Source organism: Periweissella beninensis (assembly GCF_016908275.1).
Lineage (GTDB): Bacteria > Bacillota > Bacilli > Lactobacillales > Lactobacillaceae > Periweissella > Periweissella beninensis.
In genome coordinates, this window is sequence record NZ_JAFBDN010000001.1 from 1 (window position 1) to 57,671 (window position 57,671).

52 protein-coding genes, 2 tRNA genes and 1 riboswitch (1 of these 55 running past the window's edge) are annotated in these 57,671 nt (G+C 37.9%); of the genes, 23 read left to right on the forward strand and 31 right to left on the reverse strand.

Translation table 11 applies throughout. The annotated features are described in order from the left end of the window. The coding region (locus tag JOC59_RS00005) for a transposase (RefSeq protein WP_205142745.1) at positions 1-408 on the forward strand (408 nt) is incomplete at its 5' end. A 147-nt stretch (positions 409-555) separates the two neighbouring features. Here JOC59_RS00005 and serS read toward each other — a convergent pair. The 4 genes from serS to JOC59_RS00025 form a co-directional block, all read right to left on the reverse strand. After that, positions 556-1,833: a serine--tRNA ligase gene (gene serS, locus JOC59_RS00010; RefSeq protein WP_205142746.1), complete on the reverse strand. Its 1,278-nt coding sequence runs from the start codon at positions 1,831-1,833 to the stop codon at positions 556-558. Between the two features lie 16 nt (positions 1,834-1,849). Further along, positions 1,850-2,488 carry a deoxynucleoside kinase gene (locus tag JOC59_RS00015; protein ID WP_205142747.1) on the reverse strand — a complete coding sequence of 213 codons (639 nt, stop codon included), beginning with the start codon at positions 2,486-2,488 and terminating at the stop codon, positions 1,850-1,852. A 325-nt stretch (positions 2,489-2,813) separates the two neighbouring features. After that, positions 2,814-4,283, reverse strand: a complete 1,470-nt coding sequence (locus tag JOC59_RS00020) for an amino acid permease (protein ID WP_205142748.1) — start codon at positions 4,281-4,283, stop codon at positions 2,814-2,816. Between the two features lie 109 nt (positions 4,284-4,392). Next, positions 4,393-4,577: riboswitch (Lysine riboswitch) on the reverse strand. 48 nt (positions 4,578-4,625) lie between these two features. Beyond that, positions 4,626-5,087: a GNAT family N-acetyltransferase gene (locus tag JOC59_RS00025; protein WP_205142749.1), complete on the reverse strand. Its 462-nt coding sequence runs from the start codon at positions 5,085-5,087 to the stop codon at positions 4,626-4,628. A gap of 235 nt (positions 5,088-5,322) precedes the next feature. Between JOC59_RS00025 and JOC59_RS00030 the strand changes: the two genes are divergently transcribed. Continuing rightward, a complete protein-coding gene (locus JOC59_RS00030; RefSeq protein ID WP_205142750.1) occupies positions 5,323-6,591 on the forward strand; it encodes an LCP family protein in 1,269 nt (422 codons plus the stop codon). A gap of 100 nt (positions 6,592-6,691) precedes the next feature. Here the strand turns inward: JOC59_RS00030 and rihC are convergent, their stop codons facing one another. Continuing rightward, positions 6,692-7,606, reverse strand: a complete 915-nt coding sequence (gene rihC / locus JOC59_RS00035; RefSeq protein WP_205142751.1) for a ribonucleoside hydrolase RihC — start codon at positions 7,604-7,606, stop codon at positions 6,692-6,694. An 87-nt stretch (positions 7,607-7,693) separates the two neighbouring features. After that, positions 7,694-8,986: a NupC/NupG family nucleoside CNT transporter gene (locus JOC59_RS00040; RefSeq protein WP_205142752.1), complete on the reverse strand. Its 1,293-nt coding sequence runs from the start codon at positions 8,984-8,986 to the stop codon at positions 7,694-7,696. 363 nt (positions 8,987-9,349) lie between these two features. On the opposite strand from JOC59_RS00040, the gene msrA reads away from it, so the two are divergent. Next, on the forward strand, positions 9,350-9,874 hold the full coding sequence (gene msrA / locus JOC59_RS00045; protein WP_205142753.1) for a peptide-methionine (S)-S-oxide reductase MsrA: 525 nt from the start codon (positions 9,350-9,352) through the stop codon (positions 9,872-9,874). Between the two features lie 215 nt (positions 9,875-10,089). On the opposite strand, the gene JOC59_RS00050 is transcribed toward msrA, so the two are convergent. Further along, positions 10,090-10,614 (reverse strand): DUF1836 domain-containing protein, encoded by a 525-nt coding sequence (locus JOC59_RS00050; protein ID WP_205142754.1) that lies wholly within the window; start codon positions 10,612-10,614, stop codon positions 10,090-10,092. 190 nt (positions 10,615-10,804) lie between these two features. Further along, the gene (locus JOC59_RS00055; RefSeq protein WP_205142755.1) at positions 10,805-12,181 is read right to left on the reverse strand and encodes a UDP-N-acetylmuramoyl-tripeptide--D-alanyl-D-alanine ligase; all 1,377 of its coding nucleotides are present in this window, start codon (positions 12,179-12,181) and stop codon (positions 10,805-10,807) included. A 111-nt stretch (positions 12,182-12,292) separates the two neighbouring features. On the opposite strand from JOC59_RS00055, the gene JOC59_RS00060 reads away from it, so the two are divergent. The 4 genes from JOC59_RS00060 to JOC59_RS00075 all read left to right on the forward strand — a co-directional run bounded on the left by JOC59_RS00060 (position 12,293) and on the right by JOC59_RS00075 (position 15,850). Beyond that, on the forward strand, positions 12,293-12,766 hold the full coding sequence (locus JOC59_RS00060) for a low molecular weight protein-tyrosine-phosphatase (RefSeq protein WP_205142756.1): 474 nt from the start codon (positions 12,293-12,295) through the stop codon (positions 12,764-12,766). Positions 12,767-13,195: 429 nt separating this feature from the next. Further along, positions 13,196-14,194: a tryptophan ABC transporter substrate-binding protein gene (gene trpX, locus JOC59_RS00065; RefSeq protein WP_205142757.1), complete on the forward strand. Its 999-nt coding sequence runs from the start codon at positions 13,196-13,198 to the stop codon at positions 14,192-14,194. Continuing rightward, a complete protein-coding gene (locus JOC59_RS00070; protein WP_205142758.1) occupies positions 14,191-15,090 on the forward strand; it encodes an ABC transporter permease in 900 nt (299 codons plus the stop codon). The genes trpX and JOC59_RS00070 overlap by 4 nt, the downstream gene beginning before the upstream one ends. Continuing rightward, positions 15,083-15,850 carry an ABC transporter ATP-binding protein gene (locus tag JOC59_RS00075; protein ID WP_205142759.1) on the forward strand — a complete coding sequence of 256 codons (768 nt, stop codon included), beginning with the start codon at positions 15,083-15,085 and terminating at the stop codon, positions 15,848-15,850. The genes JOC59_RS00070 and JOC59_RS00075 overlap by 8 nt, the downstream gene beginning before the upstream one ends. Here JOC59_RS00075 and JOC59_RS00080 read toward each other — a convergent pair. From JOC59_RS00080 to JOC59_RS00090, 3 genes are all read right to left on the reverse strand, one after another. Further along, the gene (locus tag JOC59_RS00080; protein ID WP_205142760.1) at positions 15,847-16,914 is read right to left on the reverse strand and encodes a DUF1002 domain-containing protein; all 1,068 of its coding nucleotides are present in this window, start codon (positions 16,912-16,914) and stop codon (positions 15,847-15,849) included. The two genes, JOC59_RS00075 and JOC59_RS00080, sit on opposite strands and share 4 nt — an antisense overlap. 121 nt (positions 16,915-17,035) lie before the next feature. Continuing rightward, on the reverse strand, positions 17,036-18,046 hold the full coding sequence (locus JOC59_RS00085; protein WP_205142761.1) for a D-alanyl-D-alanine carboxypeptidase family protein: 1,011 nt from the start codon (positions 18,044-18,046) through the stop codon (positions 17,036-17,038). 103 nt (positions 18,047-18,149) lie between these two features. After that, the gene (locus JOC59_RS00090; RefSeq protein ID WP_205142762.1) at positions 18,150-18,947 is read right to left on the reverse strand and encodes an HAD family hydrolase; all 798 of its coding nucleotides are present in this window, start codon (positions 18,945-18,947) and stop codon (positions 18,150-18,152) included. Positions 18,948-19,117: 170 nt separating this feature from the next. Between JOC59_RS00090 and nrdI the strand changes: the two genes are divergently transcribed. After that, entirely contained in the window at positions 19,118-19,594 is a 477-nt protein-coding gene (gene nrdI, locus JOC59_RS00095; protein WP_205142763.1) for a class Ib ribonucleoside-diphosphate reductase assembly flavoprotein NrdI, read from the forward strand. Between the two features lie 118 nt (positions 19,595-19,712). On the opposite strand, the gene JOC59_RS00100 is transcribed toward nrdI, so the two are convergent. After that, on the reverse strand, positions 19,713-20,594 hold the full coding sequence (locus tag JOC59_RS00100; protein ID WP_205142888.1) for an MFS transporter: 882 nt from the start codon (positions 20,592-20,594) through the stop codon (positions 19,713-19,715). Positions 20,595-20,597: 3 nt separating this feature from the next. Next, positions 20,598-20,915 carry an MFS transporter gene (locus JOC59_RS00105; protein ID WP_205142764.1) on the reverse strand — a complete coding sequence of 106 codons (318 nt, stop codon included), beginning with the start codon at positions 20,913-20,915 and terminating at the stop codon, positions 20,598-20,600. A gap of 158 nt (positions 20,916-21,073) precedes the next feature. Here JOC59_RS00105 and glpK point away from each other — a divergent pair, with 158 nt between their 5' ends. The 4 genes from glpK to zwf all read left to right on the forward strand — a co-directional run bounded on the left by glpK (position 21,074) and on the right by zwf (position 26,015). Then, complete coding sequence (gene glpK, locus JOC59_RS00110; protein ID WP_205142889.1) at positions 21,074-22,573, forward strand: glycerol kinase GlpK; 1,500 nt, start codon at positions 21,074-21,076, stop codon at positions 22,571-22,573. A 207-nt stretch (positions 22,574-22,780) separates the two neighbouring features. Beyond that, a complete protein-coding gene (locus JOC59_RS09520) occupies positions 22,781-22,990 on the forward strand; it encodes an IS3 family transposase (protein ID WP_375792760.1) in 210 nt (69 codons plus the stop codon). A 175-nt stretch (positions 22,991-23,165) separates the two neighbouring features. Next, complete coding sequence (locus JOC59_RS00120; RefSeq protein WP_205142765.1) at positions 23,166-24,359, forward strand: CynX/NimT family MFS transporter; 1,194 nt, start codon at positions 23,166-23,168, stop codon at positions 24,357-24,359. Between the two features lie 195 nt (positions 24,360-24,554). Next, positions 24,555-26,015 (forward strand): glucose-6-phosphate dehydrogenase, encoded by a 1,461-nt coding sequence (gene zwf / locus JOC59_RS00125; protein ID WP_205142766.1) that lies wholly within the window; start codon positions 24,555-24,557, stop codon positions 26,013-26,015. A gap of 73 nt (positions 26,016-26,088) precedes the next feature. On the opposite strand, the gene JOC59_RS00130 is transcribed toward zwf, so the two are convergent. From JOC59_RS00130 to purR, 4 genes are all read right to left on the reverse strand, one after another. Then, positions 26,089-27,027, reverse strand: a complete 939-nt coding sequence (locus tag JOC59_RS00130) for a Ppx/GppA phosphatase family protein (protein WP_205142767.1) — start codon at positions 27,025-27,027, stop codon at positions 26,089-26,091. 158 nt (positions 27,028-27,185) lie between these two features. Continuing rightward, positions 27,186-28,205: a tryptophan--tRNA ligase gene (trpS, locus tag JOC59_RS00135; RefSeq protein ID WP_205142768.1), complete on the reverse strand. Its 1,020-nt coding sequence runs from the start codon at positions 28,203-28,205 to the stop codon at positions 27,186-27,188. Between the two features lie 20 nt (positions 28,206-28,225). After that, positions 28,226-29,599 carry a bifunctional UDP-N-acetylglucosamine diphosphorylase/glucosamine-1-phosphate N-acetyltransferase GlmU gene (glmU, locus tag JOC59_RS00140; RefSeq protein WP_205142769.1) on the reverse strand — a complete coding sequence of 458 codons (1,374 nt, stop codon included), beginning with the start codon at positions 29,597-29,599 and terminating at the stop codon, positions 28,226-28,228. Positions 29,600-29,611: 12 nt separating this feature from the next. Next, entirely contained in the window at positions 29,612-30,454 is an 843-nt protein-coding gene (gene purR / locus JOC59_RS00145; RefSeq protein WP_205142770.1) for a pur operon repressor, read from the reverse strand. 269 nt (positions 30,455-30,723) lie between these two features. On the opposite strand from purR, the gene JOC59_RS00150 reads away from it, so the two are divergent. After that, positions 30,724-32,034 (forward strand): NCS2 family permease, encoded by a 1,311-nt coding sequence (locus JOC59_RS00150; protein ID WP_205142771.1) that lies wholly within the window; start codon positions 30,724-30,726, stop codon positions 32,032-32,034. A 170-nt stretch (positions 32,035-32,204) separates the two neighbouring features. Here JOC59_RS00150 and JOC59_RS00155 read toward each other — a convergent pair whose 3' ends face one another. The 3 genes from JOC59_RS00155 to JOC59_RS00165 form a co-directional block, all read right to left on the reverse strand. Beyond that, on the reverse strand, positions 32,205-33,110 hold the full coding sequence (locus JOC59_RS00155; protein ID WP_205142772.1) for a LysR family transcriptional regulator: 906 nt from the start codon (positions 33,108-33,110) through the stop codon (positions 32,205-32,207). Between the two features lie 110 nt (positions 33,111-33,220). Then, positions 33,221-33,760: a YagU family protein gene (locus JOC59_RS00160; protein WP_205142773.1), complete on the reverse strand. Its 540-nt coding sequence runs from the start codon at positions 33,758-33,760 to the stop codon at positions 33,221-33,223. 357 nt (positions 33,761-34,117) lie between these two features. Then, positions 34,118-36,103 carry an ABC transporter ATP-binding protein/permease gene (locus JOC59_RS00165; RefSeq protein ID WP_205142774.1) on the reverse strand — a complete coding sequence of 662 codons (1,986 nt, stop codon included), beginning with the start codon at positions 36,101-36,103 and terminating at the stop codon, positions 34,118-34,120. A gap of 237 nt (positions 36,104-36,340) precedes the next feature. Between JOC59_RS00165 and JOC59_RS00170 the strand changes: the two genes are divergently transcribed. From JOC59_RS00170 to budA, 5 genes are all read left to right on the forward strand, one after another. Continuing rightward, the gene (locus JOC59_RS00170) at positions 36,341-37,141 is read left to right on the forward strand and encodes a transporter substrate-binding domain-containing protein (RefSeq protein ID WP_205142775.1); all 801 of its coding nucleotides are present in this window, start codon (positions 36,341-36,343) and stop codon (positions 37,139-37,141) included. A 106-nt stretch (positions 37,142-37,247) separates the two neighbouring features. After that, positions 37,248-37,934, forward strand: a complete 687-nt coding sequence (locus JOC59_RS00175) for an amino acid ABC transporter permease (protein WP_205142776.1) — start codon at positions 37,248-37,250, stop codon at positions 37,932-37,934. A 328-nt stretch (positions 37,935-38,262) separates the two neighbouring features. Then, entirely contained in the window at positions 38,263-39,696 is a 1,434-nt protein-coding gene (rlmD, locus tag JOC59_RS00180; protein WP_205142777.1) for a 23S rRNA (uracil(1939)-C(5))-methyltransferase RlmD, read from the forward strand. Between the two features lie 29 nt (positions 39,697-39,725). Then, the gene (alsS, locus tag JOC59_RS00185) at positions 39,726-41,420 is read left to right on the forward strand and encodes an acetolactate synthase AlsS (RefSeq protein ID WP_205142778.1); all 1,695 of its coding nucleotides are present in this window, start codon (positions 39,726-39,728) and stop codon (positions 41,418-41,420) included. Between the two features lie 56 nt (positions 41,421-41,476). Then, positions 41,477-42,190 (forward strand): acetolactate decarboxylase, encoded by a 714-nt coding sequence (budA, locus tag JOC59_RS00190; protein ID WP_205142779.1) that lies wholly within the window; start codon positions 41,477-41,479, stop codon positions 42,188-42,190. Positions 42,191-42,615: 425 nt separating this feature from the next. On the opposite strand, the gene JOC59_RS00195 is transcribed toward budA, so the two are convergent. Next, the gene (locus JOC59_RS00195; protein ID WP_205142780.1) at positions 42,616-43,737 is read right to left on the reverse strand and encodes an LCP family protein; all 1,122 of its coding nucleotides are present in this window, start codon (positions 43,735-43,737) and stop codon (positions 42,616-42,618) included. A gap of 414 nt (positions 43,738-44,151) precedes the next feature. Continuing rightward, the gene (gene cysE / locus JOC59_RS00200) at positions 44,152-44,697 is read right to left on the reverse strand and encodes a serine O-acetyltransferase (protein ID WP_375792761.1); all 546 of its coding nucleotides are present in this window, start codon (positions 44,695-44,697) and stop codon (positions 44,152-44,154) included. 601 nt (positions 44,698-45,298) lie between these two features. On the opposite strand from cysE, the gene JOC59_RS00205 reads away from it, so the two are divergent. Beyond that, positions 45,299-46,321 carry a GntR family transcriptional regulator gene (locus tag JOC59_RS00205; RefSeq protein ID WP_205142782.1) on the forward strand — a complete coding sequence of 341 codons (1,023 nt, stop codon included), beginning with the start codon at positions 45,299-45,301 and terminating at the stop codon, positions 46,319-46,321. A gap of 141 nt (positions 46,322-46,462) precedes the next feature. On the opposite strand, the gene JOC59_RS00210 is transcribed toward JOC59_RS00205, so the two are convergent. Both JOC59_RS00210 and JOC59_RS00215 read right to left on the reverse strand, forming a co-directional pair. After that, a complete protein-coding gene (locus JOC59_RS00210) occupies positions 46,463-46,645 on the reverse strand; it encodes a hypothetical protein (protein WP_205142783.1) in 183 nt (60 codons plus the stop codon). After that, the gene (locus tag JOC59_RS00215; protein ID WP_205142784.1) at positions 46,645-47,331 is read right to left on the reverse strand and encodes an NAD(P)H-dependent oxidoreductase; all 687 of its coding nucleotides are present in this window, start codon (positions 47,329-47,331) and stop codon (positions 46,645-46,647) included. The genes JOC59_RS00210 and JOC59_RS00215 overlap by 1 nt, the downstream gene beginning before the upstream one ends. Positions 47,332-47,399: 68 nt before the next feature. On the opposite strand from JOC59_RS00215, the gene JOC59_RS00220 reads away from it, so the two are divergent. Then, the gene (locus JOC59_RS00220; protein ID WP_205142785.1) at positions 47,400-47,993 is read left to right on the forward strand and encodes a TVP38/TMEM64 family protein; all 594 of its coding nucleotides are present in this window, start codon (positions 47,400-47,402) and stop codon (positions 47,991-47,993) included. A gap of 100 nt (positions 47,994-48,093) precedes the next feature. Here JOC59_RS00220 and JOC59_RS00225 read toward each other — a convergent pair whose 3' ends face one another. The 6 genes from JOC59_RS00225 to yycF form a co-directional block, all read right to left on the reverse strand. Continuing rightward, on the reverse strand, positions 48,094-49,347 hold the full coding sequence (locus JOC59_RS00225; protein ID WP_205142786.1) for a S1C family serine protease: 1,254 nt from the start codon (positions 49,345-49,347) through the stop codon (positions 48,094-48,096). A gap of 135 nt (positions 49,348-49,482) precedes the next feature. Beyond that, positions 49,483-50,298 carry an MBL fold metallo-hydrolase gene (locus tag JOC59_RS00230; RefSeq protein WP_205142787.1) on the reverse strand — a complete coding sequence of 272 codons (816 nt, stop codon included), beginning with the start codon at positions 50,296-50,298 and terminating at the stop codon, positions 49,483-49,485. 20 nt (positions 50,299-50,318) lie between these two features. Then, positions 50,319-51,158, reverse strand: a complete 840-nt coding sequence (locus JOC59_RS00235) for a two-component system regulatory protein YycI (RefSeq protein WP_205142788.1) — start codon at positions 51,156-51,158, stop codon at positions 50,319-50,321. Positions 51,159-51,172: 14 nt separating this feature from the next. Beyond that, positions 51,173-52,525 (reverse strand): YycH family regulatory protein, encoded by a 1,353-nt coding sequence (locus JOC59_RS00240; protein WP_205142789.1) that lies wholly within the window; start codon positions 52,523-52,525, stop codon positions 51,173-51,175. Then, positions 52,515-54,368: a cell wall metabolism sensor histidine kinase WalK gene (walK, locus tag JOC59_RS00245; RefSeq protein WP_205142790.1), complete on the reverse strand. Its 1,854-nt coding sequence runs from the start codon at positions 54,366-54,368 to the stop codon at positions 52,515-52,517. Before walK ends, JOC59_RS00240 begins: the two co-directional genes overlap by 11 nt. Before the next feature lie 65 nt (positions 54,369-54,433). After that, positions 54,434-55,141, reverse strand: a complete 708-nt coding sequence (gene yycF / locus JOC59_RS00250; protein WP_205142791.1) for a response regulator YycF — start codon at positions 55,139-55,141, stop codon at positions 54,434-54,436. A gap of 491 nt (positions 55,142-55,632) precedes the next feature. Between yycF and JOC59_RS00255 the strand changes: the two genes are divergently transcribed. Both JOC59_RS00255 and JOC59_RS00260 read left to right on the forward strand, forming a co-directional pair. Beyond that, positions 55,633-55,705, forward strand: a tRNA-Lys gene (locus JOC59_RS00255). Positions 55,706-55,752: 47 nt separating this feature from the next. Beyond that, a tRNA-Lys gene (locus JOC59_RS00260) sits at positions 55,753-55,825 on the forward strand. 66 nt (positions 55,826-55,891) lie between these two features. Here the strand turns inward: JOC59_RS00260 and JOC59_RS00265 are convergent. Next, on the reverse strand, positions 55,892-56,257 hold the full coding sequence (locus tag JOC59_RS00265; protein WP_205142792.1) for an arsenate reductase family protein: 366 nt from the start codon (positions 56,255-56,257) through the stop codon (positions 55,892-55,894). 165 nt (positions 56,258-56,422) lie between these two features. Between JOC59_RS00265 and JOC59_RS00270 the strand changes: the two genes are divergently transcribed. Beyond that, positions 56,423-57,671, forward strand: partial view of a glycosyltransferase gene (locus JOC59_RS00270; RefSeq protein ID WP_205142793.1) — the 5' portion only. The gene runs 278 nt beyond the window's last position; the window shows 1,249 of its 1,527 coding nt (coding positions 1-1,249); the start codon lies at positions 56,423-56,425; its stop codon lies beyond the right edge, outside the window.

Consider the following 57,671-nt stretch of genomic DNA (forward strand, 5'->3'; position numbering starts at 1 on the left):
CATGCTCTATTAACGGACACTGAAGTTATTGATCGCATTTTAGCATTATCAATTGATTTAAAAACTGCCTATACTTTTTATCAAGACATTCTCTTCGGTATTAAAAAACGCGATAAAGATTATTTACTAGCAACCATAGTTGCTAATAATACATTACCTGTACAAATGAAACGGGCTCAAAAGACGATAAAAACTTCCTTTAATGAAATTGTTAATAGTTTTGAATACGGATTTTCTAATGGCCCTGTAGAAGGAATTAACAATAAAATAAAAGTTATTAGTCGTATTGCATACGGTTTTAGAAATTTTGAAAACTTCAGACAGCGTATTTTAATTAGCTTTAAAAATTCATATTTTGCAATAAATTACAAAAAAACAACTAATCCAAATTATGAATTAGTTGCTTAATAAATTAATTTAATTATTTAGTCTATCAGTACCATTTGACAAAGAGCCTAAAAAAGACCAGAATTTGTTAAATTCGGTCTTTTTTGCTTTTCTCTTATACAGCTAACTAAGTAATTTTAGTGGATCCTTGCATTAGTTAGTTAATAACTAAGCTTCTTTAGTAATCTTTGCTGCTCCAAAGTATGGTTGTAATACTGCAGGGACATCTACCGTCCCGTCAGCATTTTGACAATTTTCTAAAATGGCTGCAACAGTTCGTCCAACAGCCAAACCTGAACCATTCAGAGTATGAACAAATTGCAACTTACCATCAGCATCACGATACTGAATGTGTGCACGCCGCGCTTGGAAAGCTTCGGTATTAGAAACTGATGAAATTTCACGATATACATCTTGTGAAGGCATCCAAACCTCTAAATCATAAGTTTTAGCAGCGGAAAAGCCCATGTCCCCAGTTGATAAATTAATCACGTGATATGGTAAAGCTAATTTTTGTAAAATATTTTCCGCATTGGTTGTCATTTTTTCCAATTCATCATATGAAGTTTCTGGTTTAACATACTTAACCATTTCTACTTTGTTAAATTGATGTAAACGAATTAATCCACGTGTATCACGGCCTGCAGACCCAGCTTCTTGTCTAAACGATGGTGATACCGCAGTAAAGTAAACTGGTAACTTTTCGTCAGGAATAACTTCATCACGGTAATAATTAGTCAATGGTACCTCAGCAGTTGGAATCAATGTCATATCTTCATTTGTTCCGACCCGATAGGCATCATCTTCAAATTTAGGATATTGACCTGTACCGTACATTGAATCATAGTTAACCATATAAGGTGTTAACATTTCTTTGTAGCCTTCTTTTTGGTGCTCATCTAACATAAAGTTATAAATTGCTCGTTCTAAGCGGGCCCCTTGACCTACATAATATAAGAAACGAGCCCCTGCGACCTTAGCCCCACGTTCAAAGTCCAAAATTCCTAATTGTTCCCCAATTTCCCAATGTGGTTTTGGTGTAAAATCAAATTGCCGAATTTGACCAACTTTTCGAATTTCAATATTTGCCGCTTCATCCGGCCCAACTGGAATTCCTTCTTTAGGCATGTTAGGTAGATGTGATGCAATCGCATGCATTGCTTCTTCACTTTCAGCAACTACCGCATCTAATTCTTTAATTTTAGTACCCACTGTTTGCATTTCAGCAATCACAGCACTCGCATCCTCTTTATTCCGCTTAGCAACTGCAATTCTTTCTGAAACTTCATTCCGCAATGCTTTTAACTTTTCAGTTTCTTGAATCGCCTCCCGCCGTTTAGTATCATGCGCGATTAAATCATCAATCGTTGTTGCGGCAACCCCACGCGTTGCTAAACGTTCCTTTACGTATTCCGTTTGGGTGCGAACCAATTTCATATCTAACATAAATTTGTGACTCCTTTTATTTTAGTTTTAAATTTTTAATTTCTTGATCAATCATTTTCAAAACTTCTTGGGCAGCAGCTGGATCAGCTACAAAATCTAATTTGTCACCATCAATGATCATTTTAGGTGAACGATCATAGCTATGATACCAAGCATCATACCGACTGGTTAATTCTTTATAGTACTCATATAAATCAGGATCTTGATCAATTTGCTCAAAGCTACGCCCACGCATTTTTATCCGTTGTAACATCGTATCAAACGAGACTCTAATATAAATCAATAACCCTGGATCCTTGGAGGCAATACCAGGTAATTTTTCCATCATATTCTCTAGTAATGCTTGATGAATTTCAACTTCCGCTTCAGTTGCGCGTCCTAAATCACTATTTAGTTTAAACAATAGTGCATCCTCAAAAATAGAGCGATCTAGTACGTTCAATTCACTATCTTGTGCTTCTTGAATGTAATTTAAGCGTTTATTCATAAAATAAACTTGTAATAAAAAGCCATATTTTTTAGGATCAGCATAGAACAGTTTCAAAATTTCATTATCATCTACTGTTTCATAAAAAGCATTTGAATGTAAATGTTCAGCTAACAATTTCGTTAACGTCGATTTACCTGCACCGATGGTCCCTGATAAAACAATCATTAGTAACTCCTCTTTATTTCAATAATCATATTACTAACTATAGCAAAAAAAGCCGATTGAGGCACCTTTAAACCGATAAACTGTAAAAATAATTATGGATAACAGCTATCATGTTTACTCACTATTTCTAGTTAATGCTCCAAAACTAATGACTATCGCTATCTTTCTAATTCTACTCCAATTATACGTTTATGACAAAATAATTAGTAAGTTATCTGTAAGTTAATTGGCACTACTAGCAAGAATTTTAGCAATAAAAAAGCCTGGTTCAAATGTCCCAGACTTACTTAAGATATCAAATTGATAATTGGTAATTAGTCAATAACTATTTTTTCGTATAACTTTCAGACTTACTTGTTTTACTTAAATCAACTTTATCTAGTGGAATAAGGTGTGTACGATGTTTAATCTTATAATAGAAAAATAAAATTAAGAATAATGGGACACTCATATAGGTAATCACAATTTGCTCCCAGTCAAGTACAGCAAATGAATGTAGATTTTGCCCAATAATCACTAAAATAGATAAAACCAATGCTAGTAATGGTCCAAATGGAAACCATTTAGCCTTATAAATTAATTCGTCTGTTGAATGTCCTTGTCTAAAAAATGCACGTCGGAAACGATAATGAGATACGGCAATCCCAACCCATGCTAAGAAACCAGTTAAACCAGAAGCACTAACCAAATAAGTATATGCCTCAGGGCCAACAATACTTGTTACAAACGTAAACAAACCAACGGCAGTTGTTCCCAATAATGCAGCTACCGGAATCCCTCGCCGATTAACTTCACCAAATACCTTAGGTGCATACCCTTCACGCGACATCACATATAACATTCGCGTTGAAGCATACATACCTGAATTTGCTGAGGAAATAACCGATGTTAAAATAACGGCATTCATAATCGAAGCGGCCGCAGCCAACCCAGCCCGCTTAAAAACTAATGCAAAAGGCGAAATTGCCACATGTGCTTCATTTGCCCGTAGCAAATCAGGATTTTTATAACTAATTAAGGCTGCAATTACAAAAATTGAAAGAATATAAAATAGTAGAATACGCCAAAATACTTGCTTAATCGCTTTTGGCACTGATTCTTCAGGTGTTGCTGATTCACCAGCTGTAATCCCAACTAGCTCAGTTCCTTGGAAAGAATAGCCGGCAACAACAAATACGGCTAAAATTGCTGGAAAACCACCGACAAAACCACCGGTATGTCCAGCTGTTAAATTACTTACAACATCAATATGTGTCCCTAAAATCCCAAAAATTGTTAACAGACCAACAGCTAAAAAGATTATAACCGTTACTACTTTAATAATTGACATCCAAAATTCAGTTTCACCAAATGATTTAACTGATAAAATATTAATACCAAAAATTAAAATAAGTGCTAATGTCGACCAAATCCATTGATGTGTTCCAGGTAACCAATAATTCATTACGACACCTACCGTTGCGGCATCAACTGCTAATGTAATTGCCCAATTAAACCAATAATTCCATCCCATCGCAAAACCAAATGCTGGATCCACAAATTTGGTAGCATACGTTGCAAATGAGCCTGTTAATGGCATGTAGGTTGCCATTTCACCCAATGATGTCATCAAAAAGTACACCATAATACCAATTGCAATATAAGCCGTTATCGCACCAAGTGGTCCTGCTTGTGAAACTGCTGATCCAGAAGCGACAAATAGTCCCGTCCCAATACAGCCTCCTAAAGCAATCATTGATAAGTGCCGTGTTTTTAATTCCCGTTTTACATTATTTGCGAGATTGTTTTCTGCCATCTACTTGCTCCTTTTCTTGCGAAAGATTATCAACGAGCAACTTGCAATAAAAAAATCCCCTCGACTAATACTCGCACTAGCCAAAGGGATTGATAAATTATCAAGCCATTTGTCGATAAGCGCCCCGCAGCCGACATATTTTGCTGCGACAGTCTACCATCTCTTAAATGATAGCCCAACATGCTAAATTAGCGTAATTTAGCATGTTTCGGCAACCGCCCCTTTCACCTATTTTTATTGAATCGCTCATTCAAAAATAAGTTACTATTGTTGGTTGCAACCTCTTTCTCTTAAATTAATAATAAATTAATTTTACTAAAAAAACATTAAGTAATCAAGGATCTATTGTAATTCTTTTTGATAAATTTCGATTACTTGTTGATTAATGATCTGCTGCTTATACAACATAAAACTACTATTACTTAAAATTCTTTTAGAATAACTATTTTTTTCATGTACCTTAGCAAATAATGTTGCCATTGGTCTAAGTTGTTTAAATGCTTCCAAGGCTCGCGGAAAAGCTTGCCGCATAATCCCTTGATGTCGATATTGTTGTTTTAACATATAACCAACTTCATATCCCGTAAAATCTAAACTCAAACTGAAGCTAATACTTCCGATTGTTTGCTGATTTAATAGAATTAAATACGTTATATCATTTTTAAGTGTACTGACAAACAACATATCAAGCATTATCGCATTGTCAATCGCTACAAACCCCGCCGCATTTGCTAGTTCATAATCTTTTAATAAATTTTTATACCCTTCTGCATCAGTCATAGCTAATTTTTTAATTGTCCACATTATTGTATTCCTTATTAAAAGTCTTGATTATTAAAAATAATCTTAATAAAATTTTATTAAATTTAAGCCTGTAATACATTTATTGTTATTTAAAATTAAATCTAGTGCTATAATTATTAGATTAGCACTTATTGACTTAATTTTAAAAATATTTATCTAAACTTGCTCTATTCCTTATTACTACTACATATTGACCATCTGCTACACATTTTTAATAACTTGGAGATTTATACCAATGGATAATCAATCAGAAAACCTAACTCGTCGTAAGTTACATCAAAAACCTGTTAAAAAAAGGCATATTTGGCGCTATATTATTTTAGCAATTGTTGCTATTTTTGTTGCTAGTGGAGCTGGCTATCTTTATTATACCTATTCAAGTGCGCGCAGTGCCTTGAACAAATCATATGTCAATCTTAATAAGAAAAACTTTAAATCAGCCCGTAATGTATCTCAAGTTCTAAAAGATGGCAAACCAATATCAATTTTGTTATTGGGAACTGATACTGGTTCCCTAGACCGAACATATACTGGTCGCACTGATTCAATTATGGTTGCTACAATTAATCCAAAAACCAAAACAACCACTTTAATGAGTATTCCTCGTGATTCAATGGTTTCCATTCCAAACTCAGCTAACACTTCCTTCCAGTTTCCACAAAAGATTAACGCAGCCTATGAATTCCCTGGTAATGGCAAAGGTCATCCAGAAACAACGATTTCAACGGTCCAAAAATTCTTAAATATTCCAATTGATTTCTATGCCTTAATCAACATGGGTGGCTTAAAAACGATGATTAATAAAGTAGGTGGTATTAAAGTCAAGTCACCGCTGACATTTACTTACCAACCTAGTCATAAAGCCTATACATATAAGTTTTTCAAAGGAAAAACTTCATATCAATATGCTAAAGATGGTATTAACTTCAAAACATATCACGTTATGAATGGTAAAGCAGCCCTAGCCTTCTCAAGAATGCGCTACACTGATCCACAAGGTGATTATGGTCGTCAAAAACGACAACGGTTAGTTTTAACAGCTCTTGCTAAAGAATCAAGTACGTTAAGCTCATTATTAACACCTGGTTTCTTTGAAACAATGACTAAAAACGTGCAAACTAGTTTAAGTTTCAATGATTTAGTAACAATTGCTTCAACCTATAAAATTGCCACAAAAACCATTAAGTCTGATCATATGCAAGGTACTAGCTATAACTATAATGGGGTTGCCTATGAAGTAATTAAGACTTCTGAAAAGCAACGCGTTACTAACGTAATCCGTAAATCACTCGGTTTAAGCAGTGCTAAAACAGGCGCCCGTTTTGGTGGTACTGTCTCAAATAATATTAGTATCCCTGACTCAGAAGCAACACTAACCGCAGCAACTGATGCAGCGCGTGACGGTAATTCAAGTAGTTCATCAACAAGCTCTAGTTCTAGTTCATCAACAGTAACAACTTCTAGTTCATCAACAGTAACAACTTCTAGTTCAGCTAGCAATTAAAATCAATTAAAATAATAACTAAAGCGCGGTCGAAAAATTAATTTCGACCGCGCTTTAGTTATTTAAAATCAAATACTAAACAATCATCTTAGCTAATTTTTTACTTCATTTTAGCCACTTCAGCTAGCATCCATTCGTTAAAAAATTCAGTATCAATATCGATTGCAACTTGCGCATTAGTCTTCCCATCATGGTAAGCACCACGAATATCTGCAACAGTTTCTCCGATAGCTGGACCTTCCGTTACAACATCAACCCAATATTCTTTAGTGGTAATTGCTTCGGGGTGCAATAAATAAAAAATCGTATTCACATCATGCATCGGTACCCTTTGTTCACCACCATCACCATAATGTGTAATCAACGCGTGCAACATCTTACCAGATTCATTTAAGCCACTTAACTTTTCAATTGATGGAGCTGTTAACAATGCTTTTAAGGTGATATCTAATCCAATCATTACCACGGGAATTCCTGATTTATAAACGATTTCAGCCGCATGCGGATCAGTAAAAACATTAAATTCCGCTGAACTAGTCATATTACCACCACTAATTGAGCCACCCATTGCCACAATCCGTTCAATCTTGCTAATTACATCTGGATGCAATCGCAATAATAACGCAATATTTGTGTATGAACCGGTTGGTACTAACGTAATTGGCGTTGGTTCCGCCATTAACGTTTCATACATTGCCGTAACTGCATCCTTGTTGATTGGTTCACCATATCCTGAAAAATCATAACCTGGCATCCCAGATTCACCATGAATTCGGGCAGCATCTTCAAATGGTTTAAGCAATGGTAGTGCAGCTCCTTTGGCCACTGGTACTTGTGCTTCAAAAAACTTCACTAACTTTAAAGCATTAATCGTAGTCTTATCAACAGTTACGTTCCCCGCCACTGTCGTAATTAACCGCACATCTAGTTGTGGATTGTTCAGAGCAATTGAAATAGCGGCCGCATCATCAATCCCCGGATCAGCATCAATGATAATTTTTATTTTGTCAGACATATAAACTCCTCCTAAATTAATAAAAAACGAGACGCGAGACTAATCGTCTGCGTCTCGTTAAATTACGATCCTAAACTATATTAAATCTTACCAACTAAAGATACCAACTAGGGCAGCTGATAATAATGAAACAAGGATTCCTGATAATAACATCAAGCCAACATTTTTAGAAATTGCATCGTTATTTTCACGATCAACAATTCCCTTAAACGCACCGATAATCATCCCAGTCGTTGAGAAGTTAGCAAATGAAGTCAAGAAGACTGTCAAGACAGCAACAAAGTGGCGTGAGTACATACCTGAACTTTGGAAGTTGTTCTTAGCAGCTGCTAAAACATCTTTAGAAACTTCACCCATCACAACAAATTCATTAGTTACTAGCTTAGTACCCATGAATCGTGCTAATTTAAAGGCATCTTCTGGATTAAAGCCAAGTAAATAAGCAAATGGGAACATAATAACACCTAAAATGTTTTCAAGTGAAAGGTTAGGGTTAATAAGACCAAGTAATCGATCAATCATGTATGCTAACGCAACGAATGCGATAACATTAGCAATAATAATTAAAATCAAACGACCAGCCCCAAGAATTGAATCACCAAGGAATGAGAAGAATGGTTCTTTTTTACCATCACTTTCCATCACCTCGGCATCAGCAGAAGAACCAATCTTAGCAATTGTATCTTCAGCTGGTGTAACTTCAACTGGGTTAAGAAGCGTTGTAATAATAATCGCATTTAAAACATTTAATGGTACTGCAGTAATAACATAAACCCCTGGCATCATACCAATATAAGCACCTAGGATTGATGCCGTAACACAACTCATTGACATCATCGCAATTGTGACGTTCCGTTGTGCTTTCATTGATTTAAGTTGAAGTTGTGACACTGCCAATGCTTCAGTGTTTCCCAAAAACATCATTTCAACGGCGAAAAATGATTCAAATTTTGGTTGCCCCGTAATGAATGATAATCCTTTACCAACCCATTTGATAATAAATGGTAATACTCCGATATAAGTTAAAATATCAAACAATGGTACGATCATTAAAATTGGTAATAATGCTGAAGTAATAAAGTTCATTGATCCTGACTGCATTGAACCACCAATTTGTGTTCCAAGTGACGCTGGTACCCAGTTAGGTAATGCAAAGGCAATCCCTTTATATGATGCTTCAACTAACCATTCAAAACCATTAGCTGCTCCTTGAACTGCATCACGTCCAATACTAAAACTTGTAAAGAACCAAGCTAAAACAGTATTAATTGCTAATACTGTAATGACTGATCTCCATTGAACTTGCTTTTTATTATTAGAAAATAAGTAAGCAACACCCAAGAAGACAAAAACCCCAATAATATTTATTGCTAAATACATAGTTGTATTCCTTTCCTTTAAAAACCGAAAATTAACTCAATTGAGTCGTAAAGTAATAATTGCCTGATAAGCGTTAACACGCATATACAATTGTAATGATACCCAAAGTTCAAAAACCTTGCAAGTAGATTTTTCCGGTAGCGCTTTCAACTTTATTAAATTAGTAATGTAAAAACTTAATAAATCAACTAAAAAGACCTTATTATTTTTTTAAGTAAATCCTGTTCATTGTTTGCAAAACGTTTTGCAATTTTACATTTTGTGCTTCGTAATTATCCATTTTTTATGAATATTAATCAAAAAAATACCGTTATTGTTCTTTTTTTGCTATACTAGCCAATAATACCCTTTGGAGGAATTTTAATGAATAATGCTAATATCGATACTGCCATTTTTGCTGGCGGTTGTTTTTGGTGCATGGTTCAACCTTTTGATAGTTTGCCAGGCATTTTAAAAATTCGCTCTGGTTATACTGGTGGTCACGTTGCTAATCCAACCTATGAGCAAGTTTGTAGCCATACCACTGGCCATACTGAAGCCGTCAAAATTTGGTTTGATCCTACTAAATTTACATACAATGATTTAGTAAAAACCTACTGGCAAGTAACTGATCCCACTGATGCTGGTGGTCAATTTCAAGATCGTGGCGATAATTATCGGCCAGTAATCTTTGTTAATAGCCCTCAACAACGGGCCATTGCTGAAGCATCAAAAGTCCAATTAGCCAAAGCTGAAAAATTTACAAAACCGATTGTTACCACAATTGAAGCGGCAATGCCTTTTTATGAGGCCGAAGAATATCATCAAAATTTTTATAAAAAAGATCCACGCCGTTATGCGGCAGAACACGCTCCTCGGCAAAGTTTTTTGAATCAATATTGGCAATAATTAATCCATAATCTAAATTAATTATCGTAGTAAGAACGCTTCTTACTAGTTATGGCCCTCATGCGTCCATTTCAAAAACTCACTATTTATCGCCACACAAAATGAATCGAGCTAAAAAGTATACCGTCCTGGGCTTAGCTTTTTAACACGATTCATTTTTTATAGCCAAATTAGCTCTATCCATCGCTATTTTAGCCAATTTTGGATTAAAAAATCTATTTTTGTAACATCTTTAAAGGCTTTTCTTTATTAAGATAGTACAATAACATCTCTGCATTCATTTTACTTAGTAATGCTTTAATAGTTGCATCAATTAACGCGGCATTTAAATCATCATCAGTTTGAATCAATTCCGGATTACTAATATGTTCTAGGCCGCGTAATAAATGCTCAATATAATAGTCATAAGCTTGTTTAGGATACATCTCTACTGTTACTTGATTCATGCCTTGCCGAATAACATCTAGGGCAAAAACCGTCTTTAACATTGTAATCAAAATAATATCAGCAACCTGCATCACTGAATACTTCTTTTTAATAGGTGCTAAAATTACCTTTTTTTTGACATAGTTATTAACCATTGTTGCGGTTACTTCATCAATTCCTAATGGTGCAAGAGTTTGATTGACAAATTCTAATAGCTGATCCATGTATAGATCAAATTTAGGTAATTCTTCCCACTTAGGTAGACTTACTGTTCGCATTCCATCTTTCCAAGTTGCATATGTTGTATACTCCATTATGGTCACCCCATTATTTATAATTAACTTGCTTTAATTTTCAGTATACACCTTTAACATAGTTTTTAAAACTAGTTGTCATCTAAAACAAAGCTCAATTCCTCTTTCATACAACCATTTATTTCACAAAAAAAAGTTATAGCTGGTATATTAACCATCCTATAACTTGTTAAATATTGTAATATCGGGGTTATTTCATTAATTCATGGACCACTTGTTCTAAATGAATTCCATGACTAGCCTTTAGCAAAATAATATCATTAGCTGTCAATTGTAACGCTAAATCAGCAACTAACGTTTGCTTATCATTAGCATTATATACTTTAACCGGTATGTTAGTCGTGGTTTTTAACTCTTGTGCTAAAGCCCGTACGTCCTCGCCCACAAGATAAACCCCATCGATTTCATTTTCTTTAATTTCCTTGGCTAAATTAGCATGCAATGCCAAACTATCATCGCCCAACTCTAACATATCACCCAAAACAACAAAGCGCTTGCCCGTAGTTTTTACACGACTAAAGGCTTTTAAAACTTCTTTAGCTGCTGTTGGATTTGAATTATAAACGTCACTTAATACCCGTGTGCCACTATGCATTTGCATCCATTGTGTTCGATTAGCGGTTAACGGTACGTTTCGTAAAGCAATTTGTAAGTTTTCAGGTGAAATCCCCAGTTCAATTCCAATTGTCAACGCCGCTAATGCATTCTCAATATTATATTCACCCAATAATGGAATGGTAAACATCAACTCTGGCCATTGATTGGTTTTAAAAGTTGTGGCATAATCATCTGGCACAATATCATGTGGATATAAATCATTATCTTGGCTCGTTAAGCCAAACGTCTTCTTTGCAATGTTAAGCGACTGTGCCCGTTCTTTAAGCAATGGTTCATCCCCGTTATAAACAAATAATCCATTTTCTTTCATTCCATGTGTAATTTCAAGTTTTGCATCGGCAATTTTATCACGTGTTTTGAAAAATTCGATGTGGGCTTCCCCAATCATGGTAATAATAGCAATATCTGGTTTAACTAATTTACTTAAAAAATCTAGTTGACCAGGCCGATCCATTCCAAGTTCAACAACCAAAACCTCTGTACTTTTTTCCATGCGTAAAATCGTGATTGGGGCCCCGATTTCATTATTAAAATTTTCCGGTGTCTTAATTGTATTGTATTGAGTTGATGTAACAGCTGCAATTAAATCTTTAGTTGTCGTTTTACCATTAGAACCAGTCACGGCAATTACTTTTGGATTTAGTTTGTCTAAATAAAACCGTGCCAAATCTTGTAAACCGACTAATGTATCATTAACCAAAATAACCGGAAAATCCTTAGGTGCTGTCTCAATATGATCCTTAGCCCATAGTGTTGCAGTCGCCCCATTTCTTTTAGCATCTTCAATGAAATCATGGCCATCATTTTCGGCAACCAATGGAATAAATAAGGCGCCTGGTTTTAAATCTCGGCTATCAAAAGCAACTGAAGAAATTTCAACTGTCGCATAATCAGTAATGTTATTTGTTGCTTGCACTGCAGTTGCAACTTCAGAAAGTTTTATCTTCATTCGAAATATCCATCCTCTTTTTATACATAAATCAACCAACAATCATAAATCATTGTATTTTTTATTTTAATTTGCTAACTTTAATAATATCAAAAAACTGAGGTAAAACCTATGCAAAACATTTTATTTGTCTGTTTGGGTAATATTGCGCGCTCCACGATGGCCGAAGCAATGTTGCGTCAAATGATTACTAATGAACATCTGACCGAACAAATTAGTGTTGATTCAGCTGGTACTGCCAATTGGGAAATGGGGAAACGTCCCCACCCTGGCACCCAACAGCAACTACGTAAGCACCATATTCCGTTTGATGGGATTATTGCGCGGCAAATCACACCTACCGATTTTCAATGGGCCGATTATATCATTACAATGGATCAACAAAATGTGCGTGACCTAATAGCACTGGCCCCTTCACCGCTTGATGTGCAAAAGATTCACTTAGCTTTTGATATTGTGCCTACTAAGCAAGGTGTAGAAATTGCTGATCCTTGGTATACGCAAAGATTTGACATCACTTTTGCTCAACTTAGTGAAACTTTGCCACTATGGTTTGCTAAATTTAAACAAAATATATCAGTATAACTTGGTAAATTAAATTGCATACCTATAATAACATACGCAGCTAATACTAACTGTTCCTTTTTACATTTTTTTGAGTAATTAATAACCAATTTTTCATCTGATTTTAATTTTTAATTAATTTATCATTGACATTAAGCTAATTAATTGCTATATTTGCAACAACTTAATCATTTAGATAAAAACATAGGAGTTTTCACATGGCTAATTCACTACAACAAGTTAATAGTTGGTGGCGTCGGTAACCCAAGTTATATTTGACAGATGTAACTTGGTCACTCAGATCATTTTGCATCTGTACCGGCGAACTTTTATGCGTTCAAAAGTCTGTACAGATAGCTAACCTATCTTGCAGGCTTTTTCTTTTTACAAAGTAGACTTTGCCAAGATTCTGTTAGCAAAGTCTACTATTTTATTTTAGGGAGAAATTTTATGAAGCGGTTATACTCAGTTATTTTTATCATTTTTGCTTTGTTAGGAATAGCACTTTTTAATGATATGCATAGTACTACGCAAGCTAAAAAAATACCTACTGTTGGGATTTTACAATTCATGACCCATCCAGCCTTAAATGCTATCAATAAGGGAATCATGGATGAGTTGAAAGCCAACGGTTATGTTAATGGTAAAAACATCAAGATCGATTTTCAAAATGCACAAGGCGATCAAAGTAACTTAAAAACAATGGCTACTAAATTTGATAATGAAAATGCGACAGTATCTGTTGGAATTGCTACCCCAGCGGCTCAAGCACTAGTAAATACCATGCCAACAAAAAAAGTTTTATTTTCTGCTTCAACTAATCCAGTCGGTGCCCAATTAGTTAAATCACTAACCCATCCTGGTAAATATGTGACCGGGGTCTCTGATCAAGCACCGTTAAAAGCGCAACTTAAATTAATAAAAAAAATGGTGCCAACGCTTAAAACTTTAGGTATTATTTACACCTCTTCAGATGATTCGGCAACTACCGAAGCAAAAAAAATGCAAAAATTAGCAACGGATAACGGTATCAAGATTAAGGTCTATACCATTGCCCAAACCAACGACCTCGCACAGGTGGCCCAAACAATGGTCAACAATCATAATGTTGATGCTGTTTTTGTACCAACGGATAACACCATTGCCAGTGCTATGCCAGTGCTAGTTCAAGCAACTAATCAAGCTAAAGTACCAGTCTTTCCAACAGTTAACACCATGGTCAAACAGGGTGGCGTCGCTGCTGAGTCAATTAATCAATACGCAATTGGTCGTAAAACGGGTAAAATGCTTGTCCGGATCCTAAAAGGACAAAAAATTAGTGATACCCCCGTTGAATTTATGAAAAATGGTCAGCTCGTTATTAACACCAAGCAAACCAAAAAGCTTGGCATTAATGTTGCCAACAATTTACTTACCCAAGCTAATAAACAAGGAGGCATTATCAAATGAATATTATTGTATCAACTATCGGTCAAGGCCTCATTTGGGCTATTCTTGGTTTAGGTCTATTTATTACCTTTCGCATCCTAAACTTTGCGGATATGTCCGTCGAAGGAACTTTCCCCCTCGGAGCAGCTACAGCGGTCGCTTTAATTCATCAAGGAATTAACCCCTATTTAGCCATGCTAGCCGCCTTTTTGACTGGTAGTCTTGCCGGTATGGTGACCGGTTTACTATATACTAAAGGCAATATTCCTATTTTATTAGCTGGAATTTTAACTATGACCGCCATTTTTTCTATTAATTTACGTATTTTAAATGGTTCAAATCTTTCATTATTAAATCAACATACCCTCCTCAACAGTGGTATTATGAAAAGCTTACCGCCTTACTTTAATACCGTTTTAACTGGTTTACTTGTCATTATCATTTTAATTGGTCTATTAATCTATTTTCTACAAAGTGAATTTGGCCAAGCTTTTATTGCAACCGGTGATAACCCAATCATGGCCCGTTCACTCGGTATTAAAACTGATGCAATGATTATTTTAGGTTTAATGCTCTCTAATGGTTTGATTGCGTTTGGTGGTGCTTTAGTTGCTCAAAATAACGGTTTCGCAGATGTTAATATGGGGATTGGCATTATCGTTATTGCTTTGGCCTCTATCATTATTGGTGAGGTTGCTTTTGGTAACTTAAACTTAAATAATCGACTCGTCGCGATCGTCGTCGGTTCAATTATGTATCGTTTTGTTTTACTATTTGTGATGCAACTTGGCTTTGCCGCTAATGATTTAAACTTATTATCTGCTATCGTCTTAGCACTTGCCCTATTAAGTCCTAAATTCCGCCACTTCTTTGGCTTTACCCGTATTTTGAAAGGAGTATCTCGTAGCCATGCCTAATCCGATCTTATCCATTGAAAATTTGACTACTGTTGTTCGTAAAGGTACTAGTAGTGAACTACAAATCCTAAAAGGGATTAATCTTGATATTTTCCCAGGCGATTTTATCACTTTACTTGGTTCAAATGGTGCTGGTAAATCCACTTTACTCAATGTTATTGCAGGTAATTTAACTGCAGATACTGGCACAATTAAAATTAATGCCCATGATGTTACCAAACAAGATGAAACTACCCGAACTAAATATATTAGTCGTGTTTTTCAGGATCCAAAATTAGGGACAGCGCCACGGCTAACCGTTGCTGAAAATTTGCTACTTGCAAAAAAGCGTGGCCTAAAACGAACTTTTCTACCACGTAACTTAAAGCGCTCCTTACCTGAATTTAAAGTACTTACCAAAACGACCGGTAATGGGTTGGATCAACGACTTAACACCCCGACAGGTGATTTATCAGGTGGCCAACGTCAAGCATTAAGCTTTTTAATGGCTACACTCAATAATCCAACGATTTTATTATTAGACGAACATACTGCTGCCTTGGATCCGAAGACTAGTGACCAATTAATGCAGCTAACTGATAAAACAATTCAAGATAATCACTTGACCGCCTTAATGATTACGCACCGCCTTGAAGATGCGCTAAAATATGGTAATCGTTTAATTGCCCTTCATGATGGCCAAATTACGCTTGATGTCCGTGACAACGAAAAAGCCAGCTTAACAAAAGCTGACCTCCTTAACTATTTTGCTACTTATTAAAATAGTTTTTGCAATGCATCCCCGATGCCTGTAAAAAATTTTCCCAACGCACTAGCTATTGCGGCTAAAAAGCCTTGTGCTTCTTTTGAACTTACCGCGGTGTTCCAACGTTTACTTAAATCACTAATTAACGTGCTTGCTAACTTCTTGTATCTTTTAATTGAGTTAGCGTCTAGCACGTTATTTTTATTAGCCACATATAATTTAGCTAATTGGTATAATAAATCATTGTCTTTGCTACTCAATTGATTATTCAACTTGGTATTTTGCAAAACTTGATCAACAATTTTCTTAATTTGCGCCGTCGTTAGTTCTTCATTATTGTATTTAGCCAGCTCTGTTTTAATTTGTGCTAAAGCTGTTGCTAATTGGGTATCTAACTTTTGTCGGTCAGAATACGACATATCATTATCTTTGGCTTTCGCATTTTTAACAATTTGTGTCGTTGTCGTTAATTCTTGTTGCGCTACTTTAATTTTCGCTGCATTTAGTTTAACACCTTGATCGCTTAGTGCTTTATACAAACCGGTCAAGGCCCCCGCACCAGTGACAACGCCTCGTGAAGGTGCCGTTGCCACAATAACTGCTAAATTTTGGACGCCCGCAGTTGTTAATGGGGTTAAATAGCCTTCTTGGGTAACACTTGAAATCAACTTAGGCGTTTTGATCGTCACTTTATTACTACCATTCAAAGTATTATCACGTTGGACATAAATTGAACTAATAATATCAGCATCACTAACATTGGTTTGCTTTAAATATTTTTCGGCATCAGTGCCATGCACGGTAATTTCTTTGATATTATTAATATCTAAATCACCTTTTTGGCCATTCAAACCCATCGCTTTAATCGTTTCTTGTTGTTCACTACTACTTAAGCCGCCAGCTATCGCTAAAACGGGGGTCTTAAAAGCTGTTTGACTAGACGAACTACTCGTCGTAGCATCACTACTTGTCGCGGTATCAGCATTCACTATCGTTTGGCTCAAAGGATTTAAGCTCAAACTAACAAATCCCAATACCATAATTGCTAACAAGCTAATTACTATTTTTTTTATTTTCATCACGCAAAAATCCTCCATTACTATCATATTAAATAATAAGCTATTTTGGTAAGTAATGGTTGTTTTGCTTAATTGTTTAATAAATTTTTAAACCAGTCACATCAATTAACAGCCTCATTTTTTAAACATCCTTATCCTGCGTTAAGGGATAAATTTTGGCTAAAATTTTGCTAGTATCGACAAAACGATTAGTTGAGTGCATCACTACCGTAATTACTCGATGATGGTTTTTGGCTTGTGCAGTGGCTACAAACACCTCACCGGCAGCCGGGGTAGTGCCAGTTTTTAACCCGTCAACCCCAAACTTCGGGTTACCATACACTTCACCCTTTAACATCCGATTTGTTGTCGGTAGCGTAAAACCCTTTGTGGTTGTATTTTTAAGCTGTGCATGCTTTAAAATTACTGGATATTGCGTAATTAATTGGTCAGCTAACACGACCAAATCGCGTGCTGAACTAGTATTTTTTTTCGTCGACTTCGCCTTTAAAATATTCAAGCCAAATGGTACTAAATCAACATTGTCTAGGCCTGATACTGAGTAATACTTAGTCTGTTTTAAATGCCATTTAACTGCTTGCTGATTCATTTGCTCAATCATCAATCGATTACTACCGGCTAACCAAATTCCCAGTGCTGTTATTGATTCATTTGACGATGCCACTAATGCGTTATCAAACAATTGCCGCACGGTCAATTTCTCACCTTTAACCATCGGTAATTCACCAGCATAGTATGAACGACTCATTTTAGCCACAGACCCATTGATCGTTACCTTAGCACTCCATTCATGGGGGTGCGTCTGTAAATATTTTAACGCTAAGTATAAAACCATTAGCTTAGTCGTTGATGCATTATACATTTTCTTATCCGGTTGGTCACCGTATAAATAGCGATTAGTTACCGTGTCATAAGCAATACTCGTTGTTGCTGTTAGACCGTTAATTTTTAGATTTGGTACTGTCACATTGCGTAAAGCAAACGGTCGTGTGTCAACCTTGCTTGCTTTTTTAATCGCTTTAATACTTTTAAGTACAGTTGCTTCCTCTCTAACAATTCGCGTTGATAGTGTTAAACCACCTATTATGCAAAGTATTAAACTAACCCACAATACACGACTACTTTTTTTCATAATTAAGTAAAACCCTTTATATAAGAATAAGATACCCCCTTTTCGATATTACTTAATTAATCATAAACAGTCAATGAAAGTTATTAATTTTAATCTTATTGTATTATTTGAAGTATTCATTCAAGAAAACGGCTACACCATCGGCCTCATTAGTTAATGTTTGATAGCTAGCATGGTCAAACACTATTTTTTCTGAATTTGCCATTGCGACACTAACCTGAGCAGCTTCCAACATCGGAATGTCATTTTCGCCATTGCCAAACACAATTGTTCGTTCTTTTGGGATTTTGTAAAATTTTTGAACTGCATTAACGGCTGACGCCTTACTTACATCCAGTGGTAACAGCTCAACGTTTTCCATTGATGATGAAGAGACAACTAGATTAGGTGAACTTGCTAATTCTAACCTGATTTTTTTTATCGTTGGAATTGGTACTCCCGCAACGAGGCCGTTCACAATACCACGGTTATCTAATTCTGCAGCATTTTTAAAATGATGAAAGCTATCCTTAACTAGACTTTTAGCTAAAAAGCTTAATGCATTTAAATTATCAAGATTATCTAAATTATGATAGACCTGATCTTTAGTAAATAAACGCACCGGTGCTTGATATTGCTCAACTATTTCGACAACATCCGCCAGGGCAGGTCGCTCTAAGAAATGATAATATTGTTTTGTAGCTAATTCGTACATCGCCCCATTAGAATTAATTAGCTTAATTTGTGGATTAAGTTGTGCTCTAACTAATTCGGCTAGTGGTTTCATCCGGCCAGTCGCAATATAGACAATATGACCAGCTGCTTGTAATCTCGCAAGTGTATCCTTAGTATACTGTGATACTGTTTGATCGTCATGAATGAGTGTTCCATCAATATCTATAAAAATTAGATGCTGTTGCATTGCATTCTCCTCAACTTTATTTATCAATTCTCTCTACACCACCACATTATACAGATGTCGCTTAGTAACCTCTACCTATTAATTAAATTTTTACTTAATTGCTTGCAACACGATATCTCCTTATAATGAACTATTAAGAATTAAAACCAATTTCTGAGGAGGGTTCTACCATGAACAATATCCATATTTTATACATCTCAATTTCAGGTAATACACGTAACTTTATTCAAAAGCTGACCAATTATGCCGTTGACCAACATCAACGTGATCCCAAAGCACCCCTTATTACCAGTACCGAAATTTCTGATTTAACCGACTTTAAAGATGAAACAACTGACTTTTTTGTAATGGTTCCAACCTATTTAGATGGTGGTAATGGCATTGATAATGGCGTCAAAGAACTCATGACTAATACTTTAGGTGAATACCTTATGTATCATAACAATCATCAGCATGTCTTAGGTTTAATCGGCTCTGGTAATCGTAACTTTAATGAACAATACATTTTAACTGCCAAACGTTATGCTAAAATGACTAATAGTTCTGTTATTGATGACTATGAACTACGCGGGACACCTACTGATGTCATGCGTATTTACAAAAATCTCGCGCGCATTAACCATAATCTTCAAGTAACGGGGCGCTAATGGGGCCGACCTATATTTGTTAATTCACCAAATTACGTGTAACTAACAACATGACAATTCTTCAATCGAGCAAAAAAGGCTGAATTTTTACAAATTCGGCCTTTTTAAGCACGTATTGTTACGATTTATCAAAATCTATAGCTTTATTATGCCTCGTAACTTTATTAGTCATAAAAATAATCAGTACAACACTCATAATCAGTAGAAAAATACATAAAAATAACACATTGTAGGAATATTTCTCTATAATCACCCCGCCAATTAGTGGTCCAACCGCGCGTCCTAACGAAATCATCATATTAACAAAACCCTGGGCTTGGCCACGAACATTTTCAGTAACTAAATTATCAACCCAAATTGGTACATTAGGTGAAATCAACATTTCACCCAGGGTTAAGATGGCCATGATACAAATGAACAGCACATAATTCTTCGCTGTGGTAAGCATTAGAAATGAAACCGCAAATATCGCTGAGCCAATTAAAACCCGGGCTTGATAACTCCATTTTCGTGCTAGCCAACCAATTACTGTCTGTAAAAAAACAATTATTAAGCCATTAATTGTCCACAAATTCGTATAGTCTTGCACACTCATTCCCAAATTGGTCATGTGTACCGCAATCGGGGCCTCCCACATCACATAACCAAAATAAATTGTAAAAACTAGGATTGCAATCGCTGACACTACTTTTGATGGTCGAAAGACCAATCTTTTTTTGGCAATTACTTTTGCTAAAGCGGGTAGACTAAAATGCAAGCTAACTAAGCTTAAACATCCCAGATACATTAAGGCCGCCATTAAAAATATGTACGTCACCCCACGTTGATAAAGTAATCCAACAATGATTGTCCCTAAAACAACCCCTAAATTCATTGTAACGGCTAATAAATTAAACACTTTGCGTTGACTATGATGTGTAACCATCGCGGCATACGCATACAAATTAGTATTAATAATGCCATCCCCAAAACCAATTATAAATAGTAATAGCGGATAGATTGGTCAAGCATGCCACCAAATTAGTAAAATACTAGCTATAGTTGATAAGCCTGTACTTAAAGTAATTGAGTAATACGGACGCCATCGATCAAATAACACACCACCAATATAATTACCTAACATCATAAAAAATGCCATGATGGTTAGCACTAAACCCGCCACCACCATGCTTTGATGGAGCCCCTCTTTGGTGTACAAAGTGGTGATTGGCCATAAGGTTGACGCCCCTGTATTAATTATCAGTGATGCTAGCAATAACCACTTCAATCCAATTTCTGTCCGGGCACTTGACCGCTTAATACTATCACTATCCTCATCCATAAAAAATCTCCTAAATTATTAAATATCTATGCAATCATACCAAAAAAATATCATAAGCGCCAAAAACACAGTATAATTTACCTATTATCACTATTAAATGTTAAAATGAAAGCGGATTAAAATTTATTATCAAACGAAAGTAGGCGGAACCTATGGCAATCATAAAACCTGAATATATTCTAGCCGTTGATCAAGGAACTACGGCTTCTCGTGCAAAAATTTTTAACCAAAATGGGCGCAGAGTCACTGAAGCAGAAACACCAGTACCTCAAAGCTATCCCCATCCTGGTTGGATTGAACAAAATCCGCACGACATCTGGCATAGTGTCCAATCAGTTATCGCGAGTGCTATGATTAATTCAGGCGTCCGTCCCGACGAAATTAAAGCGATTGGTATCGCAACTCAACGTGAAACAACGATTGTTTGGGATAAGCAAACTGGTCAACCAATTTATAATGCCATTGGTTGGCAAAGTACCCAGACAACAGCCATCGTTGAAAAATTACGCGCAGATGGCTATGCTGAAATGCTCCATGAAAAAACCGGTCTCCCTTTAAATACCGCCTTTTCAGCTTCAAAATTACGTTGGATTTTAGATAATGTTCCTAATGCCCAACAACGTGCCGAACAAGGTGAATTATTATTTGGTACTGTTGATACTTGGTTAGTTTGGAAACTTTCAGGTGGTAAGGCATTTGTCACGGACTATACCAATGCTAGCCGAACCATGCTTTTTAATATCAATACCCTAACTTGGGATGCTGAATTACTCAAGCTGTTTAACATTCCCGCTACTATGCTCCCTGCTATCAAAACTAGTTCCGAGGTGTATGCTACGACCGAAAGTTATCAATTTTTTGGTGGTCAAGTCCCAATCGCTGGTCTTGCTGGTGATCAACAAGCTGCCCTTATCGGCCAAATGGGCTTTGAAACTGGCTTTACCAAAAATACGTATGGTGCGGGCTCTTTTATTCTCTTGAATACTGGCGATCAACCTGTTAAATCATCTCATAATTTAATTGCAACGGTTGCTTATGCCATGCAAGGTGAAATTAAATATGCACTAGAGGGTTCTATTTTTGTCGCTGGCTCGGCTATCCAGTGGTTACATGATGGTTTACACATGATTGAAACAGAACCAGAAACAAAAGATGCGGCTTTACGATCCACCAATGCTAATGAAGTTTATTTTGTCCCAGCTTTTTCCGGCCTTTCAGCGCCTTATTGGGATCCAAATGCCCGTGGTGCCGTTTTTGGTGTTTCACGTGGAACAAATAAAGATGATTTTATCAAAGCAACTTTACAATCTATTGCCTATCAGACTCGTGATGTAATCGAAACGCTACGTGCTGATACCGGTTTTCCAATTTCAACAATGCATGCTGATGGTAGTGCTGCTCGTAATACTTATTTAATGCAATTTCAAGCTGATATTCTAAATGCTAATGTTCATCGTTCAGTTGATGAAGAAACAACAGCACTAGGTGCCGCCTTTTTAGCAGGCTTAGCAGTTGGGTATTGGGATTCAATTGAAGACATCAAATCAATGACGGTCACCGGTCGCACTTTTACCCCCACAATGTCCCAAGCCGAACAAAATAAGCTTTATCATGGTTGGCAACAGGCTGTCCGGGCTACCCAAATTTTCAAGCCATAATAAGCTAGCCACCTAGCGTATGCAGTCCCATCTTTGCTATTAGCTAAGTACCACAAAAAGGAGCGAATCTTCGAAATTCGTTCCTTTTTATTAGTTTTATCATCAATCACGGCATTTACTCTTTGCACTGCTCCCCTCGAATTGGAGTAAATCCAATCGAGGGGTTTTTTCGGAAATACATTATCAAAAAACCACATTATCCCAAGCATAAGCCGTAAGACTACATGTTTAGACAATGCAGTACTTGAAAGCTTTTTCAGAACTTTAAAAGTGTGCACAGTACATCAAGAGCAATATCAAACGTTCGCTGAGCTAAAATCAGCAGTTATTGTATTTATGGATTACTACAATAACAAACGAATTAAAGAAAAATTGAATTGTATTTGTCCGGTTGGATTCCAGAACGATGCCATCTAATTAGGCGCTTAAAACATCACTTCAATTTATGGGGGCCCGTCACTTTTTTTATTTTTTCACCGCCATCTTAAGTACTTAACTGGTACTTCAATTATAAATATAGTAAGCTTAATTGGCTTAATAGTTATTTTTTGATGAGCATACTTACTACATACCAAAATATAGGAGTTTATTTATGGAAGCACATCACCGCCATAGCAATTTTCTTTTACCAGGCATTATTTGTTTAGGTGCCGTTTTACGTATTCCCATTACCAGTATTCCACCCATCTTAACGACAGTCGCAAAGGGCCTCAATGTCAATGTAACCTCATTAGGAATTTTAACAACGCTCCCCTTGCTCGCATTTGCTTTCTTTTCACCACTTGCACCTAAATTAGCGCATAAGCTTGGCAATGAGGGGGCTTTCGTGGCTGTTTTACTCCTAATGATTGTTGGCTCAATTTTACGTATTTTTTCAGTCCCACTAATGTTTGCTGGTACCTTATTACTCGGCATTGGCATTTCACAAATGAATGTCTTATTGCCAACCATTATTACCGCAAATTTCCCTCATAAAATTGGACTTTATACTGCCATGTATACCTTTACCATGGGCTTGATGACCGCAGTTGCTTCAATGTTAGCCGTTCCAATCACTAATGCCACTAGCTGGCAAGCTTTAATTATTTTACTAACTGTGATGATTGGCCTTGCTCTGCTAGTTTGGTTACCTAATTTAAAATTTAATCAACATTTAACGCCCCACAGGCACCCCCACCAAGTTGCTAGTTCTCGACGAATTTCCGTGTGGCAGAATAAAAAAGCGTGGCTTTTATTAATCTTTATGGGGATTCAATCCGCCATTTTTTATACATCAATTGCTTGGTTACCTACGATTGCAAGTGATGCTGGTCTCAGTCCTAGCTTAGCAGGGATCCTCGCTGGTATTAATGCCTTAGTTTCACTACCAGTTTCTTTTCTCGTTCCTAACTTTGTTACCCGCTTTACAAAGCATAAACGCCAACTCTTTGTCTTGTTGGCAACTAGTAGTGCACTGATTTCATTTACAATGCTGCTATTTCCGACGGCTAATTTTAGTTACTGGCTCCTGTTAAACATATTTAACGGGCTTGCAACTGGTTCCTTGTTTCCCTATTTAATGACCTCATTTAGTAATAAAACACGTAATGCAACGGAAACTGCTGAGTTATCGGGCATGGTACAAGCTGGTGGCTATCTGCTAGCTGCGATTGGCCCGGTCCTCTTTGGTAATGCGTATGCCCATTTTCATTCATGGACACCCCAGATTGTGGTAATGCTTTTCGCTATCATGATCATGGGTTGGGCCGGTTACTTAGTAGAAAAAACTGATAAGATTTTTAATTAAGCTGGCCGTGATCTTTTAAATTCACGATTGCTGTATTTTCTGCAACTTTTTTTCAACGTTTCAATGACATTTTGAAAAAGAATTTCAAAAAATCGATTATTTTTATCGCAGTTCGTCTATTTCTAGTATATAATAAATGTGAAATAGGTTACATTCCTATTGGTCTAACAAACAATGTTAAAGGAGATTTTAATCGTGCCTAAAGAAATCACAACATTGGTAACATTTTTTGGTGCTACCGGTGACCTTGCCAAACGCAAGTTATACCCATCAGTTTACAACTTATACAAAAAGGGATTCTTAAAAGATCACTTTGGAATCATTGGAACATCAAGAGCTGATCTAACAACTCAAGAATTTCAAGATTTTGTGCGTGACTCAATCAAGGAATTTATGAAAGAAGATGCACCAATAGATTTCTTACGTCACTTTGACTATCAAAAAGCTGATATTACGAAGGCTGATGACTATGCTAAGCTCAAAGCCCTCATCGAAAAACTAGATACTGAATTTGCCCTAAAGGGTAATCGTATTTTCTATATGTCAGTGGCACCACGGTTCTTTGGTACCGTTGCTAAATCACTTAAATCAGAAGGCCTCCTTTCAGAAAATGGTGAATTTAACCGTTTAATGATTGAAAAACCATTTGGTACTGATTATGCAACTGCTGAGCAACTTAATAATGAATTATCTCATGCCTTCAATGAAAATCAAATTTACCGCATTGATCACTATCTTGGTAAAGAAATGGTGCAAAACATTGCAGCTTTACGTTTTGGTAATCCTTTACTTGCGAAAGCATGGAATCGTGAATATATCGATAACATCCAAGTAACCCTTTCAGAAACTCTAGGAGTTGAAGATCGGGCTGGTTACTACGATACAGCAGGTGCTTTACGTGATATGATTCAAAATCACACCATGCAAATTGTTGGTTGGTTAGCAATGGACGAACCTGCTAGTTGGACTGATCAAGATATCCGGGCAGCTAAAAATGCCGCCTTTAACTCACTTAAAATTTATACCCCTGATGAAGTTGCTGAAAACTTTGTACGTGGTCAATATGGTCCTGATGCTGCAAATACCCAAAACGGCTACCTTAACGAAAAAGATGTGCCCGCTGATTCTCAAAACAACACATACGTTGCTGGTAAATTAGCCTTTGCATCTGATCGTTGGAAAGATGTACCTTTCTATATCCGTACTGGTAAGCGTCTCGCTGCTAAAACGACCCGGATTGATATTGTCTTCAAACAAGGCTTTAACTTATTTACTAATGCTGCACCACTTGAAAAAAATGTGCTTTCAATCATTGTTGATCCTGAAGGTCGTATTGAATACACAATGGTTGCCAAAGACACAACTGCTGAATTTAAGACACGCCCAATTACACTAAATTGGACTGTTTCCGCTGAGGATAAAGCGCAAACCCCTGAACCTTACGAACGCATGATTCACGATACAATGGATGGTAACGGTTCTAACTTCGCTGACTGGAATGGCGTTGCGGTTGCTTGGAAGTTCGTTGATGCTATCCAATCTGCATGGGATGCTACTCAACAAGAATTCCCTAACTACGTTTCTGGTTCAATGGGTCCTAAAGCTGCTGATGAATTATTGGCACGTGATGGCCACCGTTGGATTTACGAAGGTTAGTTTTTTAAACTAAATATAATAATAAAAGGATGATCCATTTACATTCGTAAATGGGCCATCCTTTTTGATTTCTTTAGCTACGGACTTTAGTCTTTTGAATAAACTCGGTTATTAACCCCTCGCGCACGCCACTTTCCGAAAACGTAACGCGTTCACTGTCTAATAAATTAATCAACATCACGAGGGGCAACCAACCACCAACAATAATATCAGCACGGCTTGCTTCCAAACCATCAATCGCTTGTCGTTCCTGAAAATTATTCGCTAGTACTCTTTCAAACCAATTTAACACCCGTTCACTAGTCATTCGATAACCATGAAAATCTTGAATTCTAGTCATCGCTTGACTGGTTCGGTCAACTCGCGCTAATGTTCGATTCGCTCCACCAAGTAACACAATCGGCAAATTACGTCCGGATTGGAACCAAGCAATATCATTATATTGTTTTTGGATAAACCGGGCACACCTAAATAAATCAGCACTTTTAACCTGATCTTTTAGATTAAATTGCTCTGATAAATTAACTGCACCAAAGGGCACACTAATTAGTTCTTCCTTATGTCCCTCACGAATTAAACCTAGTTCAACTGACGCACCACCGGTATCTAATAAAATCGCATTTTTTAAATTTAATGCTTGCGTCGCACCTAAGTAATCATAATACGCTTCATCATCACCGGATAACACTTTGACTTGAACCCCAATTGCTGCTTGTACTTGCGCCAAAAAGGCCTTTTGATTAGTTGCTTGTCGTACCGCGGCCGTAGCAATTGCAATAATTTGAATGTCCCTGTACCGTTGATATAATTGTTGAAATTTACTTAGCGCCGTTATTACCCGTGTAATTGCTTTCGGTTGTAAAATCTTTTGTGGACCCATCCCCTCAGATAACCGAGTATCTTCCTTAACACGTGTTACTTCTTCATATGAGCCATCACTCGCTATTTTTTCGACGACCATTCGGGTTGAATTTGAGCCTAAATCCAATATCGCTAAGTAAGAATATCCCATTATCATTAATCCTCTAGAGTTTTCAATTATTGTACCTTAATTTTAAAGCAACTTCAAAATATTAATAATTATTGGTTATGCTTGATAACCTGGATTTTTATAATCGCTAAAATAAAAAGAGGGCACTTAAGTCCCTCTTTTTGGCTCGTTGTTTTCAGTTAAAACTTACCAAAGTAATCGACACCCATTACATGCCGTACTTCATCAAGTGTCTGGGTTGCAATTGCATTAGCATGATCTGAACCCTCTTTTAGCATTTTTAGAACTTGATCCATATTTTGCGCATATTCCAATCTTCTTTGCCGAATTGGTGCTAACTTCTCTTCTAAAACATCAATTAGATAGCGTTTAATTTTCATATCACCCAAACCACCTTGTTGATAGTGTTCTTTTAATTGGGCAATATGCGCTTTGTCATCGCCAAAAATATCAAGATACGTAAATACCATATTACCTTCAATATGGCCGGGATCGGCAATATTAATGTGTAGCGGATCAGTATACATCGACTTTACTTTTTTAGCCAAGGTATCGGCATCATCACTTAAATAAATTGCATTACCTAACGACTTAGACATTTTCCGGCCATCTAAACCGGGAATACGGCCCATTCCTTTGGGAGCAAAGTAGCCTGTCGGTTCAACTAACACGTCCCCATAAATGTTATTAAAACTACGCACAATTTCACGTGTTTGCTCTAACATTGGTTCTTGATCATCCCCTACTGGAACCACGGTTGCCTTAAATGCGGTAATATCAGCAGCCTGTGAGACGGGATAGATTAAAAAGCCAGCCGGAATACTTTCACCAAATTGTTTTTGTTGAATTTCTGTTTTGACAGTTGGATTGCGTTGCAAGCGGCCCACCGACACAATGTTTAGATAATATTCTGTCAATTCCGATAACGCGGGAATTTGGGATTGCACAAAAATCGTTGATTTGCTAGGATCAATCCCAACTGCCAGATAATCGAGCGCGACTTCTGTTAATGAACGATGAATTTTTTCTGGATCCCGTGCATTATCAGTTAAAGCTTGTTTATCCGCTATCATGATAAAACTATCGTATTTACCTGAATTTTGTAACTCAACCCGATTTTGTAAAGAACCTACCCAATGACCAATGTGCATTTTCCCCGTAGGGCGATCACCAGTTAAAATAATCTCTTTATCTGCCATTTTTTAATTTCTCCAAGTTTTTATTTTTTTGCTTGTGGTGTGCGTTGCCAAAAATCTAATTTATTGGTTTGACGACTACGGGCAATCCCCATTGCTTGACTAGGGATATCTTCCGTTATCGTTGAACCTGCTGCGGTAATACCGAAATCCCCGATGGTAACTGGTGCAATAATTTTCGTATTCGAACCAATAAAAGCATGATCACCAATGGTTGTATGAAATTTATTAACACCATCATAATTTACAAAAATACAGCCAGCACCTATATTAATATCAGCCCCCAAAGTTGCATCACCAACATAGGTCAAATGACCCACTTTCGTACCTTTACCAATCGTAACCTTTTTCGTTTCGACAAAATTACCAATATGCACCTTTTCACCAATATCACTTTGTGGCCGTAAATGAGCAAATGGCCCTGCATTTGAACCACAGCGCATGATTGATGCTTCGACTTGAGATGCCGTAATCGTGACCCCATCTTCAATCGTTGAGTCAATCACCGTTGATCCACTAGTAATTACAACATCACTACCAATGACCGTGTGTCCTTTTAAATTGACATTCGGTTCAATTGTGGTATCATTTCCAATCACTACATCAGCATCAATGTACGTGTGTTGGGGATCAACTAACGTAACACCATTTTGCATATGTTGCCGATTAATTCTTTGTTGCATAACCGCATTAGCCACTGAAAGTGCAACACGGTCATTAACTCCCATGCTTTCACTAAAGTCAGCCATGGTATAGGCTCCCACTGTCTGCCCCGTAGCCTTTAAAATAGCTAGTGTATCTGGTAAATAATACTCCCCCTGTGCATTATCGTTGGTCACTTGGTCTAATGCGCTAAATAATAATTGATTATCAAAAACATACACTCCTGTATTAATTTCGTTAATCGCTTGTTCTTGCGTATTAGCATCTTTTTCTTCGACAATCTTAGCCACTTTACCATCAGTTCCCCGAATAATCCGCCCATAACCAAAGGGATCTGGCGCGATCGAGGTTAATACCGTCACTGCATTATTATGCTTTTCATGTTCGGCATATAATTTATTAAAAGTATCTGCGGTAAAAAGTGGTGAATCACCACTTACAATTAACGTCGTCCCAAGTGTTTCACCTAATAAAGCCTTTGCTTGTAAAACGGCATGCCCCGTCCCCAATTGTTCTGCTTGTAAGACATATTGTGTACGCGTGTTTAATAATGCTTCTACCTGTTGTGCTCCATGCCCCACAACAGTCACCACATTATCAACGCCAGCGCGTTCAATTTGTGTTAAAACATGATCAACCATTGCTTTCCCCGCCACTGGTTGTAATACTTTATACAATTTAGATTTCATCCGTGAGCCCATTCCGGCTGCCAAAATAATTGCATTACGTGTCATTTTTTCCCCCTCTTAATCGTTTAAATTGTTATTTTCGTAGACTTCAGTTTCATAATTTCCGGGTGTCACTGTAATGCCAGTGCCATCTGAACTTAATGTATCCACATGAATTAATGAAGTATACTTTGCCACGACCCGTTCACTTACACGCCCTTCAGCAAAAACAGCTGCGCCGACCACTGTTCCTTCAAATTCACCAACTAAACTCATCATTCCTTTAATCGTACCCCCAGCCTTCATAAAGTCATCGACAACTAAAACGCGTGAACCTGTTGGTAATGAGCGCCGTGATAGTTCCATTTTTTCGACGCGTTTTGATGAACCCGTTAGATAGTTAACCGACATCGTTGGTCCTTCGGTAATTTTTGAGTCATTTCGGACAATCACAAAAGGTACATTTAGTTCTTGTGCGACTGCTTGAGCTACCGGGACCCCTTTTGTAGCTGCGGTCATGACTGCATCAATATCTTCATTAATGTATTGAGTTGCCAATAAACGCCCCACTCTTTTTAAGATTTCTGGTCGTCCTAATAAATCAGATAAAAAGACATAGCCACCCGGTAAAACACGGGTTTCATCGTTGACCTCATCAACTAATTCATTAATAAATGTTTGCGCTTCTTCTGGTAGCATATATGGAATAAATCGTGCCCCACCAGCCGCACCGGGTAAGGTTTCTAACAAACCGATCCCCCGTTCTTGAAAAGTTCTTTTTAAAATAGATAGGTCTTCTGAAATTGATGACTTAGCTGAATCATAACGTTTTGCAAATTGCGTTAGTGACACTAATTTTCTTGGTTGAGTTAATAGATAATTAGTCATATCGACTAATCTATCAGAACGACGAGTTTTCATAATATTTCCTCACTTTATTGTTTTATTTTTTATTATTTTATTACTAACAGCTATGATTATAACACGAACGTTCGGAATTTTAGCTTAAATTCTGTTTTTCTTAAATATTTATTTTATTTCATCTTAAGCGCTCTCATCCGCAGTATATTCGAACTTTAGTTTATTAAAATAAAAATAAGTTCGTCTTTTACTTTAATTTAAAACATTTAAGTGCTAAACTAAATTATATTCTTAGGAAAACATTAAAATTTAAGAGGTTATTATTTCTCATGGAAAGTATTAATAAATTTTTCGGCCTTAAAACTGCTGGTTCAACCATTCAACGTGAATTTATCGCAGGCCTTACAACCTTTTTTGCAATGGCCTACATCTTGTTTGTCAATCCAGAAGTCCTTGGTGCGGCTCACATGAATACCGGTGCCGTCTTCACTGCTACTGCCATTTCTGCTGCCTTTGGGACTATTGTAATGGGCTTACTTGCTAACTATCCCATTGCAATTGCACCTGGCTTAGGTATGAACGCTTTCTTTGCTTATTCTGTTGTTTTAGGAATGAAAATTCCTTGGCAAACCGCAATGGCTGGTGTCTTTATCGCAGCCGTCATTTTTCTAATCTTAACTTTCTTTCATATTCGTGAAATTGTTATCAACGCCATTCCACGCGAAATGAAATTGGCGATTGCAGCCGGAATTGGTTTATTTATCGCCTTTATTGGTCTACACCAAGGTGGCCTAATCGTTTCTGATTCGTCAACGGTGGTTGCATTAGGTTCATTAAGTACTCCGACTACTTGGTTAACCATTTTCGGTCTTATTGTTTCATTTATCTTAATCGTTAAACGTATCCCTGCCGCAATCTTTATTGGCATGGTGCTTACCTCATTGGTTGGTTTAGTAACTGGTTTAATCAAAGCACCAAGTTCTATTATTTCCCTTGCACCTAGTTTAAAACCAACCTTTGGCCAAGCTCTTTCACACCTTGGTGAAATTAATTCAATGCAATTAGTAATCGTTGTTTTAACATTCCTCTTGGTGGCGTTCTTTGATACTGCTGGTACGCTAGTTGGCTTAGCCGAACAAGCTGGTTTCCTTAATGAAAAAGGTGAGATGCCACGAGTGGGCCGGGCACTATTTGCGGATTCTTCATCAGTGCTTCTTGGTTCAATCTTAGGAACTTCCCCCACTTCAACATTTATTGAATCTTCAGCCGGAATTGCGGTTGGTGGTCGTACTGGCCTAACATCAGTGTTTGTCGGTTTCTTCTTCCTCCTTTCAATGCTCTTTTCACCATTATTAGGCGTCTTTACCTCGCAAGTTACCGCGCCTGCCTTGATTGTCGTTGGTGTCTTAATGGCAGCTAATCTTGGTGGTATTGATTGGAATAAATTAGAAATTGCCATTCCTGCATTTTTAATTGTCATTGGTATGCCTTTAACTTATTCAATATCTGATGGTATCGCCTTAGGATTTGTTATCTACCCAATCACTATGCTATCAGCCAAACGTGGTAAGGAAATCAATGTGGTCATGTGGATTTTAGCCCTTGTTTTCTTAGTATTCTTCTACGTGCTAAATAATTAATCACAACTATTAATTAGTGTCAAATAGAGCTCATATAATTGGTCGGTGCTTGACGCCAAACAACAAAAGACCTGAATTTTAATAATTCAGGTCTTTTTCGTATTTATGCTCATATTGCCTTTTTCGAAACCATTTTTCCATCGAGCTACCCTATTAGTTTCTAGCTATTCTTATGCCCACAGTAAGTTTGCCGGATACGTTGCTTGCATAAATGTTTTTACTTCATTAAGCATCGCTTTGACCACGGGTGCGCTACTATGACTTTTGGGCGTTGCCACAACTAATGTCCGATATACTTCTTGATCAAAATGATACACATTAACTTTATCATGATAGGTTGGAAAACTAGCAAGGGTCAACGCGGGCATAATCCCAAGGCCTAAACCTGATTCGACCATCGCAATAATGCTAGGATCATCGATCGTATATGCTAATGAATTTTGTGTTACCTTATATTGATCTAAAGTTGTCTTAATAGCCCGTTCATAATCCGCTTCTTGCAGAATAAATGTTTTATCATGTAAGTCAGCTTCTGTTACGACTTGGGCTTGCTTTGGTTTAAAATCTTTTGGGGTTATTGTAAATAATTCATCATTAATTAACGGATAGGTTACTAACCCCTTATCAACCGGCAATGCTGTAAAGCCAATATCAAGTTGCCCTTGCCGTAGCCGTTCCGCAATATCATTTAGGCTCCCTTGGATTAATTGGACATTAATATTAGGATATTTTTGGCGAAAGTTTTGTAAAATCGTGGGTAACCAACTCATGGATGCCGAACTAAAAGCGCCCATGCGCAAAGTCCCTCGCAATAGCCCATTAATTTTGTCAACCTCTTGATGCAACCGCCGTTCTGTATTCAAAATTTCTCTCACCAATGGTAAAATTTGCGCCCCATTGGGGGTTAGCTCACTACCATTGCGATTTCTGATGAATAAAGTAAACCCTAATTCATTTTCGAGCTGTGAGATGGAATGACTAACAGCTGAGGGTGTTAAATTTAGCCGCTCGGCTGCTTGATAATATGTTTTAGCATCTGCAACAGTTGCAAAAACTTCATAAGGATATGTTGCCATATGGTAAAGCCTCCAAGTGTTAAAAGTATCAATACATTAATTGTAACTTAAAATTATTAAAAATAAACAAAAAATCCATCATAATTATGATAGATTTTTAATTTATATTATTAAATATTTTCTAGCGTCTTTGACTTATCCTTAGCAATTAAGAAATAAGTAACTGCCGCAATTGACCATGCCCAGACAATGTGACCAAAGAATTCTGAGAAATGTTCATCAAACGGTTGGTTCCAAGGAGCAGGAATTGTACCGAAGGCTGGCATTAAAATAATGTGCCACACGATCCAAAGAACAATCCCATAGGCTGCCCCTTGCCACAAACCAATTTTTGACCAGTATTGTGATATGAAGACATAGAGAATTGAAAAAACAATTGCAAATGAGAAATGTAAAATTAAAGTGAACCAGAATACCTTTTGATCTTGTGAAAAGTAAAAGTATGATTCAACTAATTTTTTAGGAATCCCTAATTGCATAGCCATGTGTTGCGGTGGGTTGATTAAGTTACGGGCAATTGTCCGTGGTGGAAAAATATTTTCCCAACCAATCTTGACCATTCCAGAAATCATACCGGCAATTAAGCCATACCAAACGCTTTTAATCGCGATGCTCATAAATGAGGCCTTTGGTTTTCTAAGTGTAAACATATTAATAATAACTCCTAACAAAAAATAATAAAAAATTAACGGTTATTATTATTGCTCATCCAATCACATTAATCAACCTTTTTCTTTAAAAAATTAATAATATGTTAGCATTTTTTTAAAGTAGTAGCCACTTCCGCTACTTTTAAATGGCTTAATAATGCATAAAAGCACCGTTTTAATTAATCAATAACCTAAAAAAGATAATATTTATTATTAACATATTAATAATAAATATTATCTTTAATTTTGTTTAAATCACGTTATTTTCATAACAAAGATTGCTTATTCGCAGCGAAAGTACACGCCTTAGCTCTTTTTCAACGATCATAAGGACACTTAGCGCAAAATGTGCACCTTTTAATCACCAACAGACAAACTGTCAATCGGATCTAACCGTGCGGCAACATGGGCTGGTGCTAAAGCTGCCAATAAACTAATGATGATACTAATAATAACGGCAAAGAGAACATTTCCAACCGAAATCTGGGCAACGTTATATTTAATCATACTATGGACGGCTAAGTTTAAGCCCCATTGTACTAAATAGGCCCCTAACAATCCTAAAATTGCACTAAACAAGCCAATGAAGAATGCTTCTGCTGTAAATAACCGTCTGATATCTTTACGACGTGCTCCTAACGCTCGTAAAATACCAATTTCTTTCGTTCTTTCTGAAACGGAAATGTATAAAACGACGATAATCATAATTGCCGATACAAGTAATGAGATACCCGCAATTCCTGCTAAAATATTAGCGGCCAATGAAACATAGGTATTAATATTATCAAGAATTGATCCAACACTATTAACCGTATAGGCTTTCTGCCCTTTACTATTTTTTAACTGTTTTAAGGCTTTGCTAGTTTGATTAACATTTTTTAAACTATCGACGCTTAATGCGACAAAGTTAGCGTTAAAGCTAATGTTGGCCGCTTTAAAGACTTGCTTTAAGCCCGCGTAGGCCATTGATGTTGCCCCACCATCTAATATACCAGCGACCTTAACTTGGACTTTAACCGTTTTAGGTTTTTGCGTTGTCCCTACGACTTGACTTTGCGTTGCTTGTAGCTTAGCCGCGGCAACCGGATCAGTAAATTGCAATGTAATTGTTTTATTAACTAAATTACGATAATTTGTGATTTTAACTTTTTTAGCCAACTTCTTGGCATCTGCTTTTGACAATAAAATTTGTTTGCCGATTGCTTGATGCCCCGCAATGATTTTTTGCCCACTTAAGCTCGCATTCCATGTCATTAAATTATTCACAACCGTTTTATTTTGGTATTTAAAACTAGCTTGTGATAACAAATACGCGAGCCGTACATTTTTGGTGTGCTTAACAGCCTTAATTCGCTGCACGTCACTGTTCGTTACAGCAATTTTTGCTGGATTAGCTTGATTTTCATCACTGACATTTTTATTAAGGGTGATGGCTTTTGGATTAACTAATGACGTAATTTGTTGATTCATGTAGCCTTTAATTCCATTCCCTAAGCCTAAGAATAGGATTACCGCGAAAATTCCAATTGAACCACCTAATATGATTAATAAATTACGTTTTAAATTGTACCTAATATGCTCCCACGCCATTTTGACACTTGTTCCATAACTTAAAGCTTTAGCCGTAATTACTTGTGGTTTATTAATTGGTGCTTCAACTGGCCGCAATGTTTGGTCACTGTCAATAACCCCATCAGCTAGATGAACAATCCGCGTGCCATAATCGGCAACCTCTTGCGAATGTGTCACCGTAATTACCAGTTTCCCCTCTTGGGCAATCTCATTTAAGATTTGTAAAACTTCATGGGTGTTTTGCGAGTCAAGGGCGCCTGTTGGCTCATCAGCAATAATGATTTGCGGATCACTCGCTAAAGCCCGGGCAATTGCCACGCGTTGCTTTTGACCACCTGATAACTGATTAGGATATTTCTTTACATGATCAGCTAACCCCACGCGTTTTAAAAGCGCCAAGGCTTCTTTTTTTTGCTCGCTCGCTGATAACTTAGTCATTTTCAATGAAACTAATACATTTTCTAAAATTGTTAAATGACTAATTAGATTAAACGATTGAAAAATAAAGCCAATTGTTTGACGGCGATACTCATCAAACGTCTTTTCATGGGCATTACTTAATGCTTGCCCATTAATCAGTACCTCACCACTGTATTGATGATCTAACCCCCCAATGATATTCATCAAGGTTGATTTCCCACCACCACTTTCACCGAGAATTGACACAAATTCGCCACGCTCAAACTGTAAACTAATTCCCTTTAAAACCGAAAATTCTTCTTTGCCCAAAAAATATGATTTTTTAATATTTTGTAGTTCTAAAAAAGCCATGTTGTACTCCTCTATCTTGATTTGGGTGTATCAACTCCTAAAATTAAGCTATATTATACCATACGTTTTTTTAACTTTTCCGCTTATAGTTCTTTTCCTAAATAATATATGCCCATCTTAGTCAGAATGGAGGCTTCCTTAATTAAGCAATTATATTGCTAATCATGCTAAAGTAGGTTACTATAAGTACTGCTTGTATTTACTTATTATAAGCAACTTTTGGAGGAATTATTTATCATGAAATTAAAGTTACGCCCTTTATTATTAGCTACCGCTGCTTTATTGGTCACTATCACTTTAGCAGCTTGTAGCACAACCAAGCAAAATACCACTAATTCAACTAGTGCCACCCTTAATGCCGGTAAATTAACGATCGGCCTAGAAGGAACTTATGCCCCTTATAGCTATCGTAAAAATGGTCAGTTAACCGGTTTTGAAGTTGAACTAGGTAAAGCAATCGCTAAAGAAATGAACTTAAAACCAGTGTTTGTCCAATCAAAATGGGACTCATTAATCGCTGGTTTAGATTCAAAAAAATATGACTTGGTCCTAAATGACGTGGCCATTACAGCGCAACGCCAAAAAAGCTATGCTTTCACAACGCCTTATCTTTACTCAAAATCAGTTTTAATTGTTAAAAAAGGTTCAAAGATAACTAACGTTAAACAAATTAAAGGTAAAAAAACAGCTGAAAGTTTGACATCTAACAATGGTGCCGATGCTAAAAAACTTGGTTCAACAATCGTTGCTATCCCTGGTTTTGCTGAAGCCGTTGATTTAATTCAATCAAATCGCGTCGTTGGTGCTTTGAATTCACGTGAAGCCTTCTTAACCTATAAGAAAGCCAATCCAAAAACTAACCTCACGTACATTGACGCTGGCAATGCCATTGCTGCCCAAAAAATTGCTGGGATTTTAAGTAAAAACAAACCTGGTTTACAAGCTAAAATTAATAAAGCAATGCAGAACTTGAAGAAAGATGGAACTTTTGCTAAACTTTCTCACAAGTACTTTGGTGATGATGTTACTACCAAATAGATCTTAAACCGAACTAATTATCGCTACTATAACTAATAAGGGACTCGGACACACTTTTGCTGTCCCAGTCCCTTTATTGTTATTATCATTCTTATCAGGAGGCGCCATGTTAATTGATATTTTTAAAGAGCATTTTTTCGAATTTTTCTGGACCGGCCTTAAAATAACGGTCCCCTTAACTATTATTACATTCATCATTAGCCTAATAATCGGTACCCTTTCGGCCTTTATTGGCTTAGAAGCAGAAACCAGCAAAAACTTTTTTATCAAATGGATTATCCAACCGGTTAACCGGTTTTACATTTGGCTTTTTCGTAGTACGCCGCTCCTTTTGCAACTATATATCATCTTTTATGGTATCCCCAAAGCATTTAATCTGTCGCTTGATGTATGGCCGGCAGCCATTATTGGTTTTAGTCTCAATACGGGTGCCTACACTTCTGAAATCATTCGTGGGGCCATTTTAGGAGTCCCTAATGGCCAATTTGAAGCCGCCCGTTCCCTTGGTTTAGGGCCGATTAGAACTTTTTACCATATCATCTTGCCACAAGCATTTCGGATTGCTGTCCCACCCTTAAGTAACTCATTCATTTCATTGGTTAAAGACACGTCGTTAGCCTCAACCATTACTATGGTCGAAATTATGCAAACCGCCCAACAGGTTGCGGCTGAAAATTACCAGCCCCTTGATACCTATATTGTAGCTGCAACGGTCTATGCCATTTTTTCAACCATCTTATCTCGAGTGCAAAAAATGCTGGAAAAACATTTTGAACGTTTTGAAAAAGCTTAGTTTTGTGCTACCAATCTTAGCGATCAGCTTAGCCTTTCCTTAATTGTTATATCTAAATTTAAATTTAATATTTACTTCTTACCATTACTTATTATTAGTTAATATATTAAATTTTACTGCACAAACCCATTCTTTTTCATTTAAATTTTTCATGCAAATTAACCTGTCATGGCTTTTAAAATTTGTGAAGCAAATAATAAGCATCAAATTTAGCATATCCGCTATTAAGCGCGGTATAATAGGAATTGATTTGAATTTAAGATGATTAAATTCAACGCTGTCCAGTTTCTCACTGAACTTTGTACCTGTAACTTACTAAGGAGTAATTATGTATAAACAACCGTCCCATCGTGACCCTAAAAATTTTAAGCGTCCCAACAGAGCACCTGCAACGAATAGTGAACCGGTTACTATCGGCCAACGCTTCCCCTTGACCATTAAGCGCCTAGGCATCAATGGTGAGGGGATTGGCTACTATAAGCGCAAAATAACGTTTATTCCCGGTGCGCTACCGGAAGAAGTAGTCATTGCTGAAGTTACGGAAGTCCATCCTAAATTTTTGAGTGCTAAAATTCATAAAATTAGAACTGCTTCGCCAAGCCGGGTTACCCCCGTCGATGAATTTGCGGGAGTGGTCGGTGGCTTTGACCTAGAACATCTGCAATATGCCGAGCAGCTCCGCTTTAAAACCGATGTCATTGCCCAAGCCTTGGAGAAATTTAAGCCCGCTAGTTATACCCATTACGATCTACGGCCAACAATTGGTATGGCCAACCCCACTGCTTATCGTAACAAAGCCCAGTTTCCTATCCGCTTAGTTGATGGCCGCTTAGCAGTTGGTATGTATAAACTAGGTAGTCATGATTTGGTTGATTTACCAACGGTTTCCACTCAACATCCGACTACGATGAAAGTAATTCGGACAATTCGAGCCTTAATCGAGGAGCTAAATATCCCAGTCTATGATGAAACGACGAACGCTGGTATCATCAAAACCATCATTGCCCGTATTGCAGAAGCAACCGGCGAGGTCCAAGTTACTTTGGTAACTAATTCTAAAAAATTACCAAATAAAGGTCCTCTTTTAGCGGGGATCATGGCCAAATTACCGATGGTAACTTCAATTAGTCAAAACATTAATTCTGGTAAATCGGCTCTCATTTGGGGTTCTGAAACCTTTTTACTGGCTGGTAAACCATTTATTACCGAAACCATTAATGGTAAACAATTTCAACTTTCACCACGGGCTTTCTTACAACTTAACCCGGCACAGACCGGTCGGCTTTATCAAGAGGCTATCACTGCGCTTGCTTTAACCAAAGCTGATAAGTTAGTTGATGCCTATAGTGGGGTTGGTACCTTAGGAATTTCACTAGCCCATAAAGCTGGCGAAGTTCGTGGTATGGATACCATTGCAGAGTCAATTGATGATGCGAATGCGAATGCGCGCTTAAATGGTGTTAAAAATGCCCAATATTTTGTTGGGGCGGCTGAAGACTTAATTCCCCAGTGGGTCTACAATGGTTGGCGGCCCGATGCATTAATTGTCGATCCACCACGTACCGGTTTAGATGAAGCATTACGTGATACAATTTTAGCAGTTAAACCTGAAAAATTTGTCTATATTTCATGTAATCCTTCAACTCTTGCTCGTGATTTGGTTGATTTAACCGATGTGTATACTGTTGATTATATTCAATCAATCGATATGTTTCCACAAACTGCACGTGTTGAAGCTATTGTAAAATTCACACGTCGTTAATTATTTAAATTATAAAAAAGAGGTATTTTATGACAGACAAACAAAACTACGGGGCTGACATTGTCGTTGAGAGCCTTACAAACCACGGTGTTGAATTAATTTTTGGGATTCCTGGTGCCAAAATTGATCGCTTATTTGAAACGCTTGAACACCCCAAAGATGGGCAAAGAGCACCTAAACTAATCGTGACTCGTCATGAACAAAACGCAGCTTTCATGGCCCAAGCCGTTTCACGGATTACTGGTAAAACAGGAGCGGTTATGGCAACCTCAGGCCCTGGTGTTGGTAACTTAGTAACTGGGCTCATGACGGCCAATGCCGAAGGTGACTCCGTTATCGCCATTGGTGGTCAAGTTCCCCGTAAAGACCTCTATCGCTTAACGCACCAAAGTACCCCTTCTGCGCAACTTTTTGCCCCAATTACGCGCTACAGTGTTGAAATTCAAGATCCCAATAACATTTCTGAAATTTTAAGTAATGCGTTTGCCGCCGCACATGGTCCAAAACCCGGCGCCGCATTTGTTAGTCTCCCACAAGATGTTGATGATGATGCTGTAAGTGCTGATACCAAAGCTTTACCAGTTGTGCCGGCTGCGCACCTCGGTGTGGCAAGTGATGCCGATTTAACTACTTTAGCTGCGCGTATTAAAAATGCTAAGTTACCAGTATTTTTAGTTGGTATGCGCGGTTCTGATGACAAAACAGTTGCAGCATTACATGATTTACTACATGCCATTCCATTCCCTGTAGTTGAAACATTCCAAGGTTCTGGTGTGATTTCTCGCGAATTAGAAGACCAATCATTCTTTGGTCGTATCGGTTTGTTCCGTAACCAAACTGGGGATAAAATCCTCCAACAAAGTGATTTAGTTATTACTCTTGGTTATGATGCTATCGAATATGAACCACGTAACTGGAATAAAGAAGCTAATCTAAACATCGTTGCCCTTGATACGGCAGCAGCACAAATCGACAACCATTTCTTACCTGAAATGCAACTTGTCGGTGATCTTAGTCTAACGCTACAAGCCTTGCAAGCAAAATTAGTTGGTTATACATTGCCAAGTGATACGCTTACTAAATTAGCTGATTTCAAGCAACAATTACTAGCTGCTGATGAACCAAACCATATTCCAAGTGATCCAAAGTTAAGTCACCCCTTAGCAATCATTAAAGCCATTCAAGAACACGTAACTGATGATATGACCGTTTCACTTGATATTGGTTCTCACTATATCTGGATGGCTCGTCATTTCCGTTCATACGTGCCGCGGCATTTCTTGATCAGTAATGGGATGCAAACGCTAGGAGTTGGTCTTCCATGGGCGATGACCGCTGCCATGCTTCGGCCAAATGCTAAATCAGTCTCTGTATCTGGGGATGGTGGTTTCTTCTTTTCCGCACAAGAACTTGAAACAGCCGTGCGCTTAAACCTAGATACCGTTTCTATTGTGTGGAATGATAACAGTCGCTATAACATGGTGGAATTCCAAGAAGAAATGAAGTATAACAAATCAGCCGGCGTCCAATTTGGCCCAATCGATTTAGTTAAGTATGCTGAGAGTTTTGGTGCAACTGGTTTTCGGGTTGAAACACCCGATCAACTAACTGCTGTGCTTGATCAAGCATTTGCAACTAAAGGGCCGGTTGTCGTTGATATTCCAGTTGATTATTCACATAATGTCGAATTAGGTAGTCAACTAATTGGCTCGCAAATGGGCTAATTAACGTCATTTTCTAACCTTAATGTTAAAATAAAGCGTGTGAGGTGCTTAAAATAATGAATAATAATTTATATGAACATGGAACACTAGCCATGCTAATGGCTGGTAAACTCAGCGGAACCATTACGCTGGCAGAATTACTCAAACATGGTGAACATGGTATTGGTACTTTAGACGGCTTAGATGGTGAAGTAATCATTCTTGATAATGAAGTATATCAAGCCGATGAAACTGGTACCGTTAATCGAATTACTGATATGGATGCGACGTTGCCCTTTGCATCGGTCCATCATGCCATGAATGAAACAACCCTTACGTTACCTAAGGCTGATTTTAATATCCTTAACGACACGATTGTCAAAGAACATAATTTTAAAAATGTCTTTGTTGCCACCCGTTTTCATGGCGTGTTTGAAGCGGTCAAGGTCCGGGTTGCGCCAAAACAAACGCGCCCGTATCCTGGCCTACTTGAAATTGCATCTAACCAACCAATTTTTGAAAAACAAAATGTCAGTGGGACGGTTATCGGCTATTTTGCACCAGAATTATTCGGGACAGTCACTGCCGGTGGTTGGCATTTACATTTTCTAAGTGATGATCGCCAATTTGGCGGCCACCTACTCGATTTTGTAGGTACTAACTTAACGGGGACGTATCAAATTTTTGACAGCTTAGAACAACATTTTCCAGTAAGTGATCCTGAATTTAGAGCTTACGATATTGACTTAGCTTCGCTCCAAGCCGATATTCAAGCAGCTGAAGGTCATTAGTCATTTTAAACTTACTACCCGCAAAAGGGACCGAATTTTTACCAATTCGATCCCTTTTTTGCTAATTGCATACAAGCAATCTTCACTGATTGTGGCTTTTTCATTAGTTAAAATAGCTAAAAATCTTATATTATGCTCTCAGTTTTATTATTTGACTATTATTTATAAATTAGCTACACTAAAGGTGTTCATTTTGAACAATACTTACATCTTGGGGGATTTAATTATGGCAGACGATAAAGAAAAACAACCAAACTCACTACATCCACAAAAAGAAGTCAAAACAAAACCAGCCGCACCTGATTATAAAAAAGCGGATTAATTTTAACTAGCATCACCGAAAATATCAGCTAGTTATTAGCATAAAAACCAAAAAAGGATCGAATTTTTACAATTCGGTCCTTTTTGCTAGTTATAGTTAGCTTTTAATTTGAAACTTCTGGAATAACCACTCCATTAGTCACTTGACCTCCAAAACGATTACCCGTTGTTTTAGCTTGTAGGTCTAAATTCTGGCGAATTAAATTAGTCGCTTTTTGGCGATTAGTATCCGATAAAATCTGGAATGATTGGCCATTATACATATAATTAACCCCTTGGATATGATCAGATTTAATATGCTTAGTTGCGACACGATATTTAGCCATTAATGTCATAATGTCATCGAATGATAAATTAGTTTGAACATTCTTAGCAATTGCTTTGAAAAAATCAGCACTGAATAAACTTGAAATATTTGTTGATTTTTTAGCTAATGCTGTTAAAACTAATCGTTGGCGTTTTTGTCGACCATAATCACCTAATGGATCGGTATAACGCATCCGTGAAAATGCTAGTGCTGCTTGCCCATTCATCACTTTATAAGTTTTAAAATGTTTGCCATCAGAAGCATATTGATACTTTGATTGACCTTTTACAAATTTATACGTATTAGTCTTTTTATTATTCGGTTGATACGTAAATGTCAATGGTGATTTTACGACGACACCACCAACTTTATCAACCATTTTTTCTAAGCCCCCCATGTTAATCAAGGCATAGAAGTCAATCGGCACATTTAAATAATTTTGTAAGGTCTTAATCGTTGTTTCTGGATGGCCCTTACCGTTGGCTGGGAACTCATATGCAGCATTTATTTTCATTGGAAAATATGCTTCAAAGCCAGGAATCGACACCATTGAATCCCGTGGTATTGAAACCAATGTTGTCGTTTTTGTTGTTGGATTAATAGTTGCAATCATAATTGAATCAGTTCTACCCGTATACGACCGATCTAGTGATCCGGTATCCGTTCCTAATAATAAAACTGATATGGGTTTGCCTGCTTTTAACACTGATGCCACATCACGGGCTGATTTAAAACTCGAACTAAGCGGGCTATAAGTTGACTTGATAGCATCTTTAGCGCTATTGTACGCTCTTGCTGCAATAAAACCACCAATCCCTAAAATTAAAACTAGCAATACTAAAATTAATTTTAAGCCCCGATGACGTCGGCGTTTCTTTGGTCTTTGCGGCTGACGCGTGACACGTGATTGCTCTTCCATAATTTAACATTCTTCCTATTCCTAAAAATCTTTTCAATGAAGGTATTATAAGCTTTTATCGCTTTTTTTTCAAAAATCGGTCACACATTTTAACCTTTATAAGTAAATTTTACGTAAATTTAAAAGTCAGTTGAATTAAGTTAAAATGCGCACAAAAAAAGACTTAAACCAATCAATTTTGTTTTAAGCCTATTGCTAGTAAATGCTATATAAAGTGATACAGCATACCCTTCCCCCACGTAGCATCCCCATGCTACTAAAATGTTTGAACAATTCATCTGTGGTAAACCCCAATCATTACCACAAGATAATTGTAAAACAATTGTAATCTTTTTGCAACTAAAAAATTATATTTTATGTCGCTAACGGATATTACCGTTAATTTTTTAATCTTTATGTAATAAAAGGCGTTGATTATTCTTCAACCACCCGCTTCGCTACGGCTTGCATTTTATAATGTTTTAAAATGTGGGCTTTCTCCCCAACAACAGTTGCGTTAGCTGGTACATCATCAACGACAACACTTCCCGCACCTACCTGTGCTGCATCACCAATGGTAATGGCACCTAATACGACTGCTTGGGCCCCAATCATGACATGATTCCCTAATTTAGGATGGCGCCGTAGCCCACTACTCGGTCCGCGATTACCTAGGGTTACCCCATGATGTAAGGTGACATCATCACCAATAATTGCCGTCTCACCGATTACGACCCCCATACCATGGTCAATAAATAATCTCTGCCCAATTTGTGCTCCAGGATGAATTTCAATATTGGTCCAGTGTTTCGCCCAAAAAGCACCTAGGCTAGCCAATAAGTACCATTTATGATCGTACAAAAAATGATTGATGCGATGATAAACAATGGCATGATATCCATTATAAGTTAGCATTACTTGGAGGCGACTTTTTGCGGCTGGATCACGCTCCATGATACTATCAATAGTTTTAAACATTATTTCTCCTTTATGAGAGTGCGATGCCACCGGTTTAACTACGCGCACTAAGTAGCTCCTTGAATGTGGCTACCAAGCCACCGAAAGTAGCGCTTAGGTAAGTAGTTTGGTGGCATTAGCACGTTTTATGAGAGTGCGGACCCACCGGTTTAACTACGCGCACTAAGTAGCTCCTTGAATGTGGCTACCAAGCCACCGAAAGTAGCGCTTAGGTAAGTAGTTTGGTGGCTCTAGCACGTTTTTATCCAATAAAAAATGGGCTAGTAGTTACCTACTAACCCATAGAAAATCAGAAGTCGGTAACTTTGGCATGTCAATAAACAAACTTGCCAAAGCGCCAACTAATTGAAAATTAGCAATGCTTACAAGTTTGTAATATGTATTGACATAAACAGTTACACGTAATCATCAACTAATTTTCCTTTCATCACATTTTAAATTTCAAGAAATCAACACTATAAGAATAGCACTCTCTTTTATAATTTACAAGTAATTGCTTCTATCCTAGTAATTTCAATTAAAATTTATAATTATTTAATAGTATAGCTAATAAAAAATTAATATGATATAATTTTTTTATTAATGTTACAAAAGGAGAAAACCCTTGAACCAAGTCCAACAAATTCTTAATCAGTACGGCTTAAAACTGGTTAATTATACCCCCAATCCTGATATGGCAGCCCTTATGCCAACCCCTATTCGAACCCATATCACCTTAGCCAATGTTGTTATTAACAATCATGATTTTGTCCTGATTGACATTGATGACGACCTTAATGATGATCGGTTCATTCAATTAATTAAATTACTGAAAAACATTCCATTTCCCGTCATCTTTATTACAGATAATTTAACTAGCGAGACACAGTTAAATATTATGCAAAATAATTTTGGCTTTATCAGTCATAATGGGTTTTTCTTACCTGCCATTAAACCTGTTACTTTAAATAAGCCCACAATGCAATTAATTTCGTTATCTAAAAATCAACAAATTATTATTTTAGCATTGATTTATTGGAAACTTTTACAAGATGATAATAGTAACATTTTTCATATTAAAGTCCGCCAATTAGCCAAATTTCTGGATATTACCCCAATGACCATTTCCCGTGCCTTACGGACCTTTGTCGATGCTGGCTGGCTCGCAACGAGCGGTTATACGCGTAATCATAGTTTTGCCATTCCCGCTGGTTTTGATCTTAACTCCTGGATTCAAGAAATTTTGCATTTCCTACCTAGCCCAGTTCAAAAAACGGTCTACATTCCGTTAAATGATGCTACTAAAATTACCAACAAGCGTTTAACCAACCTAACTGCTCTAAGTAAATTTACGTTAGTAGCACCTAGTGCCATGCTTAACTGGGCAATTCCAGCCAAAGACTTAACAGCTAACTTGCGGACAGTGTGCATTCCAGAGTTCAACGCCTCACTAGCACCTAAAAAACACTTGGCTGTCGAATTATGGAAATATGATGCCGCCATTTTTAGCCAGTTTTTACCAACCAATTATCAAATTGCGGTTGATCCGATTTCGTTATACCTTAGTTTACGTAACTTCCATGATAAACAAGTTCACGAACAACTAAATGTCTTATTACAAAACTTAGTTAAACAACGAAAAAAATAAGCGTGCTTACCCTTAATTTAACCCAATCTGTTGCCCATAATGGTAAGGCGCTTCACACGCCACAAAAGACTGAACTTACTAAGTTCAGTCTTTTGTGCTATTTTCAACCACCATTAAGGACGCTTTGCCCTCTGCTTTGGACTAACCCCATCTTTTGGGATTCCAAATACGACCATCTAGCTCACCAGTATTTTGCTCTAATCGCGTTACTTGTTCATTTACCATGGTTTCCAACCCCATAAAAAAAGCCTGATCGACAAAACTACGACTTTCCTGCTTTAATTCATTAATTAACGCTATGAGCCACATCTGTTCATCATCCATTATGTCTCCTCCGCATCTCTAATCATGTCGACTGTCCAATGTAATTCAGTTAGTTCATCAGTATTAGCCTGTATTTGTGCCAAAATCAGCTTTAATTTCGCTTGAACTTCACTATCATCACTTGCCTTAATCCGCTTTTGTAACTGCGCACAATACCATGCTTGCTGGGCATCAAAGCCTGTGCCAACCTGCGTTAAATATTGATGGTATTGCATTACTAACTGTAATCTTTGATGAACAGTCATATATTGAAACTGACTAATCACCAACGGTTTAGCATATTGCCAATTAAGCTTATGCGCCATCGCCTGTAGTGGTTTCAATAACTCAGAAATCGTATACTCTTCCTTACCACCTGCCTGATACTCAGCAACTGGTTGGCCCATTGAAACAACGATTCCAAACTCTTTGGCCCCAAGCGTTGCTCCCCGACCGTAGGCAAACCCTGCGGTTAATACTAAATCTTGCCATTCTCTTAAAATGGCCGGCATACTATACCAATATAGGGGAAATTGAAATATAATGCGAGTATGCGCTTGTAATAATGCTTGTTCATGCCCCACATCAATTTGTTGATCTGTTAGTCGGTGCCAGGTGACATCTTCTTGGGGATAATTATGTTGTAAAAATTGTTGAGTTGCCGAATCTTCAAAATTAGGATGCGCAACAATAATTAAAGTTTTCATCGTAGGTCTCACTTATCTATACTTAGGTTTACTTGGCACTGTTTCATACTTAAATAGGATAGCACATTATGAAAAAAACTACTAAAATTCAAACATACCATGTTTTACAGATAATAAGTTATCTAGGCATCATCGCCACGCTCAGCTTAACGGTTTATCTATGGCAAATCGGTGCCTTTACTAACCTCAAGGTCTTGCAAAAATTAGTAGGCCTTGATGCACATCCCTTGCTAGCACCCCTTATTTTTATCGCACTACAAATTTGTCAAATTATTATCCCCATTATTCCCGGGGCGCTAACCCTCACAGCGGGCGTTTTGTTATTTGGGCCATGGTGGGGCTTTTTATATAATTACCTCGGTATCATAATTGGCTCGACCTTGGCCTTCCTCTTAGCCCGTTATTTTGGCGGTCAACTCCTGATACATCTTTTTTCATTAAAGCAACGTACGAAATACTTAACATGGCTTGATCAAAATGAACGCCGTTTTGCCAAATTTTTTATCGTCGCGATTTTATTACCTGGCTTCCCTGATGATCTCCTAACGATGATTGCTGGTTTATCGAAAATGTCACTCCGCACATTTTGCATAATTATTTTAATCGCTAAACCGCTTAGTATTGCTAGTTACTCCGGTCTTGCTAAACTTTTCATTGGCTAAGAGCCTACCAAAAAATGAATAATCACTAACTATTAAAAATAAAAAGGCCTGAATTTGTTAAAATTCGGCCTTTTTACGTATTTTATCATCTGAGCAAGCGCTATTTTGTTTCTTTATTGAGCGTTGTCGTATCTAATGTCAACTTAATTGTGGTTGTCTTTAACGTACTACCACGATAGTATTTCACTTTCACACTATCCCCAATTTTATGACTAAACAAAATCTCACGCAGGGTCGCTTGACTCGTCACCTTTTTACCATCCATTGCCACGATCACATCATACTTCTTAATACCGGCTGTTTTCGCAGGACTTTGCTTAAGGGTTTGCATAATCACAACCCCCTTAGTTATCGAAGTTGGTAACTTAAGGACACTCTTTTGATCACTACTTGTAATATTGCTTAAGTCAATCAAGGTCACCCCAAGGGCTGGTCGTTTAACTGAACCCGAACTGATGATTTGATTAATAATGCTGACCACTTCATTCGATGGAATTGAAAAGCCCATCCCCTCAACCGAAGTGCCGTTTGAGTCACTAGCTAATTTCATCGAGTTAATCCCAATTACCTGGCCACTCAAGTTAATCAATGGCCCACCTGAATTACCAGGATTAATTGCCGCATCAGTTTGAATAACGGTGGCATTACCCGTTTGGACGCCATCATCATTCGTGGCTGCAACGGTACGCTTCTTAGCAGAAATAATCCCTTGCGTCACACTCGTTGCATACTGTGAGCCTAATGGTGAACCAATCGCTAACACAGTTTGGCCGACATTTATATCGTTTGAATTACCAAAACTAGCAATCTGGGTTACCTTGCTTGCATTAATCTTTAAGACGGCTAAATCAGTCGTTTCATCAGTCCCCACTAGTTTGGCTGTCAACTTAGTGCCGTCACTCATAATTACTTGCAACGCATTTGATCCTGAGACAACGTGGTTATTAGTCACAATATAGGCGATGCCATTGCTCTTTTTAAAAATGACCCCTGATCCTTCTGAAGCCGTTTCTAATGTACTTTTTTTACTTGAGCTCGAGCTTGAACTGCTTCCAAATATCGAGTTTAGCGTACTGTTAGTACTGCTTTTTTGCAAATTAATCACAGACACTACTGCGCCCGAAACACTATTAAATGCTTTCGTCGCACTATTACTTTCCGCTTTAGTCGTTTGGACTTTGACGTTGCCAGTCGTCGTTTTGCTTGAACTTGAAATATGATTTTGTTGCCATGCTTCATAGGCATTATCTCCACTGATAACAATTCCCCCACCAAGCATACCGGCCACTAAACTCATCACTACGACCTTGGTTGTTCCACTTTTTACGCGGCTTTTTTGGTTGTCGTTTTCCATAGCCTGCCTCCACTCTAACTTTTGTCATTAGTTTTTATGTTATGCTACTGTACTAACATTAAATTAGCGTTAAATAGCATCAATACCTATATAATAGCAAAAAAGAGCGCATTTTGCGTCCTTTCCTTACCAATTTTAAATAGCTCTTAAAGGTGTGGCCTGATTAGGATCCGTATCCCAAAGCTTAAAATCATGATTAACAGCGATATCACGTTGTTGCATAATTTGCTCCACCGTTAAATGTGCTAAAATCTTTTGGTTATTTTCCTGACTCAGATGCCCCAAATAAATCTGTTTGGTATTATTACCTAATAAATCAATTGCCGCTAAGGCCCCATCTTCATTCGACAAATGACCCTTATCACCCAAAATGCGTTGCTTTAGCGACCACGCATAACTGCCCATTCTGAGCATCTCGACGTCATGGTTTGTTTCGAGTAGATAAGCATCCGCATTTTTTAAGGTTCCTTGCAAGCGATCAGATAAATAACCCGTATCCGTCACAATCGCAAAGGTTTTATTAGCATGGTGGAATTGGTAAAATTGTGGGTTCGCAGCATCATGGGATACTGCAAAGCTTTCGACATCCAAATCGCCTAAATCTAATGTTTTCCCCGGCTCAAAAATCAACTGTTGAGTTGGTGCTACTTTACCGATCTTGCTAGCCATTGCTGCCCACGTAGCCTGATTAGCATAGACTGGCATCCCATATTTGCGGGCTAAAATACCAACCCCTTTAATATGATCAATATGCTCATGGGTGACAAATATGGCATCGACATCTTTAAGCGAACGATTAATCGAGTTCATCAATTGTTCGATTTTTTTACCAGACAAACCAGCATCAACTAACACCTTATGGTTGGGTGTTTCAATATAGGTAACATTCCCTGAACTACCACTCGCTAATGAACTAATTTTTAAAGCATCATCTGAAAATAAATCAACCACATTACCCCTTTCTAACCATGTTAAATCTGACTACTGGCGACATTCTTGGTACTTGTCGTTTTGGTTTGCATGATTTCGCCTGTAAAGGCATTTACTTTTTTAATTTCGATATCACTACTGTTCCCATTTTGAACACCAAAGAACCAGGTTGGCACATACACAACCGTGTTATCAATCTTCAATAATTTCGCATACGCAAGACGGTGCCAAATAATTTTAGCCCCATTCGCTAATTGATTATACTGATACAACCAAATTACCGCCTTTTGTTCGCTAATGGTAGTCGTCCGTTCCCGTAAGGTTTGCGGATTAGCAATATAGGTTTGCGTGTAGCTAACGACTTTCCCGGCACTATTAATTTTAAACCGTAATTGCCCATTAGTAGCAATTACTAACCCGGTCGGCAAGGTTTGTACGTAGACGATTTCCTTAGTTGCGAGGGCCGTCAACCGCGCATTATAGACATAGCTTGTCCCATTAATCACATTGGTTGCTTGTGCACTAAACGGGTCAAGCTTGCGCGCTGGGTGCTTTAAATTAACTGTAAATTGGTTTTTACTAGCCAATTTAACCGTTAAGCTATGCTTAGTCGCATTAAACGTCGGTGTGCCCACCTTGATTTGGCTAGCTTTTTGCCTTAGCTCATTGTTCAGCTGTCCCGCCACGTAAAATCCTTCACCGGCTTGTTTAGATAACGTACCCGTTGAAATACCGTCATTGCGGATTTCTTTCAAAACGGTTAGCGAGCCCGCTGCGCCACTGGTTTCTGGTTGAAATCCTTGATACCACTGCACCGATAAGAAAACATCAATCGCAATAAAGATTAGCAGAAATATCCACTGAATTCTTCTAAAATCCATCTATCGCATCCCCCCTAATTATTATTTTTTGTCAGCCATTGATCAAGGCGCAACCATTCATCATTAATTTCTATATACCACACGGGCTTCAAATCGATGACCATATTTGAACTACTATTAGTTGTCCACCGATAACCAACTTGCATATCCTGAATGTTTTTAATCGCAATGCCATGCGCAACTAACCTCGCCAACACCGCATCACTAGACATCAATGTGACCGTTGGTTTGTTATTTGGTAGTGGGACTTGCAATGAATATAATGAGAAACGCATTTGTGTGTTACCTTGCGTATCATAGTTCAACTGGACACTTCCATAACGGGTTTGATTAAAAATCGGGAACCCCTCAACGTACGTCCGATACACAAAATTCGTCGCATCTTCATTTGTTTCAAAAAAACGCATGTTATCTAACGGCACTCCGATACTGACCAAATCAGTATAGGCGTTGCGAAGGATCTTACTATAACCAGTCGCATCTCGGGAGCCATCAAAGTTTTGATAGCTAACCACGCCACTTTTACTAAAGACCGTCATTCGGCGGAAATTGCCGTCTTCGTAGACTGTTCGGTTGGTTTGCTTTTTCGTCTTAACTGAGGATAAGCCCCCGTTATTTAACAACCCCTTAACTAAACTATTAGCAGTTTGCTTATTCAATAGGTATGAATACTGTTTTAAAGTTACTCCTTGCGTATACGTTAATAACACATTTTTCTCATATAAACGTTCGCTCACCGGGACTTTCCCACTTGCTTGATTAATTTTTTTAAGCAATTTCTTTAAGCCTCGCGGTGTGACATTTAAGGCTTGCACACTAAACTGACTATCATTTAAGAGATAAATATGTTTGGGATTTTTGGTTGGAATCAAAATTCGATTAAACTCGAGCTTACGATCAAATTTAATTTTTTGTTGATAGACCGTATTAAATAACGAACCGGCTAGTAAATCCGGGTAATTCAATAACAGCATATTAGCTTGTTGCAGTAGTTGCGCATACGCCTGGGCCGATAGCCTGGTCACCTTACTTGTCTTTGTAAACTGCCACTGGCGCATACTCTTTTGCACTTCGTTGATCACATTCACTTTGTTATCATAGAGTAACTTTTGCGCCTGACTAGCATCAGTTTGAAGCACTTGCGTTGGTGAATAGATATCACTAATCGTACGCGCCGTTATCGTTGAGTTCTCAGCTGTGCTTCGTGTCGTACTTTTATTAGTATGTGTGAAATGGGCTGGATTTATCGAAATCAAACCCGTAAAAATCAAATTAATCACGATGGCAATCGTCAAACTGACGGGTAATACGAAGCGGCTGACGATGCCAAAATTGGTTACTAACTTAAAGCGTTTTTTATTCTGCATCCCAATCATCCCCTGCATCATATTTCTCAAATGGTAATGAGATATAGAATGTTGACCCTTTACCTTCAACACTATCAACCCAGATACGCCCACCAAGCAGTTGGACAACTTCTTTGGAGATCGCTAATCCAAGGCCGGTACCACCTTGTTTGCGTGAACGCGCTTTGTCAACGCGGAAGAACCGGTCAAAGATCTTAGGCACATCTTTGCGTGGAATTCCCAGTCCTTGGTCGGTCACACTCAAAATGGCATAATTATGCGTTTGTAATAGCCGGACAATAATTTCACTACCATCAGGCGAATACTTAATCGCATTATTCATTAAATTATCGACGACTTGGGTAAACTTATCGGTATCGAGTTCAACCCAGATATCCTTATCGGTAAACTCACGCTTAATACTATATTGTTTTTCCGGATGATCATCTTTTTCGATAATCATATCAAACCGATTCAAGATATAATTTAGCAGTTCATTCAAATTAACATACTCGAGTTCGAGTTTGGTCGTCCCCGAGTCCATGCGTGATAGCGCCAACAAATCATTAATCATGCGAATCATGCGTTCAGTTTCATCTTGAGTAACCTTTAAGAAACTAGGCGCAACTTCCGGATCTTGCCATGCGCCATCTGCTAAAGCTTCAATATATGAGCGAACTGAAGTCAATGGTGTGCGTAATTCATGCGACACGTTCGAGACAAAGGCTTTGCGATCACGTTCAATTTTTTCTTGTTCGGTAACATCATGTAGGACAATAACTAGACCGGAAATAAACCCCGATGCCCGCTGGATTAAACTGATATAGGCGTGCAAAATTAATTCATGGTCCACTTGGGATAAATCAAGCACGAGTTCTTCTTGTTTTTCCAATAACTGCCGTAAGGTGTACTCTTCACCAATATCAAGTAAGTCGATAATCGACTGACCAACCGCATCTTCGGTATGGGCGAGACCTAATAAGGTAAGTGCTTCATCGTTGATAATCGTCACATTCCCCCGGCGATCCGTGGCTAGCACCCCATCACTCATATGAGCCAATACGGAATCTAAACGCCGCCGTTCCGACTCTGAGGCGGCTGTTGACTCTTCAACCCGATCAGACAAGACATTTACAGCTTGCGCTAGTTGACCTAATTCATCATTTCCATAAATTTTGACTTGGCCACTGTAGTCGCCATCCGCAATCAGGCGGGTCTGGAGATTAATCTCTTCAATTGGCCGGGTAATCGCCCGGGCAATCACAAACGCCATGCCGACCCCTAAAATAATTGCGATAATCGAGGCATAGATATAAATACCTGTAATATTATTGATACTTTTATAAACTGATTCCATATTCGCCCGCACGACAATCACACCGACAATCGCATTGTGATTACCTTGCACGGTGACAACTGGCGTCGTGGTAACCTCATAACGGTCACCATTTTGAACTTCAACGTTTTCTTTCTCATATGAACGTTGCGATAGGGCATTTTTGACATTATTATCCGTCGTTTTTTGGCCGATAATCTGTTGATTATTAACATCACTCGTGCCCCGAATGGTGCCTTTAACATCAATCACCCGAATTTCGGTGATATTTTGATTATTAACATCCGTTAAAATGGTATGAATCTTACGGTTGGCTTTGCTTTGATTACTCAGCATTAATTGCTCACCTAGCGACTGATTAACATACGACTGTAACTGAATTTGGGTGCTAAAAGTTTTGCGCGTTTGTTGTTCCAATTGATGCACGAAAAAAGCGCCCACGAGTTCAAGTGTTACCAATAACATCAATGCAAACACGAGCGCAATTTTGAAATGGATGGATTGGAACGATCTAAAAATACGTTGCACGTTAGTCCTCCACTTAACGATGCGATCCAGCAGGATCTATCTCATTCTCTTTATCATTAGTTTAATTAGTCTTCGGCATTCCGCAAGAAATAGCCGACACCCCGGCGCGTTACCAACCAGACGGGATGACTAGGGTTATCTTCGATTTTTTCGCGTAAACGGCGCACAGTTACATCAACCGTCCGCACGTCACCGAAATAATCATAGCCCCAGACAATCTGTAAGAGGTGTTCGCGCGTCATTACTTGCCCGATGTGTTGGGCCAAATAATGGAGTAGTTCAAATTCACGGTGAGTCAATTCAATATCTTCACCCCGTTTAGCAACCATGTAGGCTTCGGGATGAATAACTAGATCGCCTAAGACAATATCACTACTTTCCGCTTCTTCTTCAACTTTTGGTGCGGGCGTTACCGCTTGCCGGCGCAAGTTAGCTTTAACCCGTGCGACTAACTCACTATTAGAAAATGGCTTCGTGATATAATCATCGGCTCCCATTTCTAGGCCGACTACTTTATCGATTTCGGAGTCCTTGGCGGACACCATAATGACTGGTACCGTTGACTTAGCTCGAATTTGCCGTAATACTTCCTTGCCTTCCAATTCTGGTAGCATTTGATCTAGTAAAATCAAATCAGGTTCTTCGCTTTCAAACTTGGCTAAGGCTTCGGCCCCGTCATAGGCGGTCACCACATCAAAATTTTCTTTGGTTAAGGTAAATTTGATGATATCCGAAATTGGTCGTTCATCATCAACAACTAATATTTTACTCATAATTTAAATCCTTCCGCTTCTGGTAGATGAACAGGCTTATGCCTGCTTTTATTTATCACTTAGTTTACTAATTTATATCTAACAAAGCGCACCATTACATCTACGCAACTAAAATTAAATAAATTATACCATATATCACTAAGCGGGCGCGCATCGCATTGTGATGTTATCTTTGTTAAGTTTTTGTAATGTTTCATTATTATATGAAGATAAAAGTTGTGGACGGTAATTCTGATTGGACAGCGTGGTCTTAGTTTGAACGGTGACTATCGGACATTGGTTTAAATCTGATCTCGGTGAGTGTCACACTCTAAACATGTTTCAAGTAACAAATCGTTCTCTTAAGTTTAATTTTTTGGTAGCTTAATAACTACTGCTAAAATCAGTCCTTAATGCGCATTATTTTAACGTTGCTTGGCACACTCTTAAAAAAAAGCTTGCATCCGTTTTTTCTACGTGGTATTATAGTCTCTGTTGTTAAGACGACATATGGACAGTTAGCTCAGCTGGCAGAGCAACGGACTCTTAATCCGTGGGTCCAGGGTTCGATCCCCTGACTGTCCATTACCACGCGAAGTGGTACCCCCTTATGGGACACATATTTACTGCATGGACAGTTAGCTCAGCTGGCAGAGCAACGGACTCTTAATCCGTGGGTCCAGGGTTCGATCCCCTGACTGTCCATCATATCAAAAACTGCACCAACCATTTATACAAGTGGTTTGGCGCAGTTTTTTTGTGGCTAAAAATCTATTTAGCGGTCCGCTTCAAACACGCTTGCCAGGTCGCTTCGTGAAACCCAACTAGCACTTGCTGATCATCAGTTATTAAGATTGGCCGCTTAACTAACATGCCATCACTGGCAAGTAGTTCATATTGTTCCGTCGTCGATAAATTAGCTAGTTTCGCTTTTAAATTTAGTTGCCGATAGACTAACCCACTCGTATTAAAAAACCGTTTTAATGGCAAACCACTTTGGTGATGCCATTTTTTAATTTCCAACACATTTGGGCGTTCATCTTTGATATCCCGTTCAGCAAAGACAAAGTGATTAGCTAACAACCACTTGCGCGCCTTGGCACAAGTACTACATTTTTTATAGCAAATAAATAACATCGCGCTTCCTCCGGTCTTTTGTTACCATTTTGTAATCTTAATTAATTCAAAATTTATTTTTATTCAGTATACCTCAACTTAGTTAATTTAGTATACTTGTACTGTGAATGAATTGTTATTTTAGAATAAATAAACGATTTAAATTTTATTAAAAGGATGTATATAATGTATTTTTTTGTCGATACGATTGTTGATACGCAAAAGTCCGGGATTGAACATGCAATTATTCGCCGGCTTGAATTATTCAAAATGCATAATAAAGATGCAAAAATCATAACTACGAACTACCATCGCACTGTCTACGCTTCATTAACGACTGATGGTTTAAATAACGATGTCATTAATCTGTTTGATTACTATCAAAAGGTCGCTGATGTTCCCTTCACCCCAGCAACATTAGATACCCTCGTTTTACCGGAGCATGCACTCCTTAAAAAAAGCGTAAATCATCAATACCAAGTGGTATTAAACCATAAAGTAATCATGCAAATCACGACGTTTGCCGATACCCAAAAACAAATTGACTTGATTCGCTATCTTGATGATGAAGGCAAAACCATCTATATCGATTATTATGATATTCGTGGCTTTTTGAGTAAACGTGATCACTATGATACCAATAATGATTGGCTAACTGTTGAACAGTGGCTAGATGTCACTGGTCAACCAGTCATCGAAAATTATCATCAAATTAATTTTGATAATAAGGTCGACGTGACCGTCTATCGCTTACGTGGTAAAGATAACGTCTGGTATACCTTTGATGGGGTCCAAGGCTACATGCGCCATTTCTTTGATGAGCTAAACCTTGCATATAATGGCCACAATGCTTTTATTTTTGACCGTGCTTCGGAAACAGCCTGGGCCTCAACCCACATGGTAACACCTAATTATCCGATTGGCCATTTCCATAATAGCCATGTCACTGATACGGATGATATCATGCATTCCAGTTTGAACGGCTTTTTCACCTTCATGATTAAAAACCAAGACCATTTCCACTACATGATTTCGGCTACCGATACCCAAACCAAAGATGTTTTAGCACGGTGGCCTAAAATGCGGGCCATCACGATTCCGGTGTCTTATGTTAGCGATGCCCAACTTGCCAATCAGGTTGATTTTGCCAAGCGTGAAAAGCATACCTTAATCGTGGCTGCGCGGCTCGCCCCCGAAAAACAACAAATCGATGTTGTTAAAGCGATGGTTCAAGTACGCAAGCAAGTTCCTGATGCGCGTGCTGAATTTTGGGGTTACCCCAACGGCGATTACGGCGATCAAGTCAAAAAAGCGATTAAAGAAGCGCACCTAGAAGATGTCATCAGTCTTAAAGGTTACAGCTCAACGGTTAACCAAGAAATGGATCGGGTGGGCCTAAGTGTCCTTTCATCACGTATGGAAGGTTTCTCGTTAT

Coding starts and splice junctions, on each gene's coding strand:
- JOC59_RS00080 (WP_205142760.1), bottom strand. CDS start 16,914: ATGAAAATAAAAAAAATAGTAATTAGCTTGTTAGCAATTATGGTATTG.
- JOC59_RS00015 (WP_205142747.1), bottom strand. CDS start 2,488: ATGATTGTTTTATCAGGGACCATCGGTGCAGGTAAATCGACGTTAACG.
- glmU (WP_205142769.1), bottom strand. CDS start 29,599: ATGACACGTAATGCAATTATTTTGGCAGCCGGAATGGGCTCACGGATG.
- JOC59_RS00210 (WP_205142783.1), bottom strand. CDS start 46,645: ATGGATGATGAACAGATGTGGCTCATAGCGTTAATTAATGAATTAAAG.
- nrdI (WP_205142763.1), top strand. CDS start 19,118: ATGAACAATATCCATATTTTATACATCTCAATTTCAGGTAATACACGT.
- JOC59_RS00070 (WP_205142758.1), top strand. CDS start 14,191: ATGAATATTATTGTATCAACTATCGGTCAAGGCCTCATTTGGGCTATT.
- JOC59_RS00195 (WP_205142780.1), bottom strand. CDS start 43,737: ATGGAAGAGCAATCACGTGTCACGCGTCAGCCGCAAAGACCAAAGAAA.
- purR (WP_205142770.1), bottom strand. CDS start 30,454: ATGAAAACTCGTCGTTCTGATAGATTAGTCGATATGACTAATTATCTA.
- JOC59_RS00165 (WP_205142774.1), bottom strand. CDS start 36,103: ATGGCTTTTTTAGAACTACAAAATATTAAAAAATCATATTTTTTGGGC.
- JOC59_RS00240 (WP_205142789.1), bottom strand. CDS start 52,525: ATGCAGAATAAAAAACGCTTTAAGTTAGTAACCAATTTTGGCATCGTC.
- serS (WP_205142746.1), bottom strand. CDS start 1,833: ATGTTAGATATGAAATTGGTTCGCACCCAAACGGAATACGTAAAGGAA.
- JOC59_RS00220 (WP_205142785.1), top strand. CDS start 47,400: ATGAAAAAAACTACTAAAATTCAAACATACCATGTTTTACAGATAATA.
- budA (WP_205142779.1), top strand. CDS start 41,477: ATGAATAATAATTTATATGAACATGGAACACTAGCCATGCTAATGGCT.
- JOC59_RS00150 (WP_205142771.1), top strand. CDS start 30,724: ATGGAAAGTATTAATAAATTTTTCGGCCTTAAAACTGCTGGTTCAACC.
- JOC59_RS00055 (WP_205142755.1), bottom strand. CDS start 12,181: ATGAAGATAAAACTTTCTGAAGTTGCAACTGCAGTGCAAGCAACAAAT.
- JOC59_RS00090 (WP_205142762.1), bottom strand. CDS start 18,947: ATGCAACAGCATCTAATTTTTATAGATATTGATGGAACACTCATTCAT.
- JOC59_RS00040 (WP_205142752.1), bottom strand. CDS start 8,986: ATGTATTTAGCAATAAATATTATTGGGGTTTTTGTCTTCTTGGGTGTT.
- JOC59_RS00020 (WP_205142748.1), bottom strand. CDS start 4,283: ATGGCAGAAAACAATCTCGCAAATAATGTAAAACGGGAATTAAAAACA.
- JOC59_RS00075 (WP_205142759.1), top strand. CDS start 15,083: ATGCCTAATCCGATCTTATCCATTGAAAATTTGACTACTGTTGTTCGT.
- JOC59_RS00025 (WP_205142749.1), bottom strand. CDS start 5,087: ATGTGGACAATTAAAAAATTAGCTATGACTGATGCAGAAGGGTATAAA.
- JOC59_RS00120 (WP_205142765.1), top strand. CDS start 23,166: ATGGAAGCACATCACCGCCATAGCAATTTTCTTTTACCAGGCATTATT.
- JOC59_RS00170 (WP_205142775.1), top strand. CDS start 36,341: ATGAAATTAAAGTTACGCCCTTTATTATTAGCTACCGCTGCTTTATTG.
- msrA (WP_205142753.1), top strand. CDS start 9,350: ATGAATAATGCTAATATCGATACTGCCATTTTTGCTGGCGGTTGTTTT.
- JOC59_RS00235 (WP_205142788.1), bottom strand. CDS start 51,158: ATGGATTTTAGAAGAATTCAGTGGATATTTCTGCTAATCTTTATTGCG.
- JOC59_RS00105 (WP_205142764.1), bottom strand. CDS start 20,915: ATGGATGAGGATAGTGATAGTATTAAGCGGTCAAGTGCCCGGACAGAA.
- JOC59_RS00225 (WP_205142786.1), bottom strand. CDS start 49,347: ATGGAAAACGACAACCAAAAAAGCCGCGTAAAAAGTGGAACAACCAAG.
- yycF (WP_205142791.1), bottom strand. CDS start 55,141: ATGAGTAAAATATTAGTTGTTGATGATGAACGACCAATTTCGGATATC.
- rihC (WP_205142751.1), bottom strand. CDS start 7,606: ATGTCTGACAAAATAAAAATTATCATTGATGCTGATCCGGGGATTGAT.
- trpX (WP_205142757.1), top strand. CDS start 13,196: ATGAAGCGGTTATACTCAGTTATTTTTATCATTTTTGCTTTGTTAGGA.
- JOC59_RS00130 (WP_205142767.1), bottom strand. CDS start 27,027: ATGGGATATTCTTACTTAGCGATATTGGATTTAGGCTCAAATTCAACC.
- JOC59_RS00155 (WP_205142772.1), bottom strand. CDS start 33,110: ATGGCAACATATCCTTATGAAGTTTTTGCAACTGTTGCAGATGCTAAA.
- JOC59_RS00175 (WP_205142776.1), top strand. CDS start 37,248: ATGTTAATTGATATTTTTAAAGAGCATTTTTTCGAATTTTTCTGGACC.
- JOC59_RS00265 (WP_205142792.1), bottom strand. CDS start 56,257: ATGTTATTTATTTGCTATAAAAAATGTAGTACTTGTGCCAAGGCGCGC.
- JOC59_RS00215 (WP_205142784.1), bottom strand. CDS start 47,331: ATGAAAACTTTAATTATTGTTGCGCATCCTAATTTTGAAGATTCGGCA.
- JOC59_RS00030 (WP_205142750.1), top strand. CDS start 5,323: ATGGATAATCAATCAGAAAACCTAACTCGTCGTAAGTTACATCAAAAA.
- JOC59_RS00160 (WP_205142773.1), bottom strand. CDS start 33,760: ATGTTTACACTTAGAAAACCAAAGGCCTCATTTATGAGCATCGCGATT.
- JOC59_RS00085 (WP_205142761.1), bottom strand. CDS start 18,046: ATGAAAAAAAGTAGTCGTGTATTGTGGGTTAGTTTAATACTTTGCATA.
- JOC59_RS00050 (WP_205142754.1), bottom strand. CDS start 10,614: ATGGAGTATACAACATATGCAACTTGGAAAGATGGAATGCGAACAGTA.
- rlmD (WP_205142777.1), top strand. CDS start 38,263: ATGTATAAACAACCGTCCCATCGTGACCCTAAAAATTTTAAGCGTCCC.
- alsS (WP_205142778.1), top strand. CDS start 39,726: ATGACAGACAAACAAAACTACGGGGCTGACATTGTCGTTGAGAGCCTT.
- JOC59_RS00060 (WP_205142756.1), top strand. CDS start 12,293: ATGCAAAACATTTTATTTGTCTGTTTGGGTAATATTGCGCGCTCCACG.
- trpS (WP_205142768.1), bottom strand. CDS start 28,205: ATGGCAGATAAAGAGATTATTTTAACTGGTGATCGCCCTACGGGGAAA.